Annotated in this window: 42 protein-coding genes, 1 tRNA gene and 2 pseudogenes; 30 read left to right on the forward strand and 15 right to left on the reverse strand. The window is 53.6% G+C overall.

The window, feature by feature from the left end:
- Positions 1–194, forward strand: a pseudogene (locus L5220_RS09435) (hypothetical protein); the annotation flags it as partial.
- A gap of 80 nt (positions 195–274) precedes the next feature.
- A complete protein-coding gene (locus L5220_RS09440) occupies positions 275–1,066 on the forward strand; it encodes a proteasome-type protease (protein ID WP_448514299.1) in 792 nt (263 codons plus the stop codon).
- 210 nt (positions 1,067–1,276) lie between these two features.
- Here the strand turns inward: L5220_RS09440 and L5220_RS09445 are convergent, their stop codons facing one another.
- The 3 genes from L5220_RS09445 to L5220_RS09455 are packed head-to-tail and all read right to left on the reverse strand — an operon-like array spanning position 1,277 to position 4,124.
- Positions 1,277–1,954 (reverse strand): hypothetical protein, encoded by a 678-nt coding sequence (locus tag L5220_RS09445; RefSeq protein WP_499573216.1) that lies wholly within the window; start codon positions 1,952–1,954, stop codon positions 1,277–1,279.
- 2 nt (positions 1,955–1,956) lie between these two features.
- A complete protein-coding gene (locus tag L5220_RS09450) occupies positions 1,957–3,147 on the reverse strand; it encodes an ABC transporter ATP-binding protein (RefSeq protein ID WP_499573218.1) in 1,191 nt (396 codons plus the stop codon).
- A gap of 5 nt (positions 3,148–3,152) precedes the next feature.
- Positions 3,153–4,124, reverse strand: coding sequence for an HD domain-containing protein (locus L5220_RS09455; protein WP_499573220.1), 972 nt, complete (start codon positions 4,122–4,124; stop codon positions 3,153–3,155).
- 764 nt (positions 4,125–4,888) lie between these two features.
- On the opposite strand from L5220_RS09455, the pseudogene L5220_RS09460 reads away from it, so the two are divergent.
- Both L5220_RS09460 and L5220_RS09465 read left to right on the forward strand, forming a co-directional pair.
- Positions 4,889–5,609: pseudogene (locus tag L5220_RS09460) on the forward strand (pirin family protein).
- Positions 5,610–5,728: 119 nt separating this feature from the next.
- Positions 5,729–6,205 carry a Dps family protein gene (locus L5220_RS09465; RefSeq protein WP_099799908.1) on the forward strand — a complete coding sequence of 159 codons (477 nt, stop codon included), beginning with the start codon at positions 5,729–5,731 and terminating at the stop codon, positions 6,203–6,205.
- Between the two features lie 94 nt (positions 6,206–6,299).
- Here L5220_RS09465 and L5220_RS09470 read toward each other — a convergent pair.
- A tRNA-Thr gene (locus L5220_RS09470) sits at positions 6,300–6,371 on the reverse strand.
- 141 nt (positions 6,372–6,512) lie between these two features.
- Between L5220_RS09470 and L5220_RS09475 the strand changes: the two genes are divergently transcribed.
- The 6 genes from L5220_RS09475 (at position 6,513) to L5220_RS09500 (ending at position 12,950) form a co-directional block, all read left to right on the forward strand.
- Positions 6,513–7,856 carry an adenylosuccinate synthase gene (locus L5220_RS09475; protein WP_448533138.1) on the forward strand — a complete coding sequence of 448 codons (1,344 nt, stop codon included), beginning with the start codon at positions 6,513–6,515 and terminating at the stop codon, positions 7,854–7,856.
- 21 nt (positions 7,857–7,877) lie between these two features.
- A complete protein-coding gene (gene rplY / locus L5220_RS09480; protein WP_099799164.1) occupies positions 7,878–8,183 on the forward strand; it encodes a 50S ribosomal protein L25 in 306 nt (101 codons plus the stop codon).
- A 60-nt stretch (positions 8,184–8,243) separates the two neighbouring features.
- Complete coding sequence (locus tag L5220_RS09485) at positions 8,244–9,710, forward strand: TldD/PmbA family protein (RefSeq protein ID WP_499573222.1); 1,467 nt, start codon at positions 8,244–8,246, stop codon at positions 9,708–9,710.
- A 320-nt stretch (positions 9,711–10,030) separates the two neighbouring features.
- Positions 10,031–10,681, forward strand: a complete 651-nt coding sequence (locus L5220_RS09490; RefSeq protein ID WP_499573224.1) for a retropepsin-like aspartic protease family protein — start codon at positions 10,031–10,033, stop codon at positions 10,679–10,681.
- Positions 10,682–10,693: 12 nt separating this feature from the next.
- On the forward strand, positions 10,694–11,278 hold the full coding sequence (gene rdgB, locus L5220_RS09495; RefSeq protein ID WP_499573273.1) for an RdgB/HAM1 family non-canonical purine NTP pyrophosphatase: 585 nt from the start codon (positions 10,694–10,696) through the stop codon (positions 11,276–11,278).
- 436 nt (positions 11,279–11,714) lie between these two features.
- A complete protein-coding gene (locus L5220_RS09500) occupies positions 11,715–12,950 on the forward strand; it encodes a hypothetical protein (RefSeq protein WP_499573226.1) in 1,236 nt (411 codons plus the stop codon).
- Here L5220_RS09500 and L5220_RS09505 read toward each other — a convergent pair.
- The 3 genes from L5220_RS09505 to L5220_RS09515 form a co-directional block, all read right to left on the reverse strand.
- A complete protein-coding gene (locus tag L5220_RS09505; protein WP_499573228.1) occupies positions 12,947–15,139 on the reverse strand; it encodes a glycosyltransferase family 2 protein in 2,193 nt (730 codons plus the stop codon). The genes L5220_RS09500 and L5220_RS09505 overlap by 4 nt on opposite strands.
- A 2-nt stretch (positions 15,140–15,141) precedes the next feature.
- Positions 15,142–16,395 (reverse strand): HlyD family secretion protein, encoded by a 1,254-nt coding sequence (locus L5220_RS09510; RefSeq protein ID WP_499573230.1) that lies wholly within the window; start codon positions 16,393–16,395, stop codon positions 15,142–15,144.
- 304 nt (positions 16,396–16,699) lie between these two features.
- Positions 16,700–16,867 carry a hypothetical protein gene (locus L5220_RS09515; RefSeq protein WP_499573232.1) on the reverse strand — a complete coding sequence of 56 codons (168 nt, stop codon included), beginning with the start codon at positions 16,865–16,867 and terminating at the stop codon, positions 16,700–16,702.
- Positions 16,868–17,125: 258 nt separating this feature from the next.
- Here L5220_RS09515 and L5220_RS09520 point away from each other — a divergent pair, with 258 nt between their 5' ends.
- From L5220_RS09520 to L5220_RS09530, 3 genes are read left to right on the forward strand one after another with little or no spacing between them, the layout of a single operon-like run.
- On the forward strand, positions 17,126–17,824 hold the full coding sequence (locus tag L5220_RS09520) for a response regulator transcription factor (protein ID WP_499500109.1): 699 nt from the start codon (positions 17,126–17,128) through the stop codon (positions 17,822–17,824).
- Positions 17,825–17,860: 36 nt separating this feature from the next.
- Entirely contained in the window at positions 17,861–18,010 is a 150-nt protein-coding gene (locus L5220_RS09525; RefSeq protein ID WP_499573234.1) for a hypothetical protein, read from the forward strand.
- 21 nt (positions 18,011–18,031) lie between these two features.
- A complete protein-coding gene (locus tag L5220_RS09530) occupies positions 18,032–19,318 on the forward strand; it encodes a homoserine dehydrogenase (RefSeq protein ID WP_448514313.1) in 1,287 nt (428 codons plus the stop codon).
- Here L5220_RS09530 and L5220_RS09535 read toward each other — a convergent pair.
- Positions 19,315–20,055 (reverse strand): hypothetical protein, encoded by a 741-nt coding sequence (locus L5220_RS09535; protein WP_499573236.1) that lies wholly within the window; start codon positions 20,053–20,055, stop codon positions 19,315–19,317. The two genes, L5220_RS09530 and L5220_RS09535, sit on opposite strands and share 4 nt — an antisense overlap.
- 225 nt (positions 20,056–20,280) lie before the next feature.
- Here L5220_RS09535 and L5220_RS09540 point away from each other — a divergent pair, with 225 nt between their 5' ends.
- Positions 20,281–20,553, forward strand: coding sequence for an ACT domain-containing protein (locus tag L5220_RS09540; protein ID WP_499573238.1), 273 nt, complete (start codon positions 20,281–20,283; stop codon positions 20,551–20,553).
- Between the two features lie 11 nt (positions 20,554–20,564).
- On the opposite strand, the gene L5220_RS09545 is transcribed toward L5220_RS09540, so the two are convergent.
- On the reverse strand, positions 20,565–21,290 hold the full coding sequence (locus tag L5220_RS09545) for a hypothetical protein (protein ID WP_499573240.1): 726 nt from the start codon (positions 21,288–21,290) through the stop codon (positions 20,565–20,567).
- A 475-nt stretch (positions 21,291–21,765) separates the two neighbouring features.
- On the opposite strand from L5220_RS09545, the gene carB reads away from it, so the two are divergent.
- Both carB and L5220_RS09555 read left to right on the forward strand, forming a co-directional pair.
- Complete coding sequence (gene carB, locus L5220_RS09550) at positions 21,766–25,068, forward strand: carbamoyl-phosphate synthase large subunit (protein ID WP_499573242.1); 3,303 nt, start codon at positions 21,766–21,768, stop codon at positions 25,066–25,068.
- On the forward strand, positions 25,062–25,310 hold the full coding sequence (locus L5220_RS09555; RefSeq protein WP_099799172.1) for a DUF370 domain-containing protein: 249 nt from the start codon (positions 25,062–25,064) through the stop codon (positions 25,308–25,310). Before carB ends, L5220_RS09555 begins: the two co-directional genes overlap by 7 nt.
- Here the strand turns inward: L5220_RS09555 and L5220_RS09560 are convergent.
- Entirely contained in the window at positions 25,307–26,146 is an 840-nt protein-coding gene (locus L5220_RS09560; RefSeq protein ID WP_448527936.1) for a pentapeptide repeat-containing protein, read from the reverse strand. The two genes, L5220_RS09555 and L5220_RS09560, sit on opposite strands and share 4 nt — an antisense overlap.
- A gap of 129 nt (positions 26,147–26,275) precedes the next feature.
- On the opposite strand from L5220_RS09560, the gene ftsH3 reads away from it, so the two are divergent.
- Entirely contained in the window at positions 26,276–28,114 is a 1,839-nt protein-coding gene (gene ftsH3, locus L5220_RS09565) for an ATP-dependent zinc metalloprotease FtsH3 (RefSeq protein WP_499573245.1), read from the forward strand.
- Between the two features lie 105 nt (positions 28,115–28,219).
- On the opposite strand, the gene L5220_RS09570 is transcribed toward ftsH3, so the two are convergent.
- On the reverse strand, positions 28,220–29,158 hold the full coding sequence (locus tag L5220_RS09570; RefSeq protein WP_448514574.1) for a DnaJ C-terminal domain-containing protein: 939 nt from the start codon (positions 29,156–29,158) through the stop codon (positions 28,220–28,222).
- 113 nt (positions 29,159–29,271) lie between these two features.
- Here L5220_RS09570 and L5220_RS09575 point away from each other — a divergent pair, with 113 nt between their 5' ends.
- From L5220_RS09575 to L5220_RS09590, 4 genes are all read left to right on the forward strand, one after another.
- Positions 29,272–30,390: a histidinol-phosphate transaminase gene (locus L5220_RS09575; protein ID WP_499573247.1), complete on the forward strand. Its 1,119-nt coding sequence runs from the start codon at positions 29,272–29,274 to the stop codon at positions 30,388–30,390.
- Positions 30,391–30,457: 67 nt separating this feature from the next.
- Positions 30,458–31,711, forward strand: a complete 1,254-nt coding sequence (locus L5220_RS09580) for a protein kinase domain-containing protein (RefSeq protein WP_499573249.1) — start codon at positions 30,458–30,460, stop codon at positions 31,709–31,711.
- Positions 31,712–31,780: 69 nt separating this feature from the next.
- Positions 31,781–32,011 carry a photosystem II assembly protein Psb35 gene (gene psb35, locus L5220_RS09585; RefSeq protein WP_099799178.1) on the forward strand — a complete coding sequence of 77 codons (231 nt, stop codon included), beginning with the start codon at positions 31,781–31,783 and terminating at the stop codon, positions 32,009–32,011.
- Positions 32,008–33,642 carry a cyclic peptide export ABC transporter gene (locus tag L5220_RS09590; RefSeq protein ID WP_499573251.1) on the forward strand — a complete coding sequence of 545 codons (1,635 nt, stop codon included), beginning with the start codon at positions 32,008–32,010 and terminating at the stop codon, positions 33,640–33,642. The genes psb35 and L5220_RS09590 overlap by 4 nt, the downstream gene beginning before the upstream one ends.
- On the opposite strand, the gene L5220_RS09595 is transcribed toward L5220_RS09590, so the two are convergent.
- Positions 33,636–34,817, reverse strand: coding sequence for a M20 family metallopeptidase (locus tag L5220_RS09595; protein WP_499573275.1), 1,182 nt, complete (start codon positions 34,815–34,817; stop codon positions 33,636–33,638). The genes L5220_RS09590 and L5220_RS09595 overlap by 7 nt on opposite strands.
- Positions 34,818–34,945: 128 nt before the next feature.
- Positions 34,946–38,329, reverse strand: coding sequence for an O-linked N-acetylglucosamine transferase family protein (locus L5220_RS09600; RefSeq protein ID WP_499573253.1), 3,384 nt, complete (start codon positions 38,327–38,329; stop codon positions 34,946–34,948).
- A 113-nt stretch (positions 38,330–38,442) separates the two neighbouring features.
- Between L5220_RS09600 and L5220_RS09605 the strand changes: the two genes are divergently transcribed.
- A complete protein-coding gene (locus L5220_RS09605; RefSeq protein WP_499573255.1) occupies positions 38,443–39,588 on the forward strand; it encodes a cysteine desulfurase family protein in 1,146 nt (381 codons plus the stop codon).
- 350 nt (positions 39,589–39,938) lie between these two features.
- Positions 39,939–40,289, forward strand: coding sequence for a hypothetical protein (locus L5220_RS09610; RefSeq protein ID WP_499573257.1), 351 nt, complete (start codon positions 39,939–39,941; stop codon positions 40,287–40,289).
- Here the strand turns inward: L5220_RS09610 and L5220_RS09615 are convergent.
- Positions 40,286–41,725: a DUF3084 domain-containing protein gene (locus tag L5220_RS09615; protein ID WP_499573259.1), complete on the reverse strand. Its 1,440-nt coding sequence runs from the start codon at positions 41,723–41,725 to the stop codon at positions 40,286–40,288. The genes L5220_RS09610 and L5220_RS09615 overlap by 4 nt on opposite strands.
- Before the next feature lie 188 nt (positions 41,726–41,913).
- On the opposite strand from L5220_RS09615, the gene xth reads away from it, so the two are divergent.
- Entirely contained in the window at positions 41,914–42,690 is a 777-nt protein-coding gene (xth, locus tag L5220_RS09620) for an exodeoxyribonuclease III (protein ID WP_499573277.1), read from the forward strand.
- On the opposite strand, the gene surE is transcribed toward xth, so the two are convergent.
- Positions 42,676–43,482, reverse strand: coding sequence for a 5'/3'-nucleotidase SurE (gene surE, locus L5220_RS09625; RefSeq protein WP_499573261.1), 807 nt, complete (start codon positions 43,480–43,482; stop codon positions 42,676–42,678). The two genes, xth and surE, sit on opposite strands and share 15 nt — an antisense overlap.
- A gap of 199 nt (positions 43,483–43,681) precedes the next feature.
- On the opposite strand from surE, the gene L5220_RS09630 reads away from it, so the two are divergent.
- The 6 genes from L5220_RS09630 to L5220_RS09655 all read left to right on the forward strand — a co-directional run bounded on the left by L5220_RS09630 (position 43,682) and on the right by L5220_RS09655 (position 48,372).
- Positions 43,682–43,879, forward strand: coding sequence for a hypothetical protein (locus tag L5220_RS09630; protein WP_499573263.1), 198 nt, complete (start codon positions 43,682–43,684; stop codon positions 43,877–43,879).
- 92 nt (positions 43,880–43,971) lie between these two features.
- A complete protein-coding gene (locus L5220_RS09635; RefSeq protein WP_499573265.1) occupies positions 43,972–44,733 on the forward strand; it encodes an alpha/beta hydrolase in 762 nt (253 codons plus the stop codon).
- A 25-nt stretch (positions 44,734–44,758) separates the two neighbouring features.
- A complete protein-coding gene (locus L5220_RS09640) occupies positions 44,759–44,989 on the forward strand; it encodes a sulfurtransferase TusA family protein (RefSeq protein ID WP_099799189.1) in 231 nt (76 codons plus the stop codon).
- Positions 44,986–46,035 (forward strand): ribosome small subunit-dependent GTPase A, encoded by a 1,050-nt coding sequence (gene rsgA / locus L5220_RS09645; protein ID WP_499573267.1) that lies wholly within the window; start codon positions 44,986–44,988, stop codon positions 46,033–46,035. Before L5220_RS09640 ends, rsgA begins: the two co-directional genes overlap by 4 nt.
- A complete protein-coding gene (locus L5220_RS09650; protein WP_499573269.1) occupies positions 46,028–47,188 on the forward strand; it encodes a glycosyltransferase in 1,161 nt (386 codons plus the stop codon). Before rsgA ends, L5220_RS09650 begins: the two co-directional genes overlap by 8 nt.
- Positions 47,189–47,202: 14 nt before the next feature.
- A complete protein-coding gene (locus L5220_RS09655) occupies positions 47,203–48,372 on the forward strand; it encodes a site-specific integrase (protein ID WP_499573271.1) in 1,170 nt (389 codons plus the stop codon).
- The last annotated feature ends 153 nt before the right edge of the window (positions 48,373–48,525 follow it).

The raw sequence follows: 48,525 nt of genomic DNA on the forward strand, positions 1-48,525 counted from the left end.
TAGGAAAACGAATTCTTAGAGGTCTGTACCGAACTGCTCAAGGATGGCTCATCAATGCAGACTGTAATGGAGCCTGCAACATCATGAGAAAGGTAAGCACAAAGCTCAATATCGATTTGAGTGGAGTGTGTAGAGGGGCTGTGGCAGCCCCTTCTAAGGTCAAGTTAGGGCAGATTGGTTTTGCTCTAGCCTAACTTAGAGAAGCCTCGCCGTTCCACGGCGGGGAGTGTCACATCCTCTATAAGTGCTGGCTCATTTGCGGAGCGCCCTTTAGATGACGTACTGCTTGGGAATTCTCACCACATCGGGGTTAGTGATGGCGGCAGACTCTCGCACCAATGCGGGAGTGGATTATATTTCCACCTATCAAAAACTCTTTGACTTTTCGGTGCCCGGTGAGCGGGTGATTGTCATTTGTACAGCGGGCAATCTCTCGATTACTCAAGAAGTATTGACGCTGATCCGCCGCGATCTGAAGGGGCAGTTAGAGCATAGCCTGAATACCCTACCCAATATGTACGAAGTGGTGCGCTATGTGGGCAGCAAGCTGCGGGAGGTGAGCGATACCCATCGGCCATGGTTAAGCAAGGATAATATCGACCACCAGTGTACATTTTTGGTAGGGGGGCAAATTCGCGGTGAAGAACCCTTTTTATACCTCATTTACAGCCAAGGCAATTTCCTGCAAGCCACCCCAGAAACCCCGTTCCTCCAAATTGGCGAAACCAAGTATGGCAAACCAATTCTAGACCGGACACTGCGGTTTGACACACCAGTGGATGCTGCGGCAAAGTATGCCTTGCTGTCCTTAGACTCAACCATGAAATCGAATATTTCCGTGGGGCCGCCCCTCGATTTGATTATGTACCGTACCAATAGCTTTGAAATTGGTCACCGCGCAGAATTTGTGTTGGGGGATCCCTTTTTGGTGAAGGTGCGCAAGTTTTGGGAGGCGTCTTTGCGGCGTGCCTTTGAAGAGATGCCAGACATCGAGTGGAATCGCTCTCATTCGTCTCCCTCGTCGTCGATGGTGTTACCTGTCCCGGATGCCATCGCGACGGATTAGGAGCGCGCGTACCCATGGATACAGGGTTGGCACAACAAATTGCAGCATTGGGGCTGGGGCATATTCGGCGGCATCTTTTCCTGTGTGCGGATCAAACAAAGCCGCTTTGCTGCTCTAAGGAGGTAGGACTGGCTGCGTGGGACTATCTGAAGCAACGCCTCAAAGCCTTGGGGCTAGATCAACCCCAGCCCGAGGGATGTATTTTCCGTACTAAGGCGAATTGCTTGCGGGTGTGTCAGCAGGGGCCGATTCTGGTGGTCTATCCCGATGGGGTGTGGTACCACTCCGCAACCCCTGAGGTGATTGAGCGGGTGATTCAGGAGCATGTGCTGGGGGGGCAAATCGTCCAAGAGTATCTGCTGGTGTCACCTGAGCGCGAAACAGGAGGCGATCGCCCCACCAATAGCCCTGATGGGTGATGCGAACGGGGGTGCCTTCTTGCAGCTGACCTGAATCACTCTGGTGCTGCTGGGGGTCAAAGGGGACAATGGCTCCCACCTCGCCAATAGGCGTCACACCCCACTGGTCTAGTAGCTGAAAGATGGGTTTGACAAGGGGCAAGATGCGCTGGGCAGGGGCAGCCGGGTTTTGGGTGGCCGCATGAGCTGCCGTGGGCCAAAAGCGCAAAAACGGCTCTAGGGTGTGCAGGGCACGGTACTGGAGGTCAGCCTCGATCGCCGGGGCATCGTAGAGCCACTGCCAAAAGGCTAAAGGAGACAGTGACAAGATTCGGGCAAGTTGCTCAAGGGTCTCAAGGCGCAGCCGTTGCAGATCCCCAACCCAGATGGCATGGCTTTGGGCACGGGTAAAGCCATAGCGGCGCAGATGACTTTTGCAGGTAATGCCAAGGCTGGCAAGACGGGACTGGAGTTTGCTCGCAGGGTGCATAGTTACATGAGTCGCTGACCGCTGTGATCATCAAAGAAATGCAGGTGGGCTGGGTCGGGGTGCAGGTACAGGCGATCGCCGCGGCCAATGGCATGGTGGCCACTGAGCCGCACCCGCCATGGGGTTGCACTGTGCTCGAGGTGAACCGTCAGCCCTGTTTCGTGGCCGAGGGATTCGACGAAAGCAACCTCAACTGCAATGGCTGATTCAGTAGCGGTTCCTAAGCGTAAATGTTCAGGGCGGATGCCGAGCCACACTTGCCTTTCGCGGCAGGCACCGAAGAGAGCCTGCTGTTCTTGGGTGAGGGGATATTGCCATCCGTTGGCTTGGATGCCAGTCGCTGTCACACTCACCGCTAAAAAGTTCATGGGAGGAGAGCCAATAAACTCAGCAACAAAGCGATTGGCGGGGTGTTGATACAGTTCAAGGGGAGCAGCAATTTGCTGAATTTTGCCTTGATTGAGCACGACGATGCGATCGCCCATGGTCATGGCCTCGGTTTGATCATGGGTGACATAGAGAGTGGTGACCCCTAGCTGCTGCTGGAGTTGAACAATTTGACCACGGGTTTCGGTGCGCAGCTTCGCATCCAGATTGGAGAGGGGTTCATCCATTAAAAAAACCTGTGGATTGCGAGCCATGGCTCGCCCCAGCGCCACCCGCTGTTTCTGACCGCCGGAGAGTTGTTTGGGGTAGCGCCACAGCAAATGGTCAATTTGCAACATCTGGGCAATGGTGACGACCCGCTGATGGATCGCACGCTCCCGGGCAAAGGAACATTGCAATCCCTTGGGCAGTGGGCGGGTCCAGCGGGTGAGGGTGGCCTCAAGCGGGGCAGGCAGGAGACTGCCGACATTGATTTGGGGGCTGCGACGCAGGCCAAACGCTAAATTGTCATAGACCGTCAGGTGGGGGTACAGGGCATAGCTTTGAAAGACCATGGCAATGTCGCGGGCTTTGGGAGGTAGGCCATTGACGATGCGATCGCCCACCCAGATGGTTCCCTGCGTCGGCTGATCTAAGCCAGCGATTAAGCGCAGTAACGTACTTTTGCCACAGCCAGACGGCCCCACCAATACTAAGAACTCCCCCGCGGCGATCGTGAGATCAATGCTGTCAAGAACGGTGACCTCACCGCCCCGCTGCGGATCGCGATACATTTTTGTTAGTTGTTCAAGCCGTACACCACTCACGATCGCTATCCTTCTTTGACCATGCGGGCAATCGTTTCCGCCCGTAGGTAGGGGTCAGGGCCAAAGGGTAGAATCTCATAGACGTCATTTTCTGGCAAGCGCATGAGTTGCACAGAGTCCTCGTCCCGGTAAATGACATAAACCCCCGCTGGCCACGTCTTAGCACTGCGAACCGGCACTGGCACATCGCGGCGTTCCTCCCCCGCGCAGGCGAGCCGCACCACAGTAGTCTTTGGCCGGTAAACAACCTGCTCCTCACCGGTTTGGCGATCGCGAGTGCGCTTAAACAAGAAGCGATCGAGCGCCCGCGGCAGAATTTCTGTTTCTGTGCCCCCAAGCTCTAAATTGAGATCAAGGAGCTGATCCTCTAGGGTGTATTCAATGATCTGCGGTTCTGGCCTTAATGGTTGTGAATGCACTTCCGTTGTTTCAGCAGTGGCGGTGGTGGCCGCTGGTTTCACCTTTTGGACAATCTGGCTGATGTATTCCAAGTCCACCGTTGTTACTTTTTTGAAGGTGACAAACCACGAGAGCAAACTCAGGGCGATCGCCGGCTCAAGGGCAGTGATAAAGCCGTCCAAATCCAGATCATCCAGCCGAATCGCCCTCAGGGCAGCCTCGGTCTGACCCAGTACGACTGCTTCATCAAGCACAGTTAATCGCTTCAGGCTACTATAGAGCAAACGCAGATCAATCGTTTCTTGACTGCCCTGGGTAGAAATGCGGTAGGTAATGTCGTAGAGCCAATCTAGCGTGACAATATCATGGCTGAGCATCCATAGGGCAACGTTAAACGCCGTTTGGGGAAAGGCCGCTTGGGCAATACTCTTGACAATCACTTGGGCGCGATCGCGGCTTAGCAGGGCAAGCAGCGCATCCTGCTTCTCAGCCTTGGTTGTGAGAGCACCATAACCAAGGAGGGCATTAAATAGCTCTTGGTCGCTGGGGAGCAACCGTACGGCAGCCGGGGGAGTCATATGCAATAGGTTACCCAAACGCTCCGAAGAATATAGCTGGTTAATTGCACTCTTCCTCGCTTCGCCTAGAAGAGGATGCCTCAGGGGTTTACTCCAATATGGAATTAGGTTGTTACGCCTATCACGCAATCAATCGCTGATCTTTTTTGCTCAAGTAACTCGCTGTTGTAAAAAGGGAGTAAGTTTATTTTACCGTCAAACCGCCAGCCTAAGACAGCTAAGCGACAAGCTCCAAATCCCCCTAAAAAGCTTGATGAATTCCCTATGGCCGATGCTTCCATTCACACCCAGTTCGGATATTTTTTTAAGCACGGTCAAACCACAAGACCTTAATCACGCTACCACCCACTAGCGTCACCCATGGATTGCAGTACGCCCATGATTTGCTTGGCTTCACTAGCTGTTATCGGCTCACTCATGGTTATCTCCCTGAGGTTTACAGCCATGTGTCTTAAGCTTAGCTTCAGTAGCCTCCCCAGCAATGAACTACCCCGCCCCAAGCAGCGGGGTATCAGAATTGAAAACTAGAGTCTCTCATCCCGACGTCCTGCGGACAGAGGGCGGGGCTTCTCCGTAGATTAGCTAACCCTCCTAGGGCTGTTCTGAGTCCCTGAACAGGGTGTGACTATCCTTGAAAAGTGTAGTCGTTATGAGTATGATTTATATAGAAAGTCTAGAAAGTCATGCTGACTCCGATCCACCAAACCGGAGTTCATTGGTTGAGGGGTCAATCTAGACCGTCAGTAATCCTTTAGGAGATGACCATGCTCAACGTTCGACCTGCAGCAACCCGGGGCACGACTCAGTTTGATTGGCTAGAAAGTTACCATAGCTTTTCCTTTGGGCACTACTATGACCCCGACCACATGGGCTTTAGTGTGCTGCGTGTCATCAATGATGATTGCATTGCCCCCGGCCAAGGGTTTGGTATGCATCCCCACCGCGACATGGAAATTATCACCTATATGCTGGCGGGTGCCCTTGAACACAAAGATAGTTTAGGGAATGGTTCGGTCATCCGACGGGGAGATGTGCAACGCATGAGTGCTGGCACGGGGATTCTCCACAGTGAATTTAACCCCTCAACTACTGAACCGAGTCACCTCCTGCAAATTTGGATTCTCCCTAACACAGTGGGACTGCCCCCTAGCTACGAAGAACGGCACTTTGAGGCCAGCGGTAAGCTTGGGCAATGGCAACTGATTGCCTCTGGGCAGGGGGGCGATCGCGCCTTAAAGATTCATCAGGATGTGAACCTTTTTCGCCACTGTGTTAGAGCCTAACCAATCAGTCCCCTACCACTTTGGGGGCGATCGCCGGGGGTGGCTACAGGTTGCCAGCGGCAGTGTGCAGATCCATGGCCTGACCCTCAATACCGGTGATGGCCTCGCCATTGACCAAGAACCCCAACTCTTGGCTGAAGGGATCAGCAGCGCGGAGCTTCTCCTGTTTGACGTGCCTGCAAGCCCTGAGGGGTCACTGTAGAATGGGGCAAGATAGAGCAACGCCACCCCTGAGTTCAAGACTACTCACACTGCCAACCTGTACTCATACTGAGTATGTTTCAAGAATCTTACAACCCACCCACCATAATGGAGGCTGAAATGACCACTACAACGACGTTGAAAGAGCAGGTCTTAATGACCCTCAAACGCCAACAAGCCAATGCCCTCGTCCTGTACTTAAACTACAAAAAGTATCACTGGCTTACCTATGGCCCACTGTTCCGTGAGTTGCACCTGCTGTTTGAGGAGCAAGGCGCAGCCGTATTTGCCAGCATCGATGAACTGGCAGAGCGCAGCTTAATCCTAGACGGTCAACCCGTGGCCGACCCAGCAGACTACTTGGGGACGGCAACTGTGACCCCTTCTAGTGGCCAATTGACGGTCAAGGCCATGATTGAAGAGGCGATCGCCAACCATGAGTTGATCATCACCGAAATGCACCAAGATGCGGATGTGGCCACAGAAGCCGGGGATATTGGCACTGCGGATCTCTATACCCGCTTGGTGCAAACCCACCAAAAACACCGTTGGTTTCTCAAGGAGCTACTCGCCAAGGGTGACGGTTTAGTGAGCTAAGACGTGCATCGGCAGGAGCCGCCCTCAGGCCTCCTGCGGGTGCCAGTTAACTCGTGGCGGCTGGGTCTCAAGAGTTTTGGGGCGCCAAATAATAAGCCGATGATGAGATTCGAACTCACGACCGCTCGATTACGAATCGAGTGCTCTACCACTGAGCTACATCGGCTTGCAAAAGCATAGATCATCCTAACACGATCGCCCCGTGTCAACCAGATCAGTCCGAAAATCTGGCGATCGCTCCCTTGTTTCATCTTGCCCCAAGGGATACAATGGATGATTGTGTTAATTAACGAGTTAAGAAAATCACTTGGCAAACGTTGTCGTTGTTGGTGCCCAGTGGGGCGACGAAGGTAAGGGTAAAATTACCGATCTCCTGAGTAAGTCTGCCGATGTGGTGGTGCGCTATCAGGGGGGGGTAAACGCAGGTCATACCATTGTTGTCAATGACCAGACCCTGAAACTACACCTCATTCCCTCGGGAATTCTCTACCCCGATACCCAGTGCATTATTGGTGCTGGAACGGTTGTGGATCCGAAGGTCTTGCTCGAAGAGATTGAGCAACTCGAACGCCTAGGCGTAGCCACAGCAAATTTGCTCATTGCGGAAACAGCACACGTTACGATGCCCTACCATCGCCAACTGGATATTGCCGCCGAGGAGCGGCGCGGCTCCCGGCGCATTGGCACCACAGGGCGTGGCATTGGCCCCACCTATGCCGACAAGTCGGAACGTACTGGCTTGCGAATGCTCGATCTGCTGGATGCCGACCAGTTAGCTACCAAGTTAGAGTGGGCGATCGCCCAAAAGAACCTCATCCTTGAAAAGCTCTACGGCCTTGAGCCACTAGAGCCGCAACCCATCATTGAGGAGTATCTCGATTACGGTCAGCGGTTGCGGTCCCACATTATCGATGGCTCTTTGTACATCGATGATGCCATTCGCCGTAAGCGCAACATCCTGTTTGAAGGTGCCCAAGGGACGCTGCTTGACTTGGATCATGGAACGTATCCCTACGTCACCTCCTCCAACCCCGTTGCTGGGGGTGCCTGTGTCGGCGCAGGCATTGGCCCCACCATGGTGGATCGGGTGATTGGGGTGGCAAAGGCCTATACAACTCGTGTGGGGGAAGGGCCGTTTCCAACCGAGCTAGTGGATGAGGTGGGAGAATGCTTGGGCAAGCGCGGTGCAGAATTTGGCACCACCACTGGGCGGCCGCGGCGTTGTGGATGGTTTGATGCGGTCATTGGCCGCTATGCGGTTCGGATTAACGGCCTCGACTGCTTGGCCATTACCAAACTCGATGTATTAGACGAGCTGCCAGAAATTAAAGTGTGTGTGGCCTACGATATTGATGGCGAGCGCTGCGAACACTTTCCCAGTAATGCCGCAAAGTTTGCCCGCTGCCAACCGATTTATGAGACGTTGCCCGGGTGGCAGCAGTCCACGAGTCACTGCCGGTCCTTGGAGGATTTACCCAAGGCGGCACTGAACTATCTTAAGTTTTTGGCTGAGATTATGTCTGTGCCCATCGCTATTGTCTCGTTGGGGGCAGAGCGCAGCCAAACCATCATTGTTGAGGATCCGATTCACGGTCCGAAGCGGGCGCTCCTCAAAGATGATGGCACCCAAGTCAACTCTGTTCTCTCGTAAATAACCCTCCGGAGTGTACGTATGCCCCGTTCCTTAGCAATTGAATGCCATCTGCGGCCTGAACATAGCAAGCCTAATGCTCTGCGGCGATCGGGTAAAACCCCGGCAGTGCTCTACGGCCACAATGGGAGTGAGTCGGTGTCCTTGGTGGTGGATACTCGCGCCGCGGAATTTCTAGTGCGGGATGCCCGAGTTCAAAAAACCGCGATCGCCCTGTCTATTCCCGATCTGCAATGGCAAGGCACAGTTGTGTTGCAAGAGGTTCAAGCGCATCCAGCTCGCGATACCCTCTACCATCTGTCATTTTTTGCGAAGGCAGCAAACTAGCGCTCCAAGAGACTTTGCGGAATTTGCTATAGTGGAGGGTATGTTAAGTAATTGTTAACAATGCCAGCCACCCTTCTTCGTTCTGCGGAACTTGCCCAACTCAACTATACCCCGGACGGCGATCGCTTCGATGCCTCGTGGGAGGCTCTCCTTTCGACCCTCCTCGGCCTTGGACGGGCGGCAGGAGCCGATCTTGTCGAATTTTTTCTGGAGCGGAACCATTATTTAGGGGTATTGGTTGAAGATGATCGCCTTACCAGTGTGTCTCCCCGAGTGAGTTTAGGAGCAGGTATTCGCGTGTTTCGCGGCACCAGTGACTGTTACGTAAGCACCAATGATCTGAGCTTTCAGGGGTTACGGGTCGCCCTCGAAAAAGCCTTGGGGTTAATGGGGCTGCTGCTCCCCAGTGCCCATGCCTACGTGCCAGAAATTCACCTCGAGTTATTGCGGGACTACAGCCAAGGGGAAAAAGAAGGGTGGCGCAGTGGCTGTAGTCCGATGGCCGAAGTGGCCGAGGTGCTGCTGGCCGGTAGCGATCGCCTACGGCAGACCACGACCCATCTGCAATCTCGCCGCTTAAGCTATTTCCGGGATTGGCAGGAAGTGATGGTAGCCGCCAGTGATGGTACCTTTGCCCGTGATATTCGCCTCACGCAGTCAGCCGTTGCCTCGGTGCTCTGTGCCGATGGGGATCACCGCGCGTCCATTGGCGATCGCAGCGGCGATACAGGTAACCCCAACTTCCTGCGCCAGTGGGACTACAGCACCTTGGCCGAGAACGTGGCCGAAGCCGCAGGTAACATGCTCTACGCTAATTATGTCGAATCCGGCACCTATCCCGTCATCATGGCCAATCAGTTTGGGGGGGTCATTTTTCATGAAGCCTGTGGTCACCTGCTAGAAACCACTCAAATTGAGCGGGGCACCACCCCATTTGCACAGCAAAAAGGCCAGCGCATTGCCCACGAAAACCTAACAGCATGGGATGAGGGTATCTCCCTAGGAGCGTTTGGCAGTATCGCCATGGACGATGAAGGGATGCCCGCCCAGCGCACCCTCCTCATTGAAAACGGCATCCTCAAAAATTTCCTGAGTGATCGCGCTGGTTCCATGCGCACGGGGCACCCCCGCACTGGCAGCGGTCGCCGTCAAAGCTATGCCTACGCAGCGGCCTCACGGATGCGCAACACCTACATTGCTCCAGGGGAGGCTAGTGTTGCGGATCTAATTGCCTCTGTGGATCGCGGTATTTACTGTAAACGAATGGGGGGCGGCAGCGTTGGTGCCACCGGCCAGTTCAACTTTGCCGTTGATGAAGCCTACTGGATTGAAAATGGTACCATCAAACAGCCGCTCAAAGGGGCAACCCTCATTGGTGAGGCCAACGAGATCCTGCAGCGAATTTCGATGTCCGCTAATGATTTAGCCCTAGCACCGGGATTTTGTGGCTCTGTGAGTGGCAGTATCTATGTCACTGTTGGGCAACCCCATATCAAAGTGGATGCGATTACCGTGGGGGGGCGTTAAGCTAGATTGATTACTCAGGGTTATCAGTCTGAGTAAAAATACCTAAAGATTTTATATGTGAATTTTTGTGACTCTGATTACATTATGATGAGATCAGAGAGGAAGTGATAGCGGCTCCTCAGTAGGCTCGACAACCCTCACCACGTGCTTAGCTGTTTTCACTTTCTTTCTGAGACAAAAATCATTGGACTGAATGACCAGTAGCTTACTGGTCTTTTTTTTGCCCTTCGACGAGAATGATGAGGTTCTTCCGATGCTCGCCTCTCTTTGGACGTGCTCCTCTGCATCGACTATAGTGAGAATGAGAGTGAGACTCAGCCATGATTTGCTGGCAACGACAGATTTATCGGCTAGGACTATCGGGCAGCGTCCTTGGCTTGCTACTGGCCACCAGCGCTCAGGCTCTACCGTTACCAGACCATTTTTACCGAGCGATCGCCAACCAAGACTGGGGCAGCGCGATCGCAATTCTTGATCAAGTGATCCAAGCCAACCCACAGCAGGCCAGTGCCCTACGGAGCTATCGCCAAGAATTGGTGCGTCTGCAACACCTACCGCGATCCGCCACTGTGGGACACACAGCGGTGATGACTAGCCCCAGTGGCATTGCCCCCATCGTGCGGCGACAGAATGGCATTCCAGTGATTCAAGTCACATTTAACCGGCGGTTGCGCTTTKAGATGATGGTGGACTCAGGTGCCAGCATGACAGTGATTACGCGACCCATGGCGCGTGCGTTGGGGATCACCCCTGCCCAAGTCATCGATAACTTGACATTTCATACGGCCAACGGCACGGTGGTGTTGCCCATTGTCTATGTTCAATCGATTAGTGTGGCTGGGCTGCACCGCAATCGTGTTCCTGTGGCGATCGCTGGGGCTGAGATGCCCCTAGGCTTACTAGGGCAAGATTTTCTGCAGAATTATGATGTCAGCTTACGGCAAGACCATATTTACTTTCAGCGACGTTAGGAGGTGCCAGTGCTGGATACAGTGGTTCTAGCTAGCCACAACAAAGGCAAAATTCATGAATTTCAGGTAGTTCTTAAGGAATGGATTGAGACAGTCCTGCCCCTMCCTGCCGGTATCGAGATTCCTGAAACCGCCGACTCATTCCATGGCAATGCCTGCCTCAAGGCGACTACCGCCGCTCAGCGCCTAGGACAATGGGCGATCGCCGACGACTCAGGGTTAGCGGTACACGCCCTTCAGGGTGCCCCCGGCATCTACTCTGCTCGTTATGGGGCAACGGATCACGAACGGATTGACCGCCTCCTCAACGAACTGGATGGGGTCAGCGATCGCCGCGCTGAGTTCATCTGCGTCATTGCCCTTGCTCGCCCCGATGGCACGATTGCTGTAACCACAGAAGGGCGCTGCCACGGCGAGATCCTTTGCACCCCCCAAGGTAGCGGTGGCTTTGGCTACGATCCTATTTTTTGGGTGCCGAGTCAACAGCGCACCTTTGCCCAACTCTCCACCGCCGAAAAGCAACAAATTAGTCATCGCGGCCAAGCCTTGCAGCAGTTGCGGACTTATTTTGCCCAGCAGCTCCAGCAAACTCCGTAAATTTACGGTTATACTCTCTTCCTTCAAGTCGCTATTGTAAAGAGATTAGTGTGCTCTCTTAATAGAGATATAGCCTGCTTCAAGGTCTTTGCAGACTGACACAAGCAGGCATTCAGAGGATAGTTCACCTTTGTGTCTTAGCAAAGACCTAGTTGACATCATTTAGCATTATCCTGTTGTCAGGGTGCAGCCTAATCAACGGTCTTGAGGGAGAGCAGTGGCAGAGCTTGGAGAGTTATCTCTAGACACTCTGTAAAGGAAAAAGGCTGTAAGTTCTGGCTAGTCATTCTATGCGGAACCTTCGCTCTTACGCCAAACTTGAATCGCTAATTCCACCGGAAGGAAGAAATCGATGGCAAGTATAATTTAGGTACATAGATATTCCCGCTGTGCCCTCTGCTTTGGCAGTGCCTCCGCCGTTACTCAGTGCAAGATCATGGGCGATCGCGAACTTATTGAACAATTTGTAACAGATCTACTCCAGAAGAATTCGCGAATGCTCTCGAATCGGCACTTGCGGGTTGAGCTAACCTTTGACGAAGTACAACTTATCTCCTACAAAGACGGCATGGTGGCACGGGTTAAAACTGATGCCCCTAATTTAGCCATTGAAGTACGAGACTCATCCCCTTTTCGATTGCTACTCGAAGAAGTCATGGTAGGGCACAACATCTTTCAAGTGGGTATTTCGAAGTCCGCGGGCTTTTTGCGTTACGAACCCCGTACCATTCCTGAAGGCTACCTAGTGCAATATACAGAAGGGGGTGTGCTCTGGAAAGATCGCTGGGCTAGGGGAAAACGGCGCAGTGCCCTCAGTGGTGGGGGGAGTTCTTTGGGGACGGATGCCATGATTCTGTATCGCGGCACATGGTATCCCATCCAGAGTGTGAATGCCGCCAATGGCTTTATATCGGTTCGTACCCTTGGCGGTGAAGCCACCTACAGCGCCTCGGACTTTGTAGTTTGGTTAAAAAAAGAAAAAAGCGAGAGCGAAGAGACCCCAAGCCAAATCACTACCTATAAGATTGGCGAGCGACTCCCTGAAGTGGACAGCGCCCCCACTCGTATTCTTGAAACAACAGAGATCGCTGCTCCAGCTACCCCTACAGTTGAGGAGAATGCAGTTCTGGAACCAATACCCCCGGCGGCAGCCGATACTGACGACCACTCCATTATTGCTCCCCCACCAGTACCAACAGTTGCCGCAACCACCAGTTCCCCACCGGTGGCACCCCAAGGGTATCCGCAGCAGAGCTATGAACCATCAGTGGGCTATCCCCACCCCAGCTACGAGTATTCCCAAGGGTATCCGCAGCAGAGCTATGAACCATCAGTGGGTTACCCCCATCCCAGCTACGAGTATTCTCAAGGGTATCCGCAGCAGAGCTATGAACCATCAGTGGGTTACCCTCATCCCAGCTACGAGTATTCCCAAGGGTATCCGCAGCAGAGCTATGAACCATCAGTGGGTTACCCCCATCCCAGCTATGCCGCAAACTACCCGCCGCAAGCCTATCAGCACATTGATCCGAATATCCAAATGGCACTCACGTACCTGCAATCGAGCTTAGCTTACCTATTGCAGGTGGAACCGAAAAGCCCCCATATCCATGCAGCGATTCGGGCAACCAGTATGGCGATTCAAAACTTACTCAGTATTCTCAACCATTAGCGACTTTCGGCAAGGGGGTGTAAGCGCAGCACGGCTTGCAGCATCGCCCATGCGGTTTTAATCTCCGGTACCCTGATTTCATCCCATTGGCCAGGCTGGCAGTAAAGGTACGGTATCAAGCGGCGTTGCTCTGCCAAGGAGAGTTCCACAAAGCAAATGCCCACCACCACGGCGCGATCGCGCCCCTGTCGCAGTGCCATTAATTGTTTGCAGTCGTACCAGCGCAATTCCGCCGCCAGCCACAAATCCCCTAGCTCACTGGGGGGACAAAACCGAAATTGGCCGCCGTCGGTAGCGACAGCCTTTACCTTACGGGAAGGTTTGCACCGTTCCAACACCAGCCGTGCGCCTCCTTCCGATAGATCAACGGTATGACCAAAATAGCGATCGCCCCCGAGGTATAACTCACAGGGTTCACGGCGCAAGAAGCGGATAAAGCGCCGTTGGGGCACATCAATGGCCACCAGCATACAGATCAGTAGCAGCGACAGGTTATACGCCGACCAAACCATATTCACCGCCAAGCTGTCGGGATTCACAATCGTATCCTGTAAGCTGGAACTGCGATAGATGAGCCCCAAAATTGTAAGAACAGCAACAATCAAGAGGGGGGAAATCAATGGCCAATTGATGTGAATACGATGGGGATCCACAACCCCCTTCGGCGTGACCTTAAAGGTTTTACCGCTAGGGCGGATGAGCGTCCGCACCACTGTTAAGGCCATGGGGAAGCAGATAATCGTCTCATAGACATCAGACCAAAAGGCAGATCTGCGCCCCTCCGTTAACCACGAAAAGGCCATGATATTGCCAAGATAGTAGGGAACATAGAAATAGAGAATTTCATTGATGGTGGCTCGCAGAGGCGCTAAGCCAAAGATTAGAAAGGCGAGGGGCACCACCAAAAACAACACCCGTGGGATAGAGAGAAGCCAGTAGATAAGGCTCAACGCGTGGGAGAGCCGTTGCAAAATCCCCAGATTGGGAGCTGTAAGAAAGTTCCCGCCCAAGAACAGCATTTGCAACGTCCCTTGTCCCCAGCGCAGTCGTTGGTTGATATAGGCACTAATGGTCTCAGGAGACATCCCTGCTGATAGGGCTTCATTGAGGTACTTTACCCGGTAGCCGAGAGCTTGCAGCTTGATGCTGGTCATGTAGTCCTCGGTGATGCTGTCGGTGGGAATGCCGCCAATCTCATCGAGCGCCGAGCGACGAATGACAAAACAGGTACCACAGCAGACCACCGAGTCAAAATAATCCCGACTGGGTTGAATGAAACGAAAGAAGAGGTTTTGCTCATTACTGAGGATGCCCTCTAGCCCTAGGTTCACCGCCACTGGGTCTTCATTGAAGAAGTGTTGCGGGGTTTGCACCAAGGCTGTTTTGGCATCTTGGAAAAAGCCCACGGTACGGGTGAGGAAGTTACGGGTGGGCATAAAATCGGCATCAAACACCGCAATTAACTCACCGCTGAGGCTGGGAAGCGCATGGTTAATGTTACCCGCCTTGGCGTGGCGGTTATCGGGGCGATCGCGATACCCACAGCCTAATTCTGCTGCAAGGGCGCGCACCGCTGGCCGTCGGGTATCATCCAGTAAATAAATGCGTTTGTGGGGATAGTCCATGGCTTGGCAAGCAATGACGGAGCGCCGCAGAATATCCACCCCCTCATTGTAGGTGGGTAAAATCACATCAACCCACGGTACATACTCCCCCCGCAGCACCGCTTGGCTAAGACGATCCGCTTCGGGGCTGCGATCAATAGAAAAAATGCAGTGAAAGAAAAAAGCCACCGTATTGGTAACTGTGAGCAGTTCCGCTAGGAACAGCGCCACAGAGATGCTGCCATTGAGCAGATCATCCAGATTTAAGGTGGCAAATAACCGCCACAACTCGTAGCGAATCCCCAGCACGCCAAGGCCGACACTGATGATCAGCCGTGACCAGAATGTGGGCTTGGGCGATAGCTCTTTGAGTAAAAAGGTAACCGCAAGCCAAACCAATGCTGGCATGAGCAGTGCTTCGGGGGTGGTGCCATCGACGCGAAACGTTACTTGGCCACTATGCCAGAGACCAACGACGTTCGGCCAGAGGTTACGCCAGTCGAGTTGCAGGAGCAGCACCCCCAACAGGGATGCCGCACCAAGCCCAAGTAACCCATCCTCTACGGATAAAGATGACCTGCGCATCCTTAGGAGCCAAAGACAACTTCTACACTCTGGCCAACGCCACAGAAGTTCTGGGCGCTTAGCTCTGGGGGCAAGGTGTCCAGTTGAACATCTACCGCTAGCTCGTTGCGCACTAGATCGGGAGGGGGCACAGCAATATTTTCCCCCACCTCCACTTTGCCAGGGCCACCACGAATGGCACGTACATATCCTTTAATGCGGCGATCGCTACCATCCAGTAGGCGCACTGTGGCGGCCTGACCGACTCGCAGTCGTGCATTATTCCGCTCTGCGACTAAGGCGGTTGCCCACACGTCCTGACAGTCTAGCAGTTTCACAATGGGATCGCCTGCTGCTAGCGGAATTCCTAGGGTACCGGTTTTATGAATTACCGACCAAACCACACTGGTGGTGGGCACGGTAATGGCCGCGGTTCGTTGGAGTTGCAACTGCCGGTTAATGTTGGCAATTTCGCGCTGCAGTTGGGCAATGGTGGTCTCGCGCTCTAGAATCTCGACCTCCAGATCGACCACCTCTAACTGCAAATCAATAAGGCGAATTTGCGGAAAACTAAAGGTGCGAGAGGCATCTAGTTGCAGTCCTTGGCGTGCCGCTTTCAGGGCAATTTGTTGGCGCTGGAGTTCTGCTTGTTTGCTCTCAACAATTTTGGCAGCCTGTTGGGCGCGGGAGACAGCATCATCCGCCAGTTGTCGTGCCACAGCCCCCGATTGGGCTAAACTGCTGTAGCGATCTGCCTCAATGCGGGCAAAGGCAAGGGCTTCTTGGGCTTGCCGTAGTTCGCCGAGACTGCGCCGCACCGCCTCTTGGCCATAGCGGACTTCTAGTGTCTGCTGGCTTTGTTGGTAGCGATCCATTGCCTGAATCAGAGCTTGACGACTCTTGCGTTTGCGCTCGAGGGCTTGGCGCTGACTGCGGGCAACCTGTAAACGGGTTTCTAAATTTTGGCGATCGGTTTCTAACTGTGGGTTGCGATCGTTGCGGATGATGCCAATTTTGGTGCCAGCGGTAAGGGAGTCGCCCGGACGCAGGAAATTTAAGGTTGCGGTTCCCGGAATGGTAGCGTAAAGGGTGATCACCGTACCGTTAAGATACCCGACACGACTGACCACATGGCGCTGCCGCCACCACAGTAAATAAATGGCTAAACCAATGAGAGTCACTCCCAGCCCAATACGTAAAATGCGAAAAACACGGCGGCGCTGGTTAAGCTCGGGCGCTTTAACTGGAGCGGAGGCAGGGGAGGACAGCACTTCCATACAACATCAGGGAAACCACACTTAGAGAGCTGTGTATGAAGAACTCCCGACTGTCATCTCCATTGAGTTAACACAACTCAATAGAAATAGAAAGCGGGCTTTACGCTTCACACACTTGCCCGTACAGAGGCCTTGGCGTGCTGCCACCGTGCGACCCACAGCGGAGACACATCAGGGAAACTCTCCAGAGATTTAATTTTTCTATAGTCTATTGTACACACGAGTCTATTGTACCCATGCCAGACACTCTGTGTGTCCTCAGATGATCCATAACTAACACGGCGCCAGACCAAAGCTTGGGAATTCATTCATCCCGTAGAAATTCTTGGAACTGTTCACCATTGCATGACTGAGCTACGGGCGTGACCGAGATGACCGTTTTGAGGCTCATGGCTCTAATGATATTGACACGCTTGCTTCGGTACACCCCGTCAAAGTCATCGGCTCGTGTTCCCTTCAGACGCCGAGCCATGTCTCGCATGATGCCGATGCATATCCCTATCTCAGCAGACGTCACAAGGTGCGTCCGTCAATCGAGAGCTAAGGCAGCCATGAAAACACTCTCTTCCTAAAACACCATGAAAATAGAGTGTACCCACTTATTAAGGAATCGGCTGTATTATTTGAAGTTTCAAAAAGTATCTGTTCCCCTTTAATTCATGGCTCCATTCAGTAATGTCGCAATGTCTTTTAACGGTAGCAAGCTACAATAGCAAACTAACACAACCCTGTGGTGCCCGTGGAGCGCATCCTACTCTTAGAAGACGAAACCGAATTAGCGGAACCGTTAGGGCGAGTGCTACACCAAGAAGGGTATTGGGTTGACTTGGCCCATGATGGTACAACTGCCCACACCTATTGGCAAACTCAACGCCCCTACAGCCTGCTGATTTTAGATTGGATGGTGCCCCCGCCAACGGGGCTGGAACTCTGTACCCTGTTGCGCCAAGCAGGGGATGACACGCCCGTCCTTTTTCTGACGGCTCGTGACACCCTCGATGATCGGGTTTGTGGTCTCGATGCTGGTGCGGATGACTACTTGGTCAAACCTTTTGAATTGCGGGAGCTGCTGGCACGAGTGCGGGCACTACTACGGCGGCGACAAAGCACTCCGAGTACAGTGCTATGTTGGCAGGATTTACGGCTTGATCTCGACAATCGCCTTGCCTACCGTGGCCAACAGTGCGTTAGCCTCTCTGAAAAAGAGATGACCTTGCTGGCACTGTTCCTACAACACCCAACCGAGCTGCTGACCCATGAGTTTATTGCCAAGCAGTTGTGGCCGGGGCAACGGGTGGTGAATCGCAATCTGTTGGCAGCACAAATTCGCCTGCTCCGGCGTAAAATTGAGCACCCCGGTGAGCCTTCCCTGATCCAAACAATTTACGGTCAAGGCTACTGCCTCCGGCCTCTTGCCAGTGCCCAGTAAACCACCCTCAGCTTGTCAAGGCTATCCAGTCGGTCGATGAGCCTCAAGCGTCTTTGGCATAGGGTTCATTTCAACGTCAAACCGCTAGGGAATCGCAGTTGGGGGCGATCGCCACCACAGTCGAAGCTACAACGTCTTTACCCCAAAGCCGCTAGTGGCACCCTAGAATGGGGTATTGGAGACTGACGACACCATAGGATAAATGCCGTGACGTACCAAGTGGGTTTACTAGGGTTGGGAACAGTGGGGGGGGGCGTTGCCCAAATTCTCAGGGATCCCGCTGGACGGCACCCCTTGCTCCGCGAATTGGCGATCGCCCGAGTGGGGGTGCGAGATCTAGCCAAACCCCGCGCAGTGGCCTTCGATCCCCAGTACCTGACCACCGACTTAGAGGCCATCGTCACCGATCCTGATATTGATATTGTGGTGGAGGTCTTGGGCGGCATTGAACCTGCCCGCTCCTTGATCCTCAAAGCCATTGCCAACGGTAAACATATTGTCACCGCCAACAAAGCCGTCATTGCTCGCCATGGGGCTGAAATTTTTGATGCCGCCAATGCCCAAGGGGTCTATGTGATGCTTGAAGCAGCCGTGGCTGGCGGCATTCCGGTCATTCAAGCCCTCAAACAAAGCCTTGGGGCAAACCGCATTCACACCATCACAGGGATTCTCAATGGCACCACTAACTATATCCTGACCCGCATGCAACAGGAGCAGGGAGACTTTGCACCCATTTTGGCGGATGCGCAGCGTCTGGGCTATGCAGAAGCCGATCCCAGCGCCGATATTGATGGTTTGGATGCGGCTGATAAAATTGCGATTTTGGCTAGCCTAGCCTTTGGCGGGCGAATTCCGCGGGATCAGGTCTATTGTGAGGGCATTCGCCAGATTACAGCAGCGGATATTGCCTACGCTGACAAATTAGGCTTTCGGATTAAACTACTGGCGATCGCCCACCAAGCCAGCGACCAGTCTCTTGAAGTGCGGGTACACCCTACCCTTGTTCCCCTAGACCATCCCCTAGCGGGAGTGAATGGCGTTTTTAATGCCATCCTCCTTGAGGCCACCCCCTTAGGCCAAGTGATGTTCTCCGGTCCAGGTGCCGGTGCCGGAGCAACGGCCAGTGCCGTCGTCGCGGATCTCATCAATATCGCTGCCCTGCTGCCCCAAGGTCGCGCCAGCCATCCTCTCCTTACCTGTCAGCACGAGCACACGGTGCCGCTCTTACCCATTGCCAAGGTCAACAGCCGCTTCTATGCCCGCGTCCATGCTCAGGATCACCCGGGCGTTCTCGGCAAACTAGGTACCTGTTTTGGGGCGCATAACGTTAGTCTTGAATCTCTTGTGCAAATTGGCGTGCACCATGAACTCGCAGAAATTGTCATTGTCACCCACCATGTTTGCGAGGGAGAATTCCGGCAGGCAATGGCCGAAATTAGTAGTATGCCCGACATTGAGGCCGTTCCCTCCATTGTGCGGGTTCTCGGCGGCTAGTTCGAGCTGGGTTGTCCTACGAGATCGTAGAGCAAGTGAGAGGGCATCCCCGCCGCAAGTAGCAGCCGTGGCAAGGTGGGCAGCACCCGGCAGGCATGGCGAATAAAGCCATGAATCCATTGATCGAGAGTCTCCACCTCTGCTTCGCTGAGGGGCATTTCTGTGCGGGCAATCGGCAGAACCCGAAGCAGATTGTTAACATCCCAGAATATGTCCACATGAAGCTGGCTAAGCCACCCCTGCCGCGGCCGAGTCAACAGCCAATAGTTGTTAACGATCATCTTGCCTAGGTAGCGCGCCGTGATGCTAGTCACTAGCTGAAAGTACTGGCCATACTGCCGCAACGTTACTGCATTGGTAGGCGCTGACACCGTGGCGGCTGGACTCTCAGCTTCCTCGCGATCGCTGAAAAATGAAGCCAAATCGGCCACTGCATCGGGTGAGACAGATGAGGTAGATAAGTCAACCCCTACTAAATTAAAAATTTTACGTTCAATATTTTTTAAGTGCTGAGTGTGATGCGGCTCGTTATCCTTAATTTTTTGATGTAGATTAATGAGAAACTCTAATTCATTTAATTGTGGATAGGTTAAATGGTCTAAATTTATGTAACTCTCTAGACGGTCTTCTAGTAACTCCATCGTAGTTGCGGTCTGATCCTGCAAACGAGATTGTACCGCTGGATGTGCGGCTAACAAACGGCGCACATAGTAGCGAACGGTTGGGGACACATTCATAAGACCCTCAGCCTCATAGAAACACCAAAGCAGTCCTTACGCAACTTCTCGGCGCATATGAAGATATTTTACATTAATGTTTTTTTAAGTATTGAGTGTGATGTGGCTCGTTAACTTTAATTTTKTGATGTAAGTCAATAGGAAGCTCTAATTTCTTTAAATTTTAAATAGGTTAAATAGTCTAAGGTTATATAACGCTCTAGGTGGTTTTCTGTTGACTCCATCGTGGTTGCGGGCCGATCCTACAACAGCCGCTTTTATGGCCGCGTCCATGCTCAGGATCACCCGGGCGTTCTCGGCAAATTAGGTACCTGTTTTGGGGCGCATAACGTCAGTCTTGAATCTCTTGTGCAAATTGGCGTGCACCATGAACTTGCAGAAATTGTCATTGTCACCCACCATGTTTGCGAGGGAGAATTCCGGCAGGCCATGGCCGAAATTAGTAGTATGCCCGACATTGAGGCCGTTCCCTCCATTGTGCGGGTTCTCGGCGGCTAGTTCGAGCTGGGCTATCTTACAAGATCGTAGAGCAAGTGAGAGGGCATCCCCGCCGCAAGTAGCAGCCGTGGCAAGGTGGGCAGCACCCGGCAGGCATAGCGAATAAAGCCATGAATCCATTGATCGAGAGTCTCCACCTCTGCTTCGCTGAGGGGCATCTCTGTGCGGGCAATCGGCAAATTTTGAAGGAAATTGTTAACATCCCAGAACGTGTCCACCCGAAGCTGGCTGAGCCACCCCTGCCGCGGCCGAGTCAACAGCCAATAGTTGTTAACGATCATCTTGCCTAGGTAGCGCGCCGTGATGCTAGTCACTAGCTGAAAGTACTGGCCATACTGCCGCAACGTTACTGCATTGGTAGGCGCTGACAGCGTGGCGGCTGGACTCTCAGTTTCCTCGCGATCGCTGAAAAATGAAGCCAGCTCTGCCACTGCATCGGGTGAGACAGATGAGGCAGATAAGTCAACCCCTACTAAATTAAAAATTTTACGTTCAATATTTTTTAAGTATTGAGTGTGATGCGGCTCGTTAGCCTTAATTTTTTGATGTAGCTCAATGAGAAACTCTAATTCATTTAATTGTGGATAGGTTAAATAGTCTAAATTTACGTAACTCTCTAGGTGGTCTTCTAGTGACTCCATCGTGGTTGGGGGCTGCTCCTGCAAACGAGATTGTACCGCTGGATGTGCGGCTAACAAACGGCGGACATAGTAGCGAACGGTTGGGGACACATTCATAAGACCCTCAGCCTCATAGAAACACCAAAGCAGTCCTTACGCAACTTCTCAGAACATAAAAATAAACATCAAAATTCAATCAAGTATGAATGAATAACCTTTTGATTATGTAATAAATAATTAAGAGATCTTTAGGCGTTACCTTGTGATGGAACTGAAACCCAACTGTCTAAAGCCGCAAAGCAAGTAAACAAATTAAAATATTAACGGACGGTTAAATATATATTATTAGTAGCCTATCTGCCCTGACCAATACTATATACCCGTTATAGATACTGCCTATGACAGTCGTCAAGTGTCGATTGCTACAAACTACTCCTTTGTGATGATCCCTTAACCGTAAAAATGAATTAAATTCACCAATTGCATCAATAACTAAAGAAATACTGAGGATTTGCCACGATTTGCCGGCTGCTGTGGGAGGAAGGGGGAGTGTAGGATGGGAGAGGCGTTACTCTAACATATTGGCTACGGTATGCCCCGTCGTACAGATATTTCTAAAATCCTGATTATTGGGTCTGGCCCCATTGTTATTGGTCAAGCCTGTGAGTTTGATTATTCCGGTACCCAAGCCTGCAAGGCGCTACGGGAGGAAGGGTATGAGGTGGTTTTAATCAACTCCAATCCGGCGACGATCATGACGGATCCAGAAACCGCCGATCGCACCTATATTGAACCGTTAACTCCAGAGATCGTTGAAAAAGTCATTGCGAGGGAACGACCCGATGCCCTCTTGCCCACTATGGGCGGCCAAACTGCCTTGAACTTAGCGGTGACCTTGGCGAAGTCAGGGGTGCTGGATCGCTACGGTGTGGAATTAATTGGTGCGAAGTTGCCAGCAATTGAAATGGCAGAGGATCGCAAGCTCTTTAAGGAGGCGATGCAGCGCATTGGGGTGGGAGTGTGCCCCTCGGGTTTGGCCAATACCCTTGAAGACGCTCGGGCGATCGCCCAGCAGATTGGCTGCTACCCCCTGATTATTCGCCCTGCCTTTACCCTCGGTGGCACGGGTGGTGGCATTGCCTACAACCAAGAAGAATTTGAAGAGATCGCGGTGGCGGGTCTCGATGCCAGCCCTGTATCCCAAATTTTGATTGAGCAGTCCCTCATTGGTTGGAAAGAGTACGAGCTAGAGGTCATGCGCGACATGGCTGACAACGTCGTGATCATCTGCTCCATTGAAAACCTTGATCCCATGGGGGTGCATACGGGTGACTCCATTACCGTTGCACCCGCCCAAACCCTAACCGACAAGGAGTACCAGCGCTTACGGGATGCCTCTATCAAAATCATCCGCGAAATTGGCGTTGAAACGGGGGGATCAAATATTCAATTTGCCGTCAACCCAGAAACTGGGGATGTCATTGTCATTGAGATGAATCCGCGGGTATCGCGTTCCTCGGCACTGGCCTCCAAAGCCACTGGGTTCCCCATTGCCAAAATGGCCGCCAAGTTAGCCGTGGGCTACACGCTGCCGGAAATCCCCAATGACATTACCCAAAAAACCCCCGCCAGTTTTGAACCGACCATTGACTATGTGGTCACCAAGATTCCACGGTTTGCCTTTGAAAAATTCCCAGGAGCGCAACCGGTTCTCACCACCCAAATGAAGTCGGTGGGTGAAGCCATGGCCATCGGTCGCACCTTTCAGGAATCGCTACAAAAAGCCCTGCGATCGCTGGAAACGGGTCGTGCAGGTTGGGGGTGCGATCGCCCCGAAAAATTGCCGAGCCTTGAGCAACTGCGGGGCAAGCTGCGAACCCCAAACCCTGATCGCATCTTTGCCATTCGCCATGCCTTTTTGCTGGGGATGACTGTTGAAGAGGTGTACGAACTCACGGCTATCGATCCGTGGTTTTTGCGTCAACTCCAAGGACTCCTAGAGACCGAAAAATTCCTCAAGCGTAGCAAGCTAGAACAGTTGAGCGCTGCGGAACTCTGGCGGATCAAGCAGCAGGGCTTCAGCGATGCTCAAATTGCCTACGCCACCAAAACCACTGACGATCAGGTGCGTGCCTATCGCCAATCCTTGGGCGTAGTGCCAGTGTATAAAACAGTGGATACCTGTGCTGCGGAGTTTGAAGCCTATACCCCTTACTATTACTCTACCTACGAGCAACCCACAGAGCGAATTAACCCTGATACAGGGGAACTAGAAGCACAGCCCCCTGAATCCGAAGTGCTGCCGCCACGCAAACCACGGGTGATGATTCTGGGATCAGGCCCGAACCGCATTGGCCAAGGGATTGAGTTTGACTATTGCTGCTGCCATGCCTCCTATGCCCTGCAGGCCGATGGCTATGAAACCATCATGGTGAACTCCAACCCAGAAACAGTCTCCACCGACTACGACACTAGCGATCGCCTCTACTTTGAACCCCTCACCAAGGAGGATGTGCTCAACATTATTGAGGTCGAGCGTCCCGTAGGCGTGATTATCCAGTTTGGTGGCCAAACCCCTCTAAAACTGGCACTGCCGCTGCAACAGTACCTCAACCAGCATGGCGAGGCACTGGGCACCAAAATTTGGGGCACCTCACCAGACTCCATTGATATTGCTGAAGACCGCGAACGGTTTGAAAAAATTCTGCGGGAACTAAATATTCCCCAGCCTCCCAACGGCACAGCTCGCAGCTACGATGAAGCCTTGGCCATTGCCCAGCGGATTAACTATCCAGTGGTTGTGCGCCCCAGCTACGTGCTTGGAGGGCGAGCCATGGAAATTGTCTATTCCGATGCTGAACTGGAGCGCTACATGACCGAGGCCGTGCAGGTGGAGCCTGAGCGCCCCATCCTCATTGACAAGTACCTCGAAAATGCCATTGAAGTGGATGTGGATGCCATTGCCGATGCCACAGGCACCGTGGTCATTGGCGGCGTGATGGAGCACATTGAGCAGGCCGGGATCCATTCCGGGGACTCCGCCTGTAGCTTACCCTCGCAATCCCTTAGCGCCACTGTCTTAGAGACAATTCGCACCTGGAGTATTGCCTTGGCCAAATCCCTGCATGTCATTGGCCTGATGAACTTGCAGTTAGCCGTCCAAGGCGAGCAGGTCTATATCCTTGAGGCGAACCCCCGCGCCTCGCGCACGGTTCCCTTTGTCTCGAAGGCGATCGGGGTGCCTTTGGCAAAGATTGCCGCGCGCTTGATGGCCGGCAAAACCCTGGCGGAGCTAAACATCCTCAGTGAAACGATTCCTGAGCATGTTGCTGTTAAGGAAGCTGTGCTCCCCTTTGAAAAATTTGCCGGCACTGACACCGTTCTGGGGCCTGAAATGCGCTCTACCGGCGAAGCGATGGGCATTGACGTTGATTTTGGCACAGCCTTTGCCAAGTCTCAGCTCTCGGCGCATCAAAAGTTGCCCTTAAAGGGTACGGTGTTTGTTTCCATGAGCGATCGCGACAAGGCTGCCATTGTGCCAGTGGTGCAGGAATTACAGTCCCTCGGTTTTCAGATTATTGCCACCGCAGGCACCCGGAATGCCCTGATGGCGGCTGGCCTCGAAAACATTGAACTCATCCTCAAGTTGCACGAGGGTCGCCCCCACGTTTTGGATGCCATTAAGAATGAGCAAATTTCCCTGATCCTAAACACGCCCTCTGGCGAAGAAGCTCGCGCCGATGGTCGTCTGATTCGCCGCACTGCCTTGGCCTACAAGATTCCCATTGTGACGACGATTGCTGGCGCCAAAGCCACGGTTGCGGCCATCAAAACTTTACAAACCTCAGAACTGGGGGTACGCGCCCTGCAAGATTATCATCCTGCCCGATGCTAAATGTTGGCTTTGGTAACTATGTGGCACCGGCTCGCGTCTTGGCGATCGTCAGCCCTGACTCAGCCCCCATCAAACGCTTAATTCTGGAAGCGCGGCAGCAGCATCACCTCATCGACACCACCCATGGGCGGCGCACCCGGGCAGTGTTGATTCTAGATGGCTCGACAGTCGTCCTATCGGCGCTGCACCCGGAAACCCTAGCTGCCCGCTTGAGCCAGCCCCTAAAAGACCCCCACCCCTAGGGATGCACATGGCCATCGGGCATAATGGCGCCACTGAGACGGGCACCCGTGAGCTTAACCAGCAACCGATTGCCTTGGCTCATTTTGGCGCCCCGTAAATCTGCCCCGCGCAGATCCGCACCGCTGAGATCCGCCCCAATCAAGTTGGCCTCTTGGAGATCTGCATAGCTGAGATCCGCTTGCAACAAATTCGCTCGGAAGAGATTAGCATGGCGCAGGTTGGCACGGTGCAAAATTACTCGATGTAAAAACGCATCACTGAGGTCGGCATGGCTGAGGTTGGCATGGCTGAGGTTACGGCCTTCAAAGTCTTTTTCGCTGAGGTTGGCGCCCTGTAAGTTCACCCCCGACATATCCTTGTGGGGAGGCGTGGTGCGGGGTGGCTCCGGCGGCGGTGGCGCAGCGGTACGTTGGCGACTGTAGGTGCCATAGGTATGATTGTGCCGCTGCGAGTAGCTACTGCCTTGCTGCTCCCGGGAGGTCTGGTAGCTGCGATAAGCGTAGGGGTTGGACTGGTAGTAGGGATCACTGCGATGCTCCCGCGGCGGGGAGGCAGTTGTACCGGCTGACGTACTGGCTTGGCGATAGCTCTGTCGCTGGTTGGTGCGTCCACTGGCGTGGCTGCCATATTTGTGGATGTGCTGCCGCAGTTGATCGCGAGCATCGTTAATTTGCTTAATCTTTTCTTGGGCTTTTTCCACCAGACGGACATTATCCTTGGGAATGCGATCGGGATGCCAAATAAACACGAGATCCCGATAGGCTCGATTCACGTCCTCTAGGGTTGCCCCCGGTTCTAACTCCAGTACCCGGTAACACGTCTCTAAATCGAGCATCCTTTGACGGCCTATCATGGATAGTGACAATTCTAACGGTGGGATTGCCCCCCTTGGGTTGAGAAAGAATGCGCTAATATTAACTTATGTAAAAACTCTTCATAATTTTGCATCGGAGGATGGCGATCGGTGAATAAACAATGGCGCAATGCGGGGTTATACGTTCTTTTAGCAATTGTGGTGCTGGCGTTGGCCACCGCCTTTTTTGATCGCCAGCCCACCATTAAGCAGACTTGGGCCTACAGTCAACTGATTCAAGAAGTTGAGAACAAGCAAGTTAGCAAAATCAGCATCAGTCCCGATCGCGCTCAGGCGCAAGCGATTACCCAAGACGGGACACGGGTGTTAGTCAACCTCCCCAACGATCCTGAATTACTGGATATCTTGGCCAGCAATAATGTGGATATTTCCGTCTTACCCCAGAGCAATGATGGCTTCTGGTTCCGGGCGCTGAGTAGCCTGCTGGTGCCCATTGGCCTGTTGGTTCTATTGTTCTTCCTGTTGCGGCGCGCCCAGGCCGGTCCTGGGAACCAAGCAATGAACTTTGGTAAATCGCGGGCACGGGTACAAATGGAGCCGCAAACCCAAGTCACCTTTAATGACGTGGCGGGCATTGACCAAGCCAAGCTCGAATTAGGAGAAGTGGTGGAGTTCCTCAAGTACGCCGATCGCTTCACGGAAGTGGGTGCCAAAATCCCCAAAGGGGTGCTGTTGGTCGGTCCGCCGGGAACTGGTAAAACCTTGCTGGCACGAGCTGTAGCCGGTGAAGCAGGGGTTCCCTTCTTTTCCATCTCTGGCTCTGAGTTTGTGGAAATGTTTGTCGGGGTGGGTGCCTCGCGGGTGCGGGATCTCTTTGAGCAGGCAAAGGCCAACGCTCCCTGCATTGTCTTTATTGATGAAATTGATGCCGTGGGTCGCCAGCGGGGTGCCGGTCTTGGCGGCGGTAACGATGAGCGTGAGCAAACCCTCAACCAACTGCTGACAGAAATGGATGGCTTTGAGGGCAATACTGGCATCATCATTATTGCGGCCACAAACCGCCCCGATGTCCTCGATGCTGCCCTGTTGCGCCCCGGTCGCTTCGATCGCCAAGTGGTTGTGGATCGCCCTGACTATAAAGGCCGTCTTGATATTCTCAAAGTCCATGCCCGTGGCAAAACCTTGGCCAAGGATGTGGATCTCGATAAAATTGCCCGCCGTACCCCTGGTTTTACGGGGGCTGATCTGTCCAATCTGCTGAACGAAGCTGCCATCCTTGCCGCTCGTCGTAATCTCACTGAAATTTCCATGGATGAGATCAACGATGCCATTGATCGGGTACTGGCCGGGCCTGAGAAGAAAGATCGCGTCATGAGCGAGCGGCGCAAAACCCTTGTGGCTTACCACGAAGCAGGTCATGCCTTGGTGGGTGCCCTGATGCCAGATTACGACCCAGTGCAGAAAGTCAGCATCATTCCCCGTGGGCGTGCCGGTGGCTTAACTTGGTTCACCCCCAACGAAGATCAGATGGATTCTGGCCTCTATAGCCGCGCTTACCTGCAAAATCAGATGGCGGTTGCTTTGGGGGGGCGGATTGCTGAAGAGATTGTCTTTGGTGAAGACGAAGTGACCACTGGCGCGTCTAACGATTTGCAGCAAGTGGCACGGGTAGCTCGGCAAATGGTGACGCGCTTTGGCATGAGCGATCGCCTCGGTCCAGTGGCCTTGGGGCGGCAATCAGGGAATGTGTTCCTTGGCCGGGACATCATGGCGGAGCGGGATTTTTCTGAAGAAACCGCTGCAACCATTGACGATGAGGTGCGCAATTTGGTGGATCAAGCCTACCGGCGTGCTAAAGAGGTGCTGGTCAACAACCGTCATGTACTGGATCAGATTGCCCAAGTCCTGATCGAAAAAGAAACCATCGATGCCGAGGAACTTCAGACTATTCTTGATCGCAATGACGTGAAAATGGCAACCATCCCCTAGGGTGAAGGTCGTCTGAAGTTTGTCAGTTAACCATGGTCTAAAGATTGCCTAATGGGGGGTTGACGTCAACCCCCTATTTTTTGGCACTCATTTTTGGGTACTCAATTAAGCGTTTGGCCAGTGAGCGCGGGGGTTAAACGTCCGCAGCGATCGCAATTTTTCGTAGAGGTCTTTTTCAGCCGCACTCAGAGACTTCGGCGGGACAATTTGCACCTTGGCCAGTAAGTCGCCATGGGTGCCATCACTTTTGCGCCAGCCTTTGCCCCGCAAGCGCAGCGATTGCCCCGATCGTGTGCCCGCGGGAATATTTAACACCACATTCCCGCTAGGGGTGGGAACAGTTACCTGTGCCCCCAAGGCTGCCTCATCGGGGGCTAGGGGCAGATCCATCACCAGTTGATTCTCTTCAAAGCGAAAAAGCGGATGGGGGGCGACTTGTACAGTTAAGTAGAGATCGCCGCGCTGCTGCGTGTAGGGATTTGACCGACCTTTGCCCCGCAACCGCAGTTTAGTCCCTGGCTTGATCCCAGCGGGAATGGTCACGGTGACTTTTTCACTGCCAATCTGAAAGGTTTTTTCACAGCCTTGAGCGGCCTCCTGAAAACTGATTTGGGCGTCTGCTTCCACGTCGGCACTGGTGCTGCTAAAGCCAGAGGGATCAAAGCCACCCGACCAACCACTGGCGGTACCCGCAGTCGAAAATCGCCCGAGAAGTTCGTTGATAAACTCTTCAAAGTTGGCAAATTGACTGAAGTCGGCATCAAACCCACCCACATTCACATTGAAGCCACCGGCTCCTCCCCCGCCTGCCTGTTGCCAGTACTGGCCAAACTGGTCGTACTTACGGCGTTTTTCAGGATCCGAGAGGACTTCGTGCGCCTCGTTAATTTCTTTGAAGCGAGCTTCGGCGTCCTTATCACCGGGGTTGAGGTCGGGGTGATACTTGCGGGCAAGGCGACGAAATGCTTGCCGAATGTCAGCATCCGTGGCAGTTTTGCTGACCCCTAGAACTTGGTAGTAGTCTTTGAAGTCGGTACGAGCCATAGGATGATGCGCCTCTACAGTACAAGATGATCGTGTTGCTGAGTGCCCGCTCCCCAAGGGGACAAAAAACTGAGTGCTATTATAGGTGAATCAGTTCACCGCGTCTCAACGGCATGGCAACGTTTTTACGGCCAGAATTAGAGGCCATTAAAGCCTACTCTACCCCTCCCGAAGCCAGTAGTGGTACTCTGCCAGCGCAGGTGGACTACCTCGACACCAATGAATTTCCCCTCGATCTGCCCGCGCACCTCAAGGCAGCGCTTGCCCGGCAGTACGTTGAGGCAATGGCTAGCAATCGCTATCCCGATAGTAGCCACTGGCACCTCAAACAGGCGATCGCCACCTATGCGAGTGAGCACAGTAGCGTGCCGATTGTGCCCAATCAGATTGCGGTGGGGAATGGCTCTGATGAACTGATTCGCGCGTTACTGCTGGCAACGGCTTTAGGGAGCCATGGATCTATCGTAGTGGCAGAGCCGACGTTTTCAATATATGGGATTCTGGCTCAAAGCTTAGGGATTCCCGTCCACCGTGCCCAGCGGCATCCTGACACCTTTGCGGTAGAGATTGAAACGGCTGAGGCGCTCATGGCAATGGCAACTCCGCCGGTGCGAGTGCTCTTTATGCTGCAGCCAAACTCCCCCACGGGGAATGCCTTAACCTCCACTGAGGTGGCATGGTTGCGGCAGGTGCCGACGGATATTTTAGTGGTGATTGATGAAGCCTATTTTGAATTTTCGGGGAAAACCCTACTGCCGGAACTGGCGGATCATCCCAATTGGCTGATTTTGCGCACCTTTTCTAAGGCGCTGCGCTTGGCGGCTCATCGTGTGGGCTATGCGATCGCCGAGCCAACGGTGATTGCGGCGCTTGAAAAACTGCGGCTGCCCTACAACCTGCCCAGTATGTCTCAACTGGCCGCCTGCTTTGTCCTCGAACATCGCCACGAGCTACTGGCGGACATTCCGGCGGTGATTGCCGAGCGTGAGCGGCTTTACCGTCAACTGCAAACCTGCCCGCACCTGCGGGTCTGGCCTAGTGTCGCCAACTTTCTCTTTTTCCGCCTTAATGATCCGTCCCATACCCAACCCCTATGCCAAGCCTTAGAGCAGCAAGGAACCTTAGTGCGGGCGATCGCCAACGGCATTCGCGTTTCCATTGGAACTAAAGAGGAAAATGAGCGATTTTGGCAGCGCCTGCAACACTATCTGTCGGCTCATTCCAAGGTATGACAATTGCCAACGGTGCTCCCTAAAATAGATTAGATTCAAGCTAGTTTGCTGTGGCTGCTGTTGTACCGTGATCATCCTGCACCTTCTTGATCCGTGGAAGCGAACGCCAATTAAAACGTGGCGATTTCCCATCAAGACCACCATTCGGATTGGCCGTGCCGCAGACAACGATGTCATTCTCAACGATATTCTCGTCAGCCGTTATCACGCGGAACTGGGGTGCTACCGTGACCCTGAAAACTTAGGTCGTTGGTATCTGAAAAGCGTGGGGGCGATCGGCACCTTTGTGGATGGTCGCTTAGTGGATGAAAGCAAACTGTCCCACGGCAGCCTGATTCAGTTAGGCCCGACAGGGCCAATTCTACAGTTTAACGAGCAAACCTTTCGCCGCAGTGCCCCCACCCTGAGTGAGTGCACCCATGTCGGCAATATGCCCGGAAACTTATTTTGTATTCACTGCGGAGAGCCGCTCAATATTCAGCGTACCGTTCGCAATTACCATATCTTGCGGCTGCTGGGGCAGGGGGGGATTGGCACCACCTACCTTGCCTGCGAGGCACGAGCTACCGGTGGATTTGGAACTAAAGTGCCTGAAGTGCGCGTGCTCAAGGAACTCAGGGCAGACATGGCAGATCATGAAAAAGCCCAAGAACTGTTTGAGCGGGAAGGACGCATTCTGCAAATGTTAGACCATGCTGGTATTCCCCGCTTTTATGATTTTTTTATTGAAAATGGCAAAAGCTATTTAGTCATGGAGCTGATCCATGGCCTAGACCTAGAGCGCTGGGTACTCCGCAATGGCACCGTTCCAGTCCCCCAAGCCATTCAGTGGATGATACAAACCTGTGGCGTGCTCGACTACCTCCACAATCAGGAGCCACCTGTGATCCACCGCGATCTCAAACCCAGTAACCTATTAGTGCGCTCTCGCGATAACCAGATTGTTCTCATTGATTTTGGGGCGGTGAAGGAACTTGGGCATTCTCCCGGTGGTACCCGCATTGCCGTGGAAGGGTATAGTGCGCCAGAACAAATGATGGGTCAACCGGTCGTGCAGTCCGATTTATTTGCCGTAGGAGCCACCCTCGCCTTCCTGCTGTTGGGGGATAGCCCCATTCGCTTTTACCGTCATTGCGAGGGGTTACACCGCTTGGATGTCAGCAATCGCCCAGAGATTCCCGAAGCCCTGAAACGGGTCATTCACCGGGCGACTGCGCCCCTGCTGCCAGACCGCTACCCCTCGGCGATCGCCCTCGCCCAAGCCCTCAAAGCCTGCTTAACCACACCAGAGACAAACATGCTGCCCATCGCTGAAAATTGACTCTCTCTTGCCTGCATCGTTGTATAGTGTTGTTCTACACAGAATCACCTTCAAGCTAGGGGAATCCACATGCAGTTATTGGCCACGGGTTTTACCGTCGGGGCTGGAAATTTTGTTCCGTTTTATGGAGTGCTCATTCTGGGATTGATTGCAGCGGTCAGTATTGGCTTGGTGGCATGGTACAACTCCAAGCGCCCGCCGGGCTGGGAAAATGCCGATCGCCCCAGGTTTATTCCCAAGCTAGATTTGGATAGCGATACCCCGCCTGCCGCAGCCCCTGAGGATGAAACCGACTCGTGAAGCTGTTCCGTATTCTGCTTCAGGCCGCATGGCCAACCGTCGCGGGAGCAGCTTTCGCTGGACTCCTCAACGGGGGGAGTACCGCTGGCCTCATTGCCCTGATTAATGCCACCCTCCAGGGAACCCCATCGTTACAACCGCTATTGCCGTGGGGGTTTATTGTTTTGGGGGGGCTGCTACTGCTGACGCACTTCGCCTCTCAGGTCTTGCTAGTGCGCGCAGCCCAACAAGCCGTCTATGAAATGCGCTTACTCCTTGGGCGGCAAATTTTAGCCTCCCCCCTGCGCCAACTCGAAGCCATTGGCCATCCGCAACTGCTAGCAACCCTCACAGAAGACGTAGATGCGGTCGCCCGATCGTTTTCAGTGTTGCCCAATCTCTTTAATGCCGTGGCCATTGTTTGTGGCTGTTTAATCTATATGGGTTGGTTGTCACCGCCCCTATTTTTTGCTCTAGTTGCTTTAATTGGCATTGGTGCAGGTAGCTACATGGTTCTGGCGGGAAAAGCCCGGCAGTTTCTCGAGCAAGCGCGCAGCGAACAGGATCGGCTGTTTCAGCATTTTCGTAGCCTCACCGAGGGGATAAAAGAACTAAAGCTCAATCGGCGGCGACGGCTGGCATTTCTGCATCAAGAACTAGAACCCACCGCCCAGCAAACGCGACAGCAAAACCAATTAGGGTATATGGTCTTTGCCATTGCCGCCAGTTGGGGGCAGTTATTGCTCTTCGTCACCATTGGCTTCTTCCTGTTTACGTTGCCGCACCTGCTGGGAGCAACGCCGACGGTGCTCTCCGGCTATGTCCTAACTATTATTTACCTGATGCTGCCGATGCAGCAGGTGATTGATGCCATTCCTATTTTTAGTCGTGCCAGCGTTGCCCTGAAAAAAGTGGAATCTTTGCAACTGAGCTTGGGGGAACCACAGCAAGATCCTGATGCCAGTGCTGACTTCATGCCCTTGGGCTGGCAGACGCTGCGCTTGGAAAACATTCGCCATCAGTACCGCGGCAGCCACGAGGATGAGCCAGTGACCTTTACTCTTGGCCCACTCAGTCTAAAAGCACAGGCTGGCGAGCTAATTTTTATTGTGGGGGGCAATGGCAGTGGCAAATCTACCCTAGCCAAGATTATTACTGGCCTTTACGTGCCGGATCAAGGCGAGATCTGGGTGGATGATTATTGCCTGACTCCCAACGACTATGAATGGTATCGGCAGCACTTTAGCGCGGTCTTCAGTGACTTTTATTTATTTGATCGGCTCTTGGGCCTAGATTCTACAGACCGCTTAGCAGTGGTGCCCTACTACCTCGATAAGTTACGCCTGAGTCATAAGGTCCGGCTTGAGGGCGATCGCTTTTCTACCACGTCCCTCTCTCAAGGCGAGCGCAAACGCCTCGGGCTGCTGATGGCCTATCTCGACGATCGCCCCGCCTATCTCTTTGATGAATGGGCAGCGGATCAAGATCCCGTCTTCCGCGATATTTTTTACCGCCAACTGCTACCGGAGCTAAAGGCGCAGGGCAAAACCGTATTTGTCATTAGCCATGACGATCGCTACTTTGATGTGGCTGACCAACTTCTGAAGCTAGATTACGGTCAACTGGTGCAACACACTTGCCGCAATCAATAGGGAAGCTGCCAATAGCGGCAGATGGCATGAGCTAAGGTCATTACCCCCACGGGAATCGCTTGCTCATCTACATCAAACTCTGGGTGGTGCAGGGGATAGTTGGGGCGATCGCGAAAACCAACTCCAAGCCGAAACATCGCCCCCGGAGCGTGTTCAAGGTACAGTGCAAAATCCTCCGCCCCAAGGGACGGCTCTGGCAAAATATGGACGTGAGCCGACCCTACCACATCAGTGGCGGCCTCCGCCAGTAGCTGCGACAGGTAAGGCGTATTTTCGACCCCCGGCACCCCTCGGCGATAGTGCAGTTTATAGCGGGCACCGTAGGCATTACACACATTCGCCACAATCTGTTCAATCCACGCCGGTAGATGAGTACGGGTTTCGGGATGGAGCGATCGCACCGTTCCCTGCAACGTCACCTGATCGGCAATCACATTGGGGGCACGGCCACCGTGAATTTTGCCAAAGGTGAGTACCACCGGCCGCAGCGGATTTTGAGTGCGGCTAATCGCCTGTTGCAGCGCACTGATCACCTGTGCCGCAATCCAAATTGCATCCACCGCTTCGTGGGGACGTGCCCCATGCCCCGACTCCCCTAAAATCGTCAACTCGAGATCATCAGCAGCAGCCGTGAGAGCCCCATAGCGAACCGCCACCTCCCCAGCCGCAATACTAGGAAACACATGTAGGGAAAGAATGGCACTCACGTCCTTCATGACGCCATCGGCAATCATCCAACTTGCCCCTTGGGCAATTTCTTCCGCTGGCTGGAAAATAAAACGTACCGACCCGGGCAATTCATCTTTGAGAGCCGCCAAAACCATTGCTGTTCCTAAGCCAACGGTAGTGTGAACATCGTGACCACAGGCGTGCATCACCCCCGGATGCTTCGAGCTAAAGTCTAGGTTAGTGCGCTCCTGAATGGGCAGTGCATCCATATCCGTGCGCAGGGCAATGATGCGGTCTTCACCGGTTGCGCCAGCCAGTTCCGCCACAACCCCCACACGCCCCACATTCTGCTGTATGGTCAAGCCCGCAGAAGACAGCACCCCTGCCACATAAGCTGCGGTTTGATGCTCTTCGCCACTGAGTTCTGGGTAGCGGTGCAGGTGTCGGCGAATGTCAATCAAGCGAGGCGTAAGACTAGCAGCCAATTGGCGAATGCGAGCAAGCATAGCGGGCACGACGGCAAGATATTCCTTTTCCTTAACATTATTATCATTATTATTGCCACTTTACCGAAAAACACCGTAAAGCCCTGCACTTTAGGGCAGGGATGTAAGGCGCAAATTATTGTCTAAGGTCAGGCACCGACGTGATGGCCTAGCGGAACCACTAAATCGCCACTACGATAGCGGTTAACCATTGCTGTGAGAGCTTGCTCCATCTCACGGGCATGCTGCTGCGGATTCCACAGGGGAGCGCTACGCTTAGCTTGGCGGAGTTGCCAGCAGACATGGCGGCGTAGCTCCGGCTCAGTGCCCATACGGATGCCCCAGTTGACGTATTCCTCATCGCTGAGGGCAATTCCGTCCGTGACCCCAACATTTTTGAGAAAGGTGTAGGTATGGCGAGCCACAAACTGTTGCCCCACTTTCGTGACAATGGGCACTTCTAGCCATAGGGCTTCGAGGCTCATCGCACCACCCACATAGGGATAAGTATCCAGCACCACATCCACATCGTAGAGATTCGCGCGGTGTACTTCGGGGACATCAGAGGTTAAAAAATGCAGCTTACTAAGGTCAAAGCCCTCGGCGGAGGCAACATCCCGACACCACTGCTCAAAGAGGGTACTGCTCTGATGGTATTTAATGACCAAGACAGCATTTTTGACCGCAGCAACAATCGCTAGCTGAAGTTTTAGCATCTCTGGTTGAATTTTGCTGGCACGCTGGGCACACAGAAACACAACAGTGTCATCGCCAAGGCCAAGGTGCTTACGGATACTAGTTTTATTAGCAACATCATAGCCATCCAACGACAAGTAGCAATGGGGGAGTCGCCACAGAGTTTCGGTGTACCACTGTTGGGCACCATCAGGGAGGATATAGGGGTCAACAATGAAGTAGTCCACCGTGGGGAGGCCAATGGCATCAAACCCCACCCATGTTGCTTGGACTGGCGCTGGTTTGAGGCTCAAGAGCTGAAAGGTAATATCGCTAGTGCAGCTATCGAGATCAATGAGTAGATCGATGCGATCCTCGTAAATTTGTTGGGCAATCTCACCAGCATTGATGTCACATTTGCGAAATTGAGTAAAGGTGGCCTCAAACCACTCAGCGAGGCGATCGGCCTTTGCGGTGCGAGACCAAGGGTTATAGGCAAACAGTTCAAACCGCCCTCGATCACACAAACGAATAAAGGCACGGATTTGATGGCTAGCGGGATGCTCAAAGAAACAACTACCAATAAAGCCAACCCTTATTTTGGAGGAGTTGCTAGGTAGAGTCTGTTGTGGCTGCGAGGGTTTATAGTACGGTTCAACAGGCAATAGGTAACGGCCATAATCGTGAAAAATACGATTGCGATCGTTGTAGATGGGTTTGATCTGGGCGGGTTGATCCACCTGATGACACAGATGAAAATAAGAAGCAATGGCATAGAAAATACTGCCAAAATCTATGGCCTGCTGTTGGGTCTGCTCCGCTAGGTAATGGTTGCTGTCTTGAGACCCCTCCAGCCATTCCTGATAGAGAGCCTTCACCGTTTGGGCATAGCTGAGATCGTACTTAAAGGTTTGCAACACATGGAGTTTCGCCGTCACACTCATGTCTTGGCGTAGGGGGGTGGCTGGAAAGTCAAAGAGCCGATTGGCGCAGTGCAAGGCTAACTCAGGTACTTTGCCTTTGGCACACACTCGCGAGAGAAACTCGTACAGCCCCCATTGTTTTGTAGCAAGCTCCAGATAAGGTTCAGCAAGACGAGAGGCAAATTTAGCGGGGTCATTATTGAGGTGCTCAAAGAGTAATGTTTCCAGCAGGGGGCGGAGTTCGGCATGGCCACTCAGCGCCTTGACAAACAAGGGAACTTCCGCAAGATCACTGTAGTTTTTGAGCAACGCCTTGATGCTAGCTATCAGGGTATCTGTGTCTGAGGGAGTTATCTCTAAAGGCTGGGAGAGTACGCCCAGGAGTTGACTGAGAAGATCTTGGATGTCAGGCTCTGGTAACCCAAGTTGTAAAGAACGATGCAACAATTGCAGGCCGTTCCGAGGCGTGGCCGCAAATTCGTAGGCATAGCTGGTGAGCGCAAACTGCATGTCAATGGTCAATGAGGGTACTCCAGCTAGCTCTAGGAGGCAGTTCGCCCAATCTGTACTAATCTCTTCTTGCTCTGCGGCATCAAACTCACTCAGATACACCGACCAGAGGAGCTGGGCTTCGGCCTCTTGGGCTTGAAGAACATAGGCCGCCCCCTGATAGGCCAGCCAGCAGTGAGCAGTGGGAAACTGTTCACTGAGGGTGTCGCAGAGGGTGATGACCTCGGCATAGCGGCGCTGTTGGAGATAGTCACGGAGTCGTGCTTGCCAACGGGGCAAAGCAGCAATAGAGAGCGTTGGACTCACTAGAGACGTGAGAAATGCCTCCCACTCTTGGGCCCGTAGCGACCAGGTGCAATGTTGGTGGATATAGGTCACTTGGGCGCGGAGGTGGTCTTCGAGGGCTGGCCAGTGCTCGGGCTGGCTAAATCGGTCTAGGGCGCGATGCAAGGCGTGCCCATAGGCACTGAGGTAAGCAGCTGTATCTTGGGGATAGGGAATGAGGTCTGCAAAACCAGCGGTGGTTTCAGGCAAAGCCCCAAAGGCACTGGTAATGAGATAGCAGCCGCTAGCCATGGCTTCAAGCGCCGCAATGCAGGAGGTTTCGGCAAAGGTGTTGGGATAGGCCCAGATAGTGGTGGTTCGAAGGGCTTGAACGAGGTCGGGTTGGGGGAGTGAGCCAATGTAGTTGACCCCAGGCAACGCCTGACAGCGTTGATAGAGATCGGCATACTTATCATCCTCATCGGTCTGATGATAGACTTTCATGCTGGAATAGACGTTCAGCGTGGCCGTTGGATGGGCAGCGTGAATTTGGGGCATTACCTCCAACAGCAGGTTCAGACCGCGGAACGGAGTGCTGGTGTAGGCAAGGGTGAGGTGTGGGGTTTTGTGGGCAAGAATGCTGTCGCTATCCGCAAATAGGTTTTCAAAGCAGGGGGCAATGGCATTGCGCAGGATAGTTATTTTGTTAGGGGGCAGTTGGAAGTGCTCGATGTAGGTTTGCTGTTGCCAGTCACTGATGAGGACAACGTGATCGTAAAGAGCTTGTTCTTGGGGGTCTCGGAGAGGGGCCACCGCCGGCTGATTGTAGGCGTGCTGAGTCCACAGCACTAAGCGGGTGGCGGGGGGAAGCATGGCGCGCAGATCCTGATTACCAAAGCCACGGTTTAGGAGGATTGCCACCTCGGGGTTGAGGTACTCTAAAAATTCGGCTGTCAGTAATGAGAGGGGGAAATGGGGCACTCCCCGGACAATTTCGATGTGCGGCACATTGTTAAATTTAAATAACGAGATTTGATGCCCCCGCTGGCTCAGGTGATCTGCCAAATAGCAAAGGGCTGATTGGGATCCCCCTAAAGGGCGCTCGTAGGGGGTTTGTAGGGTATAGTCCCAAGAAATTCGATCAATAAACAGAATCCGCATATCGCTTATTTCAGCATAGGAATGTATCGAGGACGCACAATAACGGCACCTTAAGTATTTGCTAAAAGGGAAAATGTCAGTATCGTTCCAATCTTACCCTTTGGGTTCTGGCTATGCCCCCCATCTACCTCGATGGACTGGCTACAACGCCTGTTGATCCGCAGGTTCTGGCAGCAATGCTGCCCTACTTTAGCGATCGCCCCGGAAATGCCAGTAATGGCGCCCATGCCTACGGCTGGGAAGCAGCGGCGGCGGTGGAAGTGGCGCGGCAGTATTTGGCGGCAGCCATCAATGCCGACCCGTCAGCCATTATTTTTACCAGTGGTGCCACCGAAGCAGATAACCTTGCCCTGAAAGGGGTGGCGGAGGCCTACTACAGTCATGGTCGCCATATCATTACGGTGCAAACAGAGCACAGTGCAGTACTGGCTCCCTGCCGTTATCTAGAGTCTGTGGGGTTTCGGGTCACCTATTTGGGGGTGAATGCCCACGGTCATATTGATCTGGAGGCTCTCGAAGAGGCGTTTGCTGCCGATACGATTTTAGTGTCGGTGATGGCTGCCAATAATGAAATTGGGGKGGTGCATCCCTTGGCGGAGATTGGTCGCCGCTGTCGCGATCGCCACGTGCTGTTTCATTGTGACGCAGCTCAAGCCCTTGGCAAAGTTCCCTTGGATGTTCAGCAGATGCACATTGATCTGATGTCGCTGACGGCACACAAGCTCTATGGCCCCAAGGGAATTGGTGCGTTGTATCTGCGGCGCGATCGCCCTAGGGTGCAGTTAGTGCCCCAACTCCACGGCGGCGAGCAGGAGCAGGGATGGCGATCGGGTACCCTTGCTACCCCGCTCATTGTTGGCTTCGGTGAGGCGGTGCGTTTGGCTCAGTCCCGCTTCACCGCGGATATGGCTCACCTGCGCCATCTCAAGCAGCATCTCTGGCAGGGGCTTTCAGCCCTAGGGGAGGTCTATGTGAATGGGGATTTAGAGCAGGGTTTGCCCAACTGCCTGAATATTAGCATCGGCGGTGTTGATGGCAGTGCCCTGCTGCGAGCACTGTATCCGCACGTTGCCCTGTCCTCTGGCGCTGCCTGCAGTAGCGCGAAAGCCTCCCCTTCCCATGTATTACTGGCCTTGGGGCGATCGCCCCAACTCGCCCGGGCAACCCTCCGCTTTGGCCTCTTGCGAACTACCACCCTAGAAGAGATCAATCAGGTGATTGGCTATGTGACGGAATGCGTGCAGCACCTACGGCAATAGGCAATACTCTATGAAGCGTAAGAACAAAGTTGACAACCCATAATGTTATTTACATTTCTTAATAAAAATGCATTCTTTTGTATTTCTTTATAAAGTCTACAAATGCTCACTATCACGGCACTTTGGTGATCTGGGTCACAGCTGATCCCCGGTCTGCGTAGAATTACGGATGATCCCCAAGTAACGGATTTCTTAGAATGATTACATTAGCAAATAGTTATAGCTGTGGCGATCGCCAACCTGAAAATTTACAAAACCTTGACAAATAGGCTGACGATTGCAGCCAGCATAAACTTTAACTTTCGTTACACGTAAGTTGCCGATAAGTGATCAGATTCGGGGGATTATCAATGACCAAACTGTTACCGGTTACTGCCTACACGATTCGCCGTTTGTTGCGTCACTACCAAGGACAACTCCGATCTGTGGTAGCAGAGGGGGCGTGTCTCGTCGCTGATCCTGAAATTGACCTCAATGCCGTTCTTGAAAGTCTGTACTTAGATGAGGACGAAATTCGGGTTCAAGTTGCAGAAATTGAGAAGTTGATGATGACGTATCAATTGCTCTTAAAAGCAGGTGCAAAAGAGCAGGCTACGGCCATAGAGGATCAAATTCTCTGGATTTTAGGGTTAAAACGCATCACCACGAAAACCACCAAGGCAGCTCCAGCCATGCCACAGATGATGGCTCTCAGTTTCTAACCACTGCGCAGGATAACCCGCTGGTTTTGGCGGGCAACTAGAGAGAGGGTGAGCGGGCCTGCGGTATAGACGGGCGTGGGGGTGACCGCGCTAATATCGACAGTGCCCTGATAATCTTTGAGATCCAGAATGAATTTGACCAGTTCAATTTGCCGGAAGGAACCAACGCTGCCGGTGACAGGATCTGGGAGAACGCCGGAGGAAATAGCCCGCTGATTGCTGACAGTAAACAACTGATCGAGCCGCTGGAAAATCTGTTCGTCGGTCATTTGGCTCGGATCAAAGGAGATGGTAGCTAAATTCTCGCCTTCGCGAAAGACCTCTTGGTTGCGAGCCACTTGGGGGATCACGAGAATGTTGCTTTCCCCTTGGAGGTAGTTGGCAGCAGCTAGAATTCGCACGACGTAGGGCTGACCGTCACTAATTTGGGCACGGAGGCGATTAATGTCGGCCGCGGTCACCTGAATCACCTGATCAGTAGGTCTCAGGTTTTGGGGATTATTCAGGACGATGGCATTGCGGCGTGCCTCCCGTAGCAGCTGCTCAATGGCTTTGGTGGCTTGGTCGCGATCGCTGACGTTTTGAATGACTGCTGAGGCAAGCACCTGACCCGTGCGAATAGACACCGTGCCCCGCCGTAACCCCAGCAACAAAATATTGACATTTTCCTCTAGGCGTTGGCGACTGGCTTCGAGGGCAGCAATTTCCTGCTGAAGGGTGCGCTGCTGATCCCGTAGCACCTGCTGCTGTTGGTTGGCTACCGCCAGTTGATCTTGAATACGGTCAATTTCCGCTTGGAGGCTGTTTTTCTGCGACTCCACCTTGGCCAACCGCTCTTGGGCGGTGCGAATTGCGTTTTCTAAGGCTATTTTTTGACCGGCCACATCGCGCAGGCGACCCTGAATGGTGTCTCGCTCCTGTTGCAGGCGTTGAATTTCCTGCCGCAGTTGTGCCCCTTGGGCTTCAAACTGTTTGAGTTCAGCTTGGGCAGTGGTGTAGCGGTTTTGCAGTTGGTTGAGTTCTGCCTCGGTGAGGGTTTGACGGTTAACCGCCTGCTCTAAAATTTGATTGGTCTGGCCAAGGCGTTCGCGAACCTTGGCAAGTTCTACTTGGGATTGGGTCAGCTCGGCTTCAATGGCTTCTTTTTGGGCGCGGGTCTCTGCCAGTTCTCGTTCCGCTGCCTGCTGTTGCTTGCGAATTGTGCCAATTCGCAAGAGGCCATCCTGTAGTTCCCGACTGAGGGCAAAGAGCAAGGCTAAGGTAGAGGCGGAAATTAGACTACCGGTGAGAATAGTAATCAGCACGGCTGTTTGCCGTGGCCGCAAATTAAACAAACTCAGACGTGCTTTGCCCACCTTGGAGCCAAGCCGATCGCCAACGGTTGCGATCGCGCCGCCTAAAACAATAACCGCTAAAACCAAAACGTACCCAGCCATACAGGGTGTTGCTACTCACTCCCCAACTATACATTACGTAACAACGGCAGAATTGCGACTGCCAGTGCAGGGCAAGTAGGCTGCCCCGATACCCAAGCACGATCACCGTTGTTGAACTACCACTTCTAGAGTATGCGGTTAGAGAAAATGCGATAAACTTTTGTGAGATCAAATTGCCACGGCTAATGTTGCAAATTGCCACTTGGAATGTCAACTCAATTCGCACTCGCCTTGACCATGTGTGCCAATGGTTGGACGCTACGGGCGTGGACTATTTGTGTTTGCAAGAGACAAAGGTGGTGGATACTGAATTTCCACGGCACCCCTTTTTAGAGCGCGGCTATACCGTCTATTGTAGTGGCCAAAAGGCGTACAACGGCGTTGCCATTATTAGCCGTCAGCCCCTTGCAGCAGTGGAAGCAGGCTTTGCCCCCCATCTGCCCACCCAAGCTGACTTAGACGATCAAAAACGATTAATCCGCGCCCAATTAGCCCCTGACCTGACACTGGTTAACGTTTATATTCCCAATGGGGGCGAATACGCCAGCGAGAAATACCACTACAAACTGCGTTGGTTAGTGGGGCTGTACAACTATCTTCAACAGCTGCGGGGGGAGGTCATTCTCTGTGGTGATTTTAATATCGCACCCGAAGACAAGGATCTGTTTGATGCCAGCGATCGCGCCACAAAGGTCGGTGCCACCGATGCCGAGCGGGAACAGTTGGCCGCCATTCGTGCCTTGGGGTTCTGCGATGCCTTCCGCCACTTTACCGATGCCGCTGGCCATTATTCTTGGTGGGATTATCGGGCGGGGGCGTTTCGCCGCAATCATGGTTGGCGCATTGATCACCTGTACATCACCACCGGTCTGAAGCAGCGAGCACAGGCGTGCCGGATTGATGTGGCACCGCGCCGCCTACCTAAACCCAGTGATCATGCACCGGTGATTTTAACAATTGAATAACTGCCGGACGGTTTCGCTCTCGAGCCATGTAGAAAGCTGTGTGAGTCCTTGGGAATAGGTTAAATCAAAGGTCAAGGGTGTAATGCTAATGAGGTTTTGGGCGATCGCCTCCACATCGGTGGGGAGTTGATCTGGATCTTGGGGATATTCTTCTACCACCTCTCCCGCAAGCCAGTAGTAAGTTTTCCCCCGGGGGTCAACCCGCTTCTGAAACAAATCATGGTAGCGGCGAATGCCTTGGCGGGTAATGGCCACCCCCGCAATCTCACTGGCAGGCAGGGCAGGCACATTCACATTCAAGAGCATTTTCGGCGGCAGAGGCACTGACGACTCTAAAGCTTTTAATAAGCGACAGGCAAAGTCCGCAGCGGGCTGAAAGTCATGGACAGTAAAGCTGGTCAGGCTCATGGCAATGCTGGGGATGCCCTCAATCACCCCTTCCATCGCCGCGGACACCGTCCCCGAATAGAGAATATCGGTACCGAGATTTGAGCCTTGATTAATCCCCGACACCACAAAATCCGGCAGTTCCTGTAGCAACGCCCCTAGCGCCAATTTAACGCAATCCGACGGCGTCCCTGAGCAGGCCCAGGCCTGAATACTCGGATGAAAGCGATCGCGAACCACTTCAGCGCGGATGGGGTCAAAAACCGTCAAACTATGACCGGTGGCCGATCGCTCACGATCGGGGCACACCACACTCACATTATGACCGGCGATCGCCAACGTATCCGCAAGGCAACGGATACCGGGGGCAAAGACCCCATCATCATTGGCAATGAGTAAACGCATTGTTGCCCCCTACACCGCAAAAGGTTACAGTTGATTGCAAATTGCAGCACACTTCCTGAGAAATGTTAACCTCTAAAAGGGTCAGGTTGCTAACTGTCCCGCGTTAACTGCCGAGCACACGATTCATTCACTGCTTTCCCTAGCATCTTTTGATGTTTTCATGGTCAGCACTGTTGAACATAAGCGTAAGGAGAACACTGTGTCTGTGCATCAAAGCCATCCGCTGCTCCGCGAAGATCTGAGTGAGTACGTTGCCCACCTGCAACTGCACATGGCACTCCAAGCTCGTAATCTGGTTCCGGCGCTCAAGCACACAACCGATAGCCGCGAGCAACTGCTCCATCAAACCCAAGCCACCTTTGAAAAGCACGTTTCCCGCCAAAGTTACCTTATTTAGACGAGCAGGCTCGCGCTGTATCCGTAGGGACAGCGTCGGGAGGATGTCAGGCGAACTAGCCTACAGCAGGTGGACATGTCTGGGGCACTCCCATGCTAGTGAATGTCCCTTTTTTCTATAGTCACGAAGAGACGAACGGCGCCTGCTTACTCCTCCATGGGCTGGGTGGGGGTGCCTACGAACTACAGCTGTTAGGCCAAGCCCTCTACGAACAGGGGTTGACAGTGCGGGGGATTCTTTATCCGGGGCACGATCGCCCCACTGAGCCGATGCCCGCCTCCACGTGGCCAGAGTGGTACGCTGCCACCTTAGCAGCCTTTAGGGAACTCCAGAGCCATTTTCAGACCATTGCTGTCATTGGCTTTTCGACAGGGGCAACCTTAGCCTTACATTTAGCCCACAGCCAGCCAGTGGCAAAACTAGTGCTGCTGTGCCCCTTTTTGCGGATTTATCGCCCGTGGTTTGCCCCCCTACCGGCAGAGCCACTGGTCAAGGCCATTGCCCGCTGGGTACCGCACCTGCCGCGCCGCGCCCTCCCCCTGCGGGATCCCCAGATGCGTCAACAAGCAGAAGCGGCAGCATTTTTCAAAAGCTTTAACCTGAGTGCTGTGGGTAGCGCCCTTGACCTTATTGCCCAGGTTGAGACGGAACTGCCGACAATTACCACCCCGACGCTGATCCTTCAAACCCTCGCCGACGACACGGTTGACCCGCAAGGCGCACAGCAGATCTATGACCAATTAGGGAGCACCCACAAGGAACTGTACTGGCTACAGCGCTCTAATCATTTGATTCCCTTAGATTATGAACGAGATGACGTGATCGCCAAAGTGGCGAAATTTTTGGGAGCATAATAGCAGATAGGTTACAGCCAGCGGCATGGAAACACTTGATCTACGGGGTACCCCCTGTCCTTTGAACTTTGTACGCACAAAACTGCGGCTCCAGCAGCTTGCGCCTCAGCAGCCCCTTGAGGTGTGGCTAGATGCGGGCGAACCCATTGAGCAGGTGCCCGATAGTCTGCGGATGGCGGGCTACGATGTGTTGACGGTGGAGCCACGGCACGAGTATTTTGCACTACAGGTGCAGCGACCCGCTGAGCGCCCATGACGGTTGCCCCTTTGCTCGGTCTAGTGCGGGCGGTGCAGGCGAACTATTACCGTGTGCGGCTAGGGCAGCCTTACTATGGCATTGATGAATTGCTGTGTGTGCGGCGATCGCGGTTAAAGAAAATTGGCCAGCACGTGTATGTTGGCGATTGGGTCGAGGTTACCCATCCCGACCGGCAAGGGCAGCGCGGTGCCATTAGCAACGTCCTCCCCCGGCGCAACCAACTGCAACGGCCAGCGATCGCCAACGTAGAGCAGGTGTTACTGTTGTTTGCCCTAGCCGACCCCGAACCCGATGCCCTGCAAATGACCCGCTTTTTAATCACCGCCGAAGTCCTTGGGGTTGAGATCCTAGTGGGGCTAACCAAAGCAGATTTGGTCTCTGACGCCCTAGAGACCCTGTGGCGCGATCGCCTGCGGTCTTGGGGCTATAACAGCTATGGCTTCAGCATCACCGCAGGTCAACAATGGCAGGCGCTACTCCGTCCCCTGAGCAACAAGGTAACGGTTGTCTGTGGCCCTTCGGGGGTCGGCAAAAGTAGCCTCATTCGCCACCTCCATCCTGACGGCAAGATTCGCGTCGGGGCAATTTCCGAGCATTGGCATAAGGGGCAGCACACCACCCGCCATGTCGAACTCTTTCCGTTGCCCACGGGCGGCTGGATTGCCGACACGCCCGGATTTAATCAGCCAGAGTTGTTGGCCATCACCCCCCAGCAGCTTGCCCAAGCCTTTCCAGAAATTCGCCAGCGATCGGCCACTCAGCCCTGCCAGTTTGACAATTGCCGTCACCATCAGGAGCCAAACTGCGCAGTGCGGGGCAATTGGGAGCGCTATCCACTCTATCTGAGTTGCCTTGCAGAACTGGAAGCAATCAAAGACTACGGGGTTGACACCACTCCCCACAGTAAAACGAAAACGGATCGCCACGGTGCTCAGCACCAAGAGCCTTTATTGGATCCGAAAAAATATCGGCGGCGATCGCGCCGCCAACAGCATCAGCAGCTCACACCCTTAGACACCGAGGAGGAGGTTATGGATGTCTAGCCTGACATTGGGGTTACTGGGGGCAACACTACTCTCACTGCTGATTTGGCTGGTACTTTTACTATTTTGGGGGCAATTCTGGCGCACCGATCAACGCCTGAAGGGCACCCCGCCAACCCGCTGGCCGAGCATTGCGGTGGTGATACCTGCCCGCAACGAAGCAGCGGTCATTGCCACCAGTGTGCGATCGCTCCTGCAACAGGACTATGGGGGTGACCTTCACCTCATCCTTGTGGATGATCAAAGCGACGATGGCACCGCTGACATTGCCGAGCAGACTGCTATCAACCTCGGCAAACAGGTGCAGTTAACGATTGTGCGAGGAACCCCCCTCCCCAAGGGTTGGTCGGGCAAGCTCTGGGCACTGTCCCAAGGGATTGAAGTTGCCGCTGAGGTTGCCCCGGATTATCTGCTGCTCACCGATGCCGACATTGCCCACGATCCACAGAATTTAAGCCAACTGGTGACTCATGCGTGTACCCACCACTGTGCTTTAGTGTCATTAATGGTGAAGTTGCGCTGCCAAAGCCTCTGGGAAAAACTCTTGATTCCGGCGTTTGTCTTTTTCTTTGCCAAGCTGTACCCCTTTCGCTGGGTCAATGACCCCCAACGCGCCACAGCAGCGGCAGCGGGGGGGTGCATTCTCATTGAAACCACAGCCCTTGAAAAAATTGGTGGCATTGCCTGTATCCGGGATGCTCTCATTGACGATTGTTCCCTTGCTCAGGCCGTCAAAAGTGCAGGATACCGGATTTGGCTAGGGCTGACCCCCTCCACCGTGAGCTTGCGTGCCTACACCACCCTCGACAGCATTTGGCAAATGGTGGCGCGCACCGCCTACACCCAGTTGTCCTATTCGCCCCTGTTACTCTTGGGAACGGTGATCGGAATGACCATGGTGTATCTGCTAGCTCCCATTTCCTTGGCAACTGGTCTGGTTCTGCACCAAGTTGCGTTAGCCGGTGTGGGGGCGAGTGTCTGGCTACTGATGGCGATCGCCTATACCCCCACAGTGCGCTTTTATGGGTTGGCTTGGCCGTGGGCGTTGACCTTACCCCTGATTGCCGTCCTCTACACCCTCATGACCCTTGACTCGGCTCGCCGCCATTGGCAGGGTCGCGGTGGCGCATGGAAAGGGCGGGTCTATCCTTAGGGAGTATTCTCAGCATGGCAACGCTATCCTCAAAGCTGGATCAGCAGTTAGCACAGGTGAATCAGCGGCTAAAAGCAGCACAGTTGGGGATACAAATCGAGCGCCGCGGTCAGCGACTCAATTTGCGGGGCACCCTACCGCCGCGTCCGGGCACTCAGCGATTGCGTCCCCATCAACAGCGGCTGAGCCTAGCACTGCCAGCAACCCCTGCGGGGCTCAAGCAGGCAGAAATAGAGGCAAAAATTATCGCTGCTAAGCTGCTGGATAAGTCCTTTCGCTGGCAAGACTATCAAACGGTTCCTAGCTTGGGTTTCCTCGGTGCGTTGTCTCTGGCGGAGCAGGTGGCGGCCTACGAAGACATGTTCTTGCGGGTGGGTGATAGCAGCAGTCGCCGCACCACGTGGCAAACGGCCTATGCACCTTACCTGCGCCAACTGCTGCACCACGCGGCTGCCCATCCCGACTGGGCACTACCAGAGCTGATCTACACCCTGCTTGAGCAGTTACCGCCGCACCGCCGCCAACGACAGGTGGCCTGTACAGCACTTCAAGGGCTGTGTCGTTTTCTGCAGGTGGAGTTGCCCATTCCCTTATCCCGGTTTTGGGGGCACTATTCCCCGAACCGCACCCAAGAGCGTCAGCTTCCTGAAGACAGCGCTATTGTTGCTGCGTTTGCTCAGATTCCCAACCCGGGATGGCAGTACGTCTATGGGTTGATGGCAACCTATGGCCTCCGCAATCACGAGGTCTTTTTTTGTGATCTGACGGGTTTGGCCAATGGCGACCCCCAAGGCCGAATTGAGGTATTAGCCACAACAAAAACCGGTTCCCATTACGTGTGGCCGTTTCCACCTCAATGGATTGATGTATTCCAATTGCGATCGCCCCGGCTGCCCCAGATCAACACCGACTTGAGCACCACACCCTTGCAACGGATTGGCCAGCGGGTGAACCAGCAGTTTCGTCGGTATGGCATTCCCTTTCGCCCCTACGATCTGCGCCATGCTTGGGCGGTACGTACCATTCACTACGGCTTACCCGATACCGTGGCCGCACGGATGATGGGGCACAGTGTGGCCATTCATCATCGTACCTATCACCGCTGGTTAACCCTGCGAGATCAGCAGCAGGCTGTGGCGCGGGTGTTGGCACAGCAGGGGGATGCGCTGGAGTTGAATCTCTAATGCTTTCAAACTTGGCTTACTAACGATCGCCACTGAACTCCTTAATTGAGGAACGTCTTGATGATCCTAAAGGTCAAGTTGATTCGCGGTGCGACGTTCCTTGACGTTTTTGGAACTTGGTGAAACCAGTAGTGCTGAGTCGCTCCACCCATG

Origin of the sequence: Synechococcus sp. PCC 6716 (assembly GCF_022570815.1) — a bacterium.
Taxonomy (GTDB): Bacteria; Cyanobacteriota; Cyanobacteriia; order Thermosynechococcales; family Thermosynechococcaceae; genus Thermosynechococcus; species Thermosynechococcus lividus.

Bases quoted from the DNA above. Each gene is read 5' to 3' on its own strand.
- L5220_RS09440 (WP_448514299.1), top strand. From the start codon at position 275: ATGACGTACTGCTTGGGAATTCTCACCACATCGGGGTTAGTGATGGCG.
- L5220_RS09445 (WP_499573216.1), bottom strand. From the start codon at position 1,954: ATGCACCCTGCGAGCAAACTCCAGTCCCGTCTTGCCAGCCTTGGCATT.
- L5220_RS09455 (WP_499573220.1), bottom strand. From the start codon at position 4,124: ATGACTCCCCCGGCTGCCGTACGGTTGCTCCCCAGCGACCAAGAGCTA.
- L5220_RS09465 (WP_099799908.1), top strand. From the start codon at position 5,729: ATGACCACTACAACGACGTTGAAAGAGCAGGTCTTAATGACCCTCAAA.
- rplY (WP_099799164.1), top strand. From the start codon at position 7,878: ATGCCCCGTTCCTTAGCAATTGAATGCCATCTGCGGCCTGAACATAGC.
- L5220_RS09485 (WP_499573222.1), top strand. From the start codon at position 8,244: ATGCCAGCCACCCTTCTTCGTTCTGCGGAACTTGCCCAACTCAACTAT.
- L5220_RS09500 (WP_499573226.1), top strand. From the start codon at position 11,715: ATGGGCGATCGCGAACTTATTGAACAATTTGTAACAGATCTACTCCAG.
- L5220_RS09505 (WP_499573228.1), bottom strand. From the start codon at position 15,139: ATGCGCAGGTCATCTTTATCCGTAGAGGATGGGTTACTTGGGCTTGGT.
- L5220_RS09510 (WP_499573230.1), bottom strand. From the start codon at position 16,395: ATGGAAGTGCTGTCCTCCCCTGCCTCCGCTCCAGTTAAAGCGCCCGAG.
- L5220_RS09515 (WP_499573232.1), bottom strand. From the start codon at position 16,867: ATGGCTCGGCGTCTGAAGGGAACACGAGCCGATGACTTTGACGGGGTG.
- L5220_RS09525 (WP_499573234.1), top strand. From the start codon at position 17,861: ATGAGCCTCAAGCGTCTTTGGCATAGGGTTCATTTCAACGTCAAACCG.
- L5220_RS09535 (WP_499573236.1), bottom strand. From the start codon at position 20,055: ATGAATGTGTCCCCAACCGTTCGCTACTATGTGCGCCGTTTGTTAGCC.
- L5220_RS09545 (WP_499573240.1), bottom strand. From the start codon at position 21,290: ATGAATGTGTCCCCAACCGTTCGCTACTATGTCCGCCGTTTGTTAGCC.
- carB (WP_499573242.1), top strand. From the start codon at position 21,766: ATGCCCCGTCGTACAGATATTTCTAAAATCCTGATTATTGGGTCTGGC.
- L5220_RS09555 (WP_099799172.1), top strand. From the start codon at position 25,062: ATGCTAAATGTTGGCTTTGGTAACTATGTGGCACCGGCTCGCGTCTTG.
- L5220_RS09560 (WP_448527936.1), bottom strand. From the start codon at position 26,146: ATGCTCGATTTAGAGACGTGTTACCGGGTACTGGAGTTAGAACCGGGG.
- L5220_RS09570 (WP_448514574.1), bottom strand. From the start codon at position 29,158: ATGGCTCGTACCGACTTCAAAGACTACTACCAAGTTCTAGGGGTCAGC.
- L5220_RS09575 (WP_499573247.1), top strand. From the start codon at position 29,272: ATGGCAACGTTTTTACGGCCAGAATTAGAGGCCATTAAAGCCTACTCT.
- psb35 (WP_099799178.1), top strand. From the start codon at position 31,781: ATGCAGTTATTGGCCACGGGTTTTACCGTCGGGGCTGGAAATTTTGTT.
- L5220_RS09595 (WP_499573275.1), bottom strand. From the start codon at position 34,817: ATGCTTGCTCGCATTCGCCAATTGGCTGCTAGTCTTACGCCTCGCTTG.
- L5220_RS09600 (WP_499573253.1), bottom strand. From the start codon at position 38,329: ATGCGGATTCTGTTTATTGATCGAATTTCTTGGGACTATACCCTACAA.
- L5220_RS09610 (WP_499573257.1), top strand. From the start codon at position 39,939: ATGACCAAACTGTTACCGGTTACTGCCTACACGATTCGCCGTTTGTTG.
- L5220_RS09615 (WP_499573259.1), bottom strand. From the start codon at position 41,725: ATGGCTGGGTACGTTTTGGTTTTAGCGGTTATTGTTTTAGGCGGCGCG.
- surE (WP_499573261.1), bottom strand. From the start codon at position 43,482: ATGCGTTTACTCATTGCCAATGATGATGGGGTCTTTGCCCCCGGTATC.
- L5220_RS09635 (WP_499573265.1), top strand. From the start codon at position 43,972: ATGCTAGTGAATGTCCCTTTTTTCTATAGTCACGAAGAGACGAACGGC.
- L5220_RS09640 (WP_099799189.1), top strand. From the start codon at position 44,759: ATGGAAACACTTGATCTACGGGGTACCCCCTGTCCTTTGAACTTTGTA.
- rsgA (WP_499573267.1), top strand. From the start codon at position 44,986: ATGACGGTTGCCCCTTTGCTCGGTCTAGTGCGGGCGGTGCAGGCGAAC.
- L5220_RS09650 (WP_499573269.1), top strand. From the start codon at position 46,028: ATGTCTAGCCTGACATTGGGGTTACTGGGGGCAACACTACTCTCACTG.
- L5220_RS09655 (WP_499573271.1), top strand. From the start codon at position 47,203: ATGGCAACGCTATCCTCAAAGCTGGATCAGCAGTTAGCACAGGTGAAT.